At 69.6% G+C, this 56,234-nt stretch carries 57 protein-coding genes and 1 pseudogene; 20 read left to right on the top strand and 38 right to left on the bottom strand.

Annotated features, from left to right (window positions below):
* Window positions 1-38: 38 nt before the first annotated feature.
* The 4 genes from ACWCO2_RS25645 to ACWCO2_RS25630 are packed head-to-tail and all read right to left on the bottom strand — an operon-like array spanning window position 39 to window position 3,575.
* A complete protein-coding gene (locus ACWCO2_RS25645) occupies window positions 39-344 on the bottom strand; it encodes a hypothetical protein (protein ID WP_450130314.1) in 306 nt (101 codons plus the stop codon).
* The gene (locus ACWCO2_RS25640) at window positions 341-2,785 is read right to left on the bottom strand and encodes a glycohydrolase toxin TNT-related protein (protein WP_450130313.1); all 2,445 of its coding nucleotides are present in this window, start codon (window positions 2,783-2,785) and stop codon (window positions 341-343) included. The genes ACWCO2_RS25645 and ACWCO2_RS25640 overlap by 4 nt, the downstream gene beginning before the upstream one ends.
* 5 nt (window positions 2,786-2,790) lie before the next feature.
* Window positions 2,791-3,111 carry a WXG100 family type VII secretion target gene (locus ACWCO2_RS25635; RefSeq protein WP_450130312.1) on the bottom strand — a complete coding sequence of 107 codons (321 nt, stop codon included), beginning with the start codon at window positions 3,109-3,111 and terminating at the stop codon, window positions 2,791-2,793.
* 5 nt (window positions 3,112-3,116) lie between these two features.
* Window positions 3,117-3,575 carry a YbaB/EbfC family nucleoid-associated protein gene (locus ACWCO2_RS25630; protein WP_450130311.1) on the bottom strand — a complete coding sequence of 153 codons (459 nt, stop codon included), beginning with the start codon at window positions 3,573-3,575 and terminating at the stop codon, window positions 3,117-3,119.
* Between the two features lie 384 nt (window positions 3,576-3,959).
* Between ACWCO2_RS25630 and ACWCO2_RS25625 the strand changes: the two genes are divergently transcribed.
* Complete coding sequence (locus ACWCO2_RS25625) at window positions 3,960-4,403, top strand: MaoC family dehydratase (protein ID WP_450130310.1); 444 nt, start codon at window positions 3,960-3,962, stop codon at window positions 4,401-4,403.
* 109 nt (window positions 4,404-4,512) lie between these two features.
* Here the strand turns inward: ACWCO2_RS25625 and ACWCO2_RS25620 are convergent, their stop codons facing one another.
* The 4 genes from ACWCO2_RS25620 to ACWCO2_RS25605 all read right to left on the bottom strand — a co-directional run bounded on the left by ACWCO2_RS25620 (window position 4,513) and on the right by ACWCO2_RS25605 (window position 7,522).
* Window positions 4,513-5,154, bottom strand: a complete 642-nt coding sequence (locus ACWCO2_RS25620) for an adenosylcobinamide amidohydrolase (protein WP_450130309.1) — start codon at window positions 5,152-5,154, stop codon at window positions 4,513-4,515.
* Window positions 5,151-6,101, bottom strand: a complete 951-nt coding sequence (locus ACWCO2_RS25615; RefSeq protein ID WP_450130308.1) for a hydroxymethylglutaryl-CoA lyase — start codon at window positions 6,099-6,101, stop codon at window positions 5,151-5,153. Before ACWCO2_RS25615 ends, ACWCO2_RS25620 begins: the two co-directional genes overlap by 4 nt.
* Window positions 6,101-6,616 (bottom strand): PH domain-containing protein, encoded by a 516-nt coding sequence (locus tag ACWCO2_RS25610; protein ID WP_450130307.1) that lies wholly within the window; start codon window positions 6,614-6,616, stop codon window positions 6,101-6,103. Before ACWCO2_RS25610 ends, ACWCO2_RS25615 begins: the two co-directional genes overlap by 1 nt.
* Window positions 6,617-6,694: 78 nt before the next feature.
* Window positions 6,695-7,522 (bottom strand): biotin--[acetyl-CoA-carboxylase] ligase, encoded by an 828-nt coding sequence (locus ACWCO2_RS25605; RefSeq protein ID WP_450130306.1) that lies wholly within the window; start codon window positions 7,520-7,522, stop codon window positions 6,695-6,697.
* Window positions 7,523-7,597: 75 nt separating this feature from the next.
* On the opposite strand from ACWCO2_RS25605, the gene ACWCO2_RS25600 reads away from it, so the two are divergent.
* The 3 genes from ACWCO2_RS25600 (at window position 7,598) to ACWCO2_RS25590 (ending at window position 10,243) form a co-directional block, all read left to right on the top strand.
* Window positions 7,598-7,918 (top strand): nucleotidyltransferase family protein, encoded by a 321-nt coding sequence (locus ACWCO2_RS25600; protein ID WP_450130305.1) that lies wholly within the window; start codon window positions 7,598-7,600, stop codon window positions 7,916-7,918.
* Window positions 7,915-8,259: a HepT-like ribonuclease domain-containing protein gene (locus ACWCO2_RS25595; protein WP_450130304.1), complete on the top strand. Its 345-nt coding sequence runs from the start codon at window positions 7,915-7,917 to the stop codon at window positions 8,257-8,259. The genes ACWCO2_RS25600 and ACWCO2_RS25595 overlap by 4 nt, the downstream gene beginning before the upstream one ends.
* Window positions 8,260-8,338: 79 nt before the next feature.
* A complete protein-coding gene (locus tag ACWCO2_RS25590; protein ID WP_450130303.1) occupies window positions 8,339-10,243 on the top strand; it encodes a Xaa-Pro dipeptidyl-peptidase in 1,905 nt (634 codons plus the stop codon).
* A 51-nt stretch (window positions 10,244-10,294) separates the two neighbouring features.
* On the opposite strand, the gene ACWCO2_RS25585 is transcribed toward ACWCO2_RS25590, so the two are convergent.
* Together ACWCO2_RS25585 and ACWCO2_RS25580 are read right to left on the bottom strand one after the other, a co-directional pair.
* Window positions 10,295-11,008 (bottom strand): heparin lyase I family protein, encoded by a 714-nt coding sequence (locus ACWCO2_RS25585; protein ID WP_450130302.1) that lies wholly within the window; start codon window positions 11,006-11,008, stop codon window positions 10,295-10,297.
* A 207-nt stretch (window positions 11,009-11,215) separates the two neighbouring features.
* Window positions 11,216-12,364, bottom strand: a complete 1,149-nt coding sequence (locus ACWCO2_RS25580; protein ID WP_450130301.1) for a S1 family peptidase — start codon at window positions 12,362-12,364, stop codon at window positions 11,216-11,218.
* A gap of 396 nt (window positions 12,365-12,760) precedes the next feature.
* Between ACWCO2_RS25580 and ACWCO2_RS25575 the strand changes: the two genes are divergently transcribed.
* From ACWCO2_RS25575 to ACWCO2_RS25545, 7 genes are all read left to right on the top strand, one after another.
* Window positions 12,761-13,396: a Maf family protein gene (locus ACWCO2_RS25575; protein ID WP_450130300.1), complete on the top strand. Its 636-nt coding sequence runs from the start codon at window positions 12,761-12,763 to the stop codon at window positions 13,394-13,396.
* 276 nt (window positions 13,397-13,672) lie between these two features.
* Window positions 13,673-15,016, top strand: a complete 1,344-nt coding sequence (locus ACWCO2_RS25570; RefSeq protein WP_450130299.1) for a dicarboxylate/amino acid:cation symporter — start codon at window positions 13,673-13,675, stop codon at window positions 15,014-15,016.
* Window positions 15,017-15,141: 125 nt separating this feature from the next.
* Window positions 15,142-15,504 carry a DUF1707 SHOCT-like domain-containing protein gene (locus tag ACWCO2_RS25565; RefSeq protein ID WP_450130298.1) on the top strand — a complete coding sequence of 121 codons (363 nt, stop codon included), beginning with the start codon at window positions 15,142-15,144 and terminating at the stop codon, window positions 15,502-15,504.
* A gap of 61 nt (window positions 15,505-15,565) precedes the next feature.
* Window positions 15,566-16,213, top strand: coding sequence for a DUF3558 domain-containing protein (locus ACWCO2_RS25560; protein ID WP_450130297.1), 648 nt, complete (start codon window positions 15,566-15,568; stop codon window positions 16,211-16,213).
* A gap of 244 nt (window positions 16,214-16,457) precedes the next feature.
* Window positions 16,458-16,829, top strand: coding sequence for a hypothetical protein (locus ACWCO2_RS25555; RefSeq protein WP_450130296.1), 372 nt, complete (start codon window positions 16,458-16,460; stop codon window positions 16,827-16,829).
* 6 nt (window positions 16,830-16,835) lie between these two features.
* Window positions 16,836-17,723 (top strand): PPE domain-containing protein, encoded by an 888-nt coding sequence (locus ACWCO2_RS25550; protein ID WP_450130295.1) that lies wholly within the window; start codon window positions 16,836-16,838, stop codon window positions 17,721-17,723.
* Window positions 17,720-18,511, top strand: coding sequence for an ESX secretion-associated protein EspG (locus ACWCO2_RS25545; RefSeq protein WP_450130294.1), 792 nt, complete (start codon window positions 17,720-17,722; stop codon window positions 18,509-18,511). Before ACWCO2_RS25550 ends, ACWCO2_RS25545 begins: the two co-directional genes overlap by 4 nt.
* 165 nt (window positions 18,512-18,676) lie before the next feature.
* Here ACWCO2_RS25545 and glpD read toward each other — a convergent pair whose 3' ends face one another.
* Both glpD and ACWCO2_RS25535 read right to left on the bottom strand, forming a co-directional pair.
* Window positions 18,677-20,413 (bottom strand): glycerol-3-phosphate dehydrogenase, encoded by a 1,737-nt coding sequence (gene glpD, locus ACWCO2_RS25540; RefSeq protein WP_450130293.1) that lies wholly within the window; start codon window positions 20,411-20,413, stop codon window positions 18,677-18,679.
* 232 nt (window positions 20,414-20,645) lie between these two features.
* On the bottom strand, window positions 20,646-21,473 hold the full coding sequence (locus ACWCO2_RS25535) for a DeoR/GlpR family DNA-binding transcription regulator (RefSeq protein ID WP_450130292.1): 828 nt from the start codon (window positions 21,471-21,473) through the stop codon (window positions 20,646-20,648).
* A 322-nt stretch (window positions 21,474-21,795) separates the two neighbouring features.
* On the opposite strand from ACWCO2_RS25535, the gene ACWCO2_RS25530 reads away from it, so the two are divergent.
* The 3 genes from ACWCO2_RS25530 (at window position 21,796) to ACWCO2_RS25520 (ending at window position 25,951) form a co-directional block, all read left to right on the top strand.
* The gene (locus tag ACWCO2_RS25530) at window positions 21,796-22,551 is read left to right on the top strand and encodes an MIP/aquaporin family protein (protein WP_450130291.1); all 756 of its coding nucleotides are present in this window, start codon (window positions 21,796-21,798) and stop codon (window positions 22,549-22,551) included.
* Window positions 22,552-22,587: 36 nt separating this feature from the next.
* Entirely contained in the window at window positions 22,588-24,093 is a 1,506-nt protein-coding gene (gene glpK, locus ACWCO2_RS25525; RefSeq protein ID WP_450130290.1) for a glycerol kinase GlpK, read from the top strand.
* A 478-nt stretch (window positions 24,094-24,571) separates the two neighbouring features.
* Window positions 24,572-25,951: a hypothetical protein gene (locus ACWCO2_RS25520; protein ID WP_450130289.1), complete on the top strand. Its 1,380-nt coding sequence runs from the start codon at window positions 24,572-24,574 to the stop codon at window positions 25,949-25,951.
* Between the two features lie 43 nt (window positions 25,952-25,994).
* Here ACWCO2_RS25520 and ACWCO2_RS25515 read toward each other — a convergent pair whose 3' ends face one another.
* The 9 genes from ACWCO2_RS25515 to ACWCO2_RS25475 all read right to left on the bottom strand — a co-directional run bounded on the left by ACWCO2_RS25515 (window position 25,995) and on the right by ACWCO2_RS25475 (window position 32,578).
* On the bottom strand, window positions 25,995-26,411 hold the full coding sequence (locus ACWCO2_RS25515) for a hypothetical protein (protein ID WP_450130288.1): 417 nt from the start codon (window positions 26,409-26,411) through the stop codon (window positions 25,995-25,997).
* Complete coding sequence (locus tag ACWCO2_RS25510; RefSeq protein ID WP_450130287.1) at window positions 26,408-27,391, bottom strand: aldo/keto reductase; 984 nt, start codon at window positions 27,389-27,391, stop codon at window positions 26,408-26,410. The genes ACWCO2_RS25515 and ACWCO2_RS25510 overlap by 4 nt, the downstream gene beginning before the upstream one ends.
* Window positions 27,388-27,699, bottom strand: coding sequence for an L-rhamnose mutarotase (locus ACWCO2_RS25505; protein WP_450130286.1), 312 nt, complete (start codon window positions 27,697-27,699; stop codon window positions 27,388-27,390). Before ACWCO2_RS25505 ends, ACWCO2_RS25510 begins: the two co-directional genes overlap by 4 nt.
* A 14-nt stretch (window positions 27,700-27,713) precedes the next feature.
* Complete coding sequence (locus tag ACWCO2_RS25500; RefSeq protein WP_450130285.1) at window positions 27,714-29,018, bottom strand: L-fuconate dehydratase; 1,305 nt, start codon at window positions 29,016-29,018, stop codon at window positions 27,714-27,716.
* A gap of 9 nt (window positions 29,019-29,027) precedes the next feature.
* On the bottom strand, window positions 29,028-29,660 hold the full coding sequence (locus tag ACWCO2_RS25495; RefSeq protein ID WP_450130284.1) for a LysR family transcriptional regulator: 633 nt from the start codon (window positions 29,658-29,660) through the stop codon (window positions 29,028-29,030).
* 1 nt (window position 29,661) lies between these two features.
* On the bottom strand, window positions 29,662-30,330 hold the full coding sequence (locus tag ACWCO2_RS25490; protein ID WP_450130283.1) for a low temperature requirement protein A: 669 nt from the start codon (window positions 30,328-30,330) through the stop codon (window positions 29,662-29,664).
* A 108-nt stretch (window positions 30,331-30,438) separates the two neighbouring features.
* Complete coding sequence (locus ACWCO2_RS25485; protein WP_450130282.1) at window positions 30,439-31,002, bottom strand: SDR family oxidoreductase; 564 nt, start codon at window positions 31,000-31,002, stop codon at window positions 30,439-30,441.
* Entirely contained in the window at window positions 30,987-31,193 is a 207-nt protein-coding gene (locus ACWCO2_RS25480) for a hypothetical protein (RefSeq protein WP_450130281.1), read from the bottom strand. The genes ACWCO2_RS25485 and ACWCO2_RS25480 overlap by 16 nt, the downstream gene beginning before the upstream one ends.
* Before the next feature lie 203 nt (window positions 31,194-31,396).
* Window positions 31,397-32,578: a macrolide family glycosyltransferase gene (locus ACWCO2_RS25475; protein WP_450130280.1), complete on the bottom strand. Its 1,182-nt coding sequence runs from the start codon at window positions 32,576-32,578 to the stop codon at window positions 31,397-31,399.
* A gap of 411 nt (window positions 32,579-32,989) precedes the next feature.
* On the opposite strand from ACWCO2_RS25475, the gene ACWCO2_RS25470 reads away from it, so the two are divergent.
* Window positions 32,990-33,676, top strand: a complete 687-nt coding sequence (locus tag ACWCO2_RS25470; protein ID WP_450130279.1) for an MBL fold metallo-hydrolase — start codon at window positions 32,990-32,992, stop codon at window positions 33,674-33,676.
* A 5-nt stretch (window positions 33,677-33,681) separates the two neighbouring features.
* On the opposite strand, the pseudogene ACWCO2_RS25465 reads toward ACWCO2_RS25470, so the two are convergent.
* The 4 genes and pseudogenes from ACWCO2_RS25465 to ACWCO2_RS25450 form a co-directional block, all read right to left on the bottom strand.
* Window positions 33,682-33,990: pseudogene (locus ACWCO2_RS25465) on the bottom strand (class I SAM-dependent methyltransferase); the annotation flags it as partial.
* A gap of 52 nt (window positions 33,991-34,042) precedes the next feature.
* A complete protein-coding gene (locus ACWCO2_RS25460; RefSeq protein ID WP_450130278.1) occupies window positions 34,043-35,071 on the bottom strand; it encodes a tetratricopeptide repeat protein in 1,029 nt (342 codons plus the stop codon).
* 235 nt (window positions 35,072-35,306) lie between these two features.
* Window positions 35,307-35,705, bottom strand: a complete 399-nt coding sequence (locus ACWCO2_RS25455) for a thiol-disulfide oxidoreductase DCC family protein (protein WP_450130277.1) — start codon at window positions 35,703-35,705, stop codon at window positions 35,307-35,309.
* Between the two features lie 67 nt (window positions 35,706-35,772).
* Complete coding sequence (locus ACWCO2_RS25450) at window positions 35,773-37,176, bottom strand: NAD(P)H-quinone dehydrogenase (RefSeq protein ID WP_450130276.1); 1,404 nt, start codon at window positions 37,174-37,176, stop codon at window positions 35,773-35,775.
* A 247-nt stretch (window positions 37,177-37,423) separates the two neighbouring features.
* Here ACWCO2_RS25450 and ACWCO2_RS25445 point away from each other — a divergent pair, with 247 nt between their 5' ends.
* Window positions 37,424-37,894 (top strand): gamma-glutamylcyclotransferase, encoded by a 471-nt coding sequence (locus ACWCO2_RS25445; RefSeq protein ID WP_450130275.1) that lies wholly within the window; start codon window positions 37,424-37,426, stop codon window positions 37,892-37,894.
* A 130-nt stretch (window positions 37,895-38,024) separates the two neighbouring features.
* Window positions 38,025-38,813: a DeoR/GlpR family DNA-binding transcription regulator gene (locus tag ACWCO2_RS25440; protein ID WP_450130274.1), complete on the top strand. Its 789-nt coding sequence runs from the start codon at window positions 38,025-38,027 to the stop codon at window positions 38,811-38,813.
* Between the two features lie 17 nt (window positions 38,814-38,830).
* Here ACWCO2_RS25440 and ACWCO2_RS25435 read toward each other — a convergent pair whose 3' ends face one another.
* Both ACWCO2_RS25435 and ACWCO2_RS25430 read right to left on the bottom strand, forming a co-directional pair.
* The gene (locus tag ACWCO2_RS25435) at window positions 38,831-40,270 is read right to left on the bottom strand and encodes an FGGY-family carbohydrate kinase (protein ID WP_450130273.1); all 1,440 of its coding nucleotides are present in this window, start codon (window positions 40,268-40,270) and stop codon (window positions 38,831-38,833) included.
* 31 nt (window positions 40,271-40,301) lie between these two features.
* On the bottom strand, window positions 40,302-41,012 hold the full coding sequence (locus ACWCO2_RS25430) for an HAD family hydrolase (RefSeq protein WP_450130272.1): 711 nt from the start codon (window positions 41,010-41,012) through the stop codon (window positions 40,302-40,304).
* A gap of 157 nt (window positions 41,013-41,169) precedes the next feature.
* Between ACWCO2_RS25430 and ACWCO2_RS25425 the strand changes: the two genes are divergently transcribed.
* Window positions 41,170-42,639: an FGGY family carbohydrate kinase gene (locus tag ACWCO2_RS25425; RefSeq protein WP_450130271.1), complete on the top strand. Its 1,470-nt coding sequence runs from the start codon at window positions 41,170-41,172 to the stop codon at window positions 42,637-42,639.
* 5 nt (window positions 42,640-42,644) lie between these two features.
* Here the strand turns inward: ACWCO2_RS25425 and ACWCO2_RS25420 are convergent, their stop codons facing one another.
* The 11 genes from ACWCO2_RS25420 to mbhE all read right to left on the bottom strand — a co-directional run bounded on the left by ACWCO2_RS25420 (window position 42,645) and on the right by mbhE (window position 53,068).
* Entirely contained in the window at window positions 42,645-43,304 is a 660-nt protein-coding gene (locus ACWCO2_RS25420; RefSeq protein WP_450130270.1) for a hypothetical protein, read from the bottom strand.
* A gap of 79 nt (window positions 43,305-43,383) precedes the next feature.
* Window positions 43,384-44,613, bottom strand: a complete 1,230-nt coding sequence (locus tag ACWCO2_RS25415; protein WP_450130323.1) for a M20 family metallopeptidase — start codon at window positions 44,611-44,613, stop codon at window positions 43,384-43,386.
* 230 nt (window positions 44,614-44,843) lie between these two features.
* Window positions 44,844-46,151: a M20 family metallopeptidase gene (locus ACWCO2_RS25410; protein WP_450130269.1), complete on the bottom strand. Its 1,308-nt coding sequence runs from the start codon at window positions 46,149-46,151 to the stop codon at window positions 44,844-44,846.
* 515 nt (window positions 46,152-46,666) lie between these two features.
* Entirely contained in the window at window positions 46,667-46,954 is a 288-nt protein-coding gene (locus tag ACWCO2_RS25405) for a hypothetical protein (RefSeq protein WP_450130268.1), read from the bottom strand.
* A 124-nt stretch (window positions 46,955-47,078) separates the two neighbouring features.
* Entirely contained in the window at window positions 47,079-47,426 is a 348-nt protein-coding gene (gene mnhG, locus ACWCO2_RS25400; protein WP_450130267.1) for a monovalent cation/H(+) antiporter subunit G, read from the bottom strand.
* Entirely contained in the window at window positions 47,423-47,689 is a 267-nt protein-coding gene (locus tag ACWCO2_RS25395) for a monovalent cation/H+ antiporter complex subunit F (protein ID WP_450130266.1), read from the bottom strand. Before ACWCO2_RS25395 ends, mnhG begins: the two co-directional genes overlap by 4 nt.
* Before the next feature lie 2 nt (window positions 47,690-47,691).
* Window positions 47,692-48,240: a Na+/H+ antiporter subunit E gene (locus tag ACWCO2_RS25390; RefSeq protein WP_450130265.1), complete on the bottom strand. Its 549-nt coding sequence runs from the start codon at window positions 48,238-48,240 to the stop codon at window positions 47,692-47,694.
* On the bottom strand, window positions 48,233-49,768 hold the full coding sequence (locus ACWCO2_RS25385) for a Na+/H+ antiporter subunit D (protein WP_450130264.1): 1,536 nt from the start codon (window positions 49,766-49,768) through the stop codon (window positions 48,233-48,235). The genes ACWCO2_RS25390 and ACWCO2_RS25385 overlap by 8 nt, the downstream gene beginning before the upstream one ends.
* The gene (locus tag ACWCO2_RS25380; protein ID WP_450130263.1) at window positions 49,765-50,169 is read right to left on the bottom strand and encodes a Na(+)/H(+) antiporter subunit C; all 405 of its coding nucleotides are present in this window, start codon (window positions 50,167-50,169) and stop codon (window positions 49,765-49,767) included. Before ACWCO2_RS25380 ends, ACWCO2_RS25385 begins: the two co-directional genes overlap by 4 nt.
* Window positions 50,166-50,711, bottom strand: coding sequence for an MnhB domain-containing protein (locus tag ACWCO2_RS25375; protein ID WP_450130262.1), 546 nt, complete (start codon window positions 50,709-50,711; stop codon window positions 50,166-50,168). The genes ACWCO2_RS25380 and ACWCO2_RS25375 overlap by 4 nt, the downstream gene beginning before the upstream one ends.
* Window positions 50,708-53,068 (bottom strand): hydrogen gas-evolving membrane-bound hydrogenase subunit E, encoded by a 2,361-nt coding sequence (gene mbhE, locus ACWCO2_RS25370; protein WP_450130261.1) that lies wholly within the window; start codon window positions 53,066-53,068, stop codon window positions 50,708-50,710. The genes ACWCO2_RS25375 and mbhE overlap by 4 nt, the downstream gene beginning before the upstream one ends.
* Before the next feature lie 439 nt (window positions 53,069-53,507).
* Here mbhE and ACWCO2_RS25365 point away from each other — a divergent pair, with 439 nt between their 5' ends.
* The gene (locus tag ACWCO2_RS25365; protein WP_450130260.1) at window positions 53,508-55,220 is read left to right on the top strand and encodes a serine/threonine-protein kinase; all 1,713 of its coding nucleotides are present in this window, start codon (window positions 53,508-53,510) and stop codon (window positions 55,218-55,220) included.
* Between the two features lie 110 nt (window positions 55,221-55,330).
* Window positions 55,331-56,140 (top strand): purine-nucleoside phosphorylase, encoded by an 810-nt coding sequence (locus ACWCO2_RS25360; RefSeq protein ID WP_450130259.1) that lies wholly within the window; start codon window positions 55,331-55,333, stop codon window positions 56,138-56,140.
* Window positions 56,141-56,234: the final 94 nt, after the last annotated feature.

Raw genomic sequence — 56,234 nt, 5'->3', positions numbered from 1 at the left:
AGCACTACTCAGTTGCGATCACGACTACGTCTCGCTGGTCACGCCCGCCGCGACGGAGTGCCCTGCGGCGGTGTGCTGGTCGCGTCGACCGGGCCGACCACGCCGCGCAACGCCTGGGTCCAGGTCAGCCGACCGAACAGGTAGAAGCAGGCGACCTGCTCATTGCTGAACCGGGCCCAGTCGTAGCGGTTGCCCTGCTCCTTCCAGAAGACCTCCCACGCCGGTGTCCCGTCGCGCTCGTCGCGCACCAGGCACCAGGCGTCGTCGGCCTCCGCGCCGATCGACACGAGCCCCTCCGGGACGCCCATCGCCACCAGCCAGCCCAGCACGGACTCGGTGTTCACTTCTCGGCCTCCTGCTGCACCTCGTCGTCCTGGTCCGCCTCGGCGGTCTCCTCGGGTTCGACCTGCGCGGTCGAGCTCATCGGCACGGTCCCGCGCGGCTCGCCTTCGATCAGCTCCGGCGCGGTCTCCACCGGGGTGATCTGGAAGGTCGACTCCACCACTTCGGCTTCCGCACCGCCCTCGACGGCATCGCGCTCGAGGCGCATGGTCACCGCCTCGGCGGCCTCGCGCGCCGGGGTCAGCTCCACGAGGTAACCGAGTCCGACCAGGTCGTCCAGCGAGTACGTCGCGCGGTAGCGGACACCGCCGCCCGTCTGCGCGAACCACGGAGCCGTCACCGACTGCCACACCGGCAACCGGCGCATCACCCGATACCTGCGGTACTCCCGCTCGGCGTGCGAAGGGGGCAGCGACCGCTGGCCGAACGACGTGGCCACCGCGAACGCGAGGCGCCCGGCGCCGCCGCCCAAGCAGTCCAGCACCGTGTCCGGCTCCAGCACCACCGGCTCCGCCGGTTCCACGCCGCCTTCCGGGTGCTCGGCCACTGGCGGCCACACGTGCTCGCCGCGCCCGCTGAACCGGCGCTCCCACTCGACCTCGCTGAACTCGCCCAGCGGATCGTGCTTCGCGATGAGCTCCGCGGGCAGCTGCGCCGGTTCACCGCGCTCCTCGCGATCGCGTCGCGCAGCCGCGTACACCTCCGCCGACCCCACCCGCGGCAGCGCGTCGCCGTCCTCGACCAGGTGCGACTCCGGATGGTCCTGCGGCGGGAAGTTCAGGCCCGGCCGAGCCGGATCCTCCGGCGGAGTCGGCAGCTGCCGACTCGCCTTGCTCGCCGCGACCGGCATGTAGCCGATCGGGAACTGGTGCAGCACGAACGCGACGACGTCCGCGTTGCGACCGCCCTGCCGCAACGGCCGCTGAGCCGCCTCCGGCGCAGGCTGCGCGGGCGGCTGCTGCGGAGCAGGAAGCGGACGCAGTGGAGAGCGCTGCGCTGGGTTCTTCATCTGCTGCTGAGCCGGTTGCTGCTGCTGTTGCTGGACCTGCTGCTGGGGTTGCTGTTGGGGTTGCTGTTGGACCTGCGGAGCGGGGACCGCGCCGAAGGCGCCCCGCGGAGCGGCCATCGGTGGCCGGGCCGGCGGCGGAGCCGCGGTCGGCGGCTGCGCAGCCGGAGGCGCGCCGGGTGGCGGCGCCACGAAGTGGCCCCCACCGGCGGGCGCAGGCGGCGGTGGAGCCGCCGGGGCGAAGCCCGGCTGCGGCGCAGCCGCGTTCGGGGGCAGCGGAACCTGCGGAGCCTGCGGCGAAGCCCAGGCGGAGTGAACCGCGTGCGGAGCGGTGCTGGAGGCGGGGTCGTCGCCGGGCGTCCAGCCCGGGCGGGGGGTGCTCACCGGGATCGGGCCGGTTCCGGCGTCGGCGATGCCGGGCGCCCAAGAGCCGGGGTTGATCTTGACCGGACCGGTGTGCTCGCCGTCCGCCTGCCAGCCGGCGGCGGGCTGGGCCACCGCCGAGATCCCGTCCTGCGCATCTGCCGCCACACCCCCGACCGTTCCGCGGCCGATGTGTCCCGCCGCGCTGCCAACATCTTCCGCAACGCCTCCGGTGGTCTCGTGACCGACCCTGCCGACGTCGCCGACAGCGCCTCCGGCGTGCTCGGCAACACCGCCGACCACGTCACCCGCGGCACGACCGGTATCGCCGATAGCACTCTCCGCGACGAAACCGACCGCATCGCCCGCAGTTCGGCCGACACCTTCAACAGCACCGCCACCGGTGTGACCGACGTCTTCAACCGCACCGCCCGCGGCATGGCCGACGCCTGCGACGGCATCGCCCGCACCGGCAACCACGCCACCTGCGGATTCCACAGTGGACGACGCCGTGTTCAGCGCGGTGCCGCCGAGGTCGCTGAGCGCCGAGCGGCTTCCGCCCGGTTCCACCAGCACACCGCTGCTCGGGTCCACCGCCGAGGTCAAGGTCTTGTGCAGCTGCGCCACGTTCGCCGAGGCACCCTGCACCGCCGAGTCCACGGCGGCGAGCGCCTGCGGGTGTCCGGCGGCCGCAGCTTGTTCGGCCACGTCGGTCTGCTTCGCCAGCGTCACCAGCTCGCGCACCATCTGGACCTTCGCCGCGCCGACCTGCTCGGCCGCGTGGTCCAGGCGGTCCGCTGCCGCGTGGCACTGCTTCACCGACGCCGGCAGCACGCCGTCGTCGGACACGAAGCCGTCCCACTCCCGGCTCGCCGCCTGCGCCGCCTCACCGTCGAAGGCCTGCAGCGCACCCTGCGCCACGCTGTCCGCGTTGCCGGCCAAGCCGTCGATCGACTTCGCGGCGTCTCGCCACGCCGTCGCGGACTCGCGCATCGCGTCCTCGTCGGCCTCCGGCCACTGGGCGCCCGCGCGCGCGGCCACGTCCCGGAGTTCGGCGGGAAGTTCGATGCCCACCGCGCTCACCCCCCTCCGGCGATTCGTCTGAGCTCTTCGGCGTTGGCCGCGTCGACCTGCTTCGTGGTGTCCGCGACGGCCGCGAACTTCGATCCCATGCCGCGCAGCCGCTCCGACATCCCGCCGAGGTCGGACAGCGCCTGCTCCGCCGGGCCGCAGTGGGCCCGCGCGAAGCTCGCGCCGATCTCGTCACCGCCCCAGCAGTCACCGGCCGACTCGACCGCCTGGTGCAGCGCGTCGGCGATCTTCTGCGCCTGGCCCGCGAGGTCGTCGAACTCGCCGGCGTGCTTGCTCAGCTGCCCGAGGTCGCTGCGGAATCCGCTCATGACCATCACGTCCGTTTCGTCGGGCTGTGCTGCAACCAGCTCGCGTCCGAGAAGTCCTCATCCTCGGCAACATCATCGTCGATGGGCCGCGATTCGTTGCGCAGCACCGATTCCGACTCGCCGTCGACGTGTCCGCCCAGCAGCAGTTCCGGATCGGTGTCCGCCGGCAAGACCTCGGCGAGCACGTCGGCAGCTCGCCGGGCCGCGGCCTGCGCGGCCTTCGCGCTCAGCTCGGCGATGGTCGCGGCGAGCTGAGCGGGACGCAGCTTGTCGTAGACGTCGTTGGCCAGCATCACCTCGCGGAGCTCTCCCCGCGGGCCGACCGCGACCTGCACGCGACCGTCGCCGGAGACGGCGGTCTCGGCGATGGCAGCCAGCTCCCGGTGCGTTTCGGCGAGGCGGTCCCGACTGCGTTGGTAGTCCGCCATCAACTCGGCCACCTGGGCCTGGTGATCGCTCGGCACGGCCGCTCCCCTCCCCTGTTCGGTGGTCGGGCTTGTTCGCCGGTCGGACCTCGCAGCTGATGCGGCGAAGCCCGGCTCGACACGGCAAAGCGGTCGTCCACGGCCCGGTGAACCGCAGACCGCACGTCGCGACTTGGACGTGCCCCGCAGCGCAGATGGTTCCACGTCGCCTTCACCTTATTTCCCGCCGAGCCGGGCAGGACACCGGAATGTCCGAAACATCCCGATACAGCCTGTGATCACCGTCTCGACCGACGCCAGATCTGACTCCGAACTCGTTCCGCGTAGCGGCGCAAGTTGCTTGCGTGGACTAAGCGGCTGCGCCGCTTCGAAGACAAAAGGATCAAAACTGGGGTCGAGGGCATGCTCTGAGAGCATGGGGAGATGGCGACCATCGCGTACGAAGACCTGACCCCCGGCCGGACCTTCGACCTGGGCGAGGTGAAGGTGGACCGGGCGGAGATGCTGGCCTTCGCCGAGCGCTTCGACCCGCAGCCGTTCCACCTCGACGAGGAAGCCGGGCGGAACTCGGTGCTCGGCGGGCTGTGCGCCTCCGGGTGGTTCACCGCGTCGCTGTGGATGCGCGGTTACGTGGACCACGTGCTGGCCAACTCGACGTCGCAGGGCTCGCCGGGCGGCAACGAAATTGCCTGGCTGGCCCCGGTGTTCCCCGGTGACGTGCTGCAGCTGGGCATGGAGGTCAACAGCCAGCGGCGGTCGCAGAGCAAGCCGAACCTGGGTCTGGTGGAGATCACCGGCACGGCCGATCGCGACGGCGAGCGCGTGCTGCGCTTCACCTTCGTCGCGATGTTCGGCACCCGCGACTGACCGAAGCGCGGGAGGCGGCTCCCAATTTTAGGGAAATTTGGGAGCCCCTGGTCCGGCGCACGGTTGGGAGCTTCCAAATTTAGGGAAATTCGGACGAGCCCCGTACAGATCAAATCTGGCCGTGGCGGGGGTTTTCGATGCGGAGGCCTGCCGTTACCGCTGCGTGGACCGCGCGGGCCAGGGACGCTCCGATGCGGGAGCGGGGGCCTCCGTAGAGCTCGGGTTCGCCCTCCTGAGGGCAGAGGATCGCCGTCGCGTCGGTGACCGTTCCGGTGCCCGCGACGCCCGATTCCACCAGGGCCTGGGCCTTGGCCTCCGCCACCGTCGCCACCGCGTTGACCAGCGCTGCTTCGGTGAGGCGCACCGGTGACCAGCAGACCGCGTTGATCGTGCCGGGCTTCCAGGTCCGCACTTCTTCCGGCGCCGCCGCCCAGACCGGCGCGTTGACCCCGGTCGTCACGCTCGCCTGCACTCCGCCGTCCACCGCGGTGACCTCGTGGCGCACGTCTACCGCGGTCATCAGGCCGATGCCGTCGCCGGAAAGTCCCAGTTCGGCGGCCATCTCACCGGCGTGGGTCGTCGGGTCGGGGTGGGCGTAGTCGGTCACCACGGTGGCGTTGAGCACCCAGTTCCGCAGGCCGATGCCGCCGCCGCGGGGCGCCGAGGAGATCGCCAGCCACGGCAGGGCGCAACGCCAGACCAGCACCGGCCGGTCCTGCACGGTGTGCAGGACCGGACTCGGCGCCGTCACGAGCTCAGCGCCTTGACCACGCGCGACGGGCTGGGACGACCCAGCTGCTCGGCCATCCAAGCGCTGGTCTCGACGAGTTTGCCGAGGTCGACGCCGTGCTTGATGCCCAGGCCGTCGAGCATCCAGACCAGGTCCTCGGTCGCGAGGTTGCCGGTCGCCGACTTCGCGTACGGGCAGCCGCCCAGGCCACCCGCGGAGGAGTCCACAGTGGATACTCCGAGCTGGAGGGCCGCGTAGGTGTTGGACAGCGCCTGGCCGTAGGTGTCGTGGAAGTGCACCGCCAGGCGGTCCACCCCGATCCCGGCCGCGACGAACCCGCGCAGCAGCGCCGACACGTGACCCGGCGTGGCCACACCGATGGTGTCGCCCAGCGACAGCTGGTCGCAGCCCATCTCCAGCAGGCGTTTGCCCACCGAGACGACCTGCTCGACCGGCACGGCGCCCTCCCACGGGTCGCCGAAGCACATCGAGACGTACCCGCGCACCGACAGGCCCTCGCCGACCGCGCGCTGCACCACCGGTTCGAACATGCCGAACTGCTCGTCCAGACCGCGGTTGAGGTTGCGCCGGGTGAAGGTCTCGGTGGCCGACGCGAAGATCGCGATGTCGCGGACCTGCGATTCCAGCGCGCGGTCCAGGCCTCGCGCGTTCGGCACCAGCACCGGGTAGCGGACGCCGGGCACGCGCTGCAGACCGGACAGCAGCTCAGCGGCGTCGGCCAGCTGCGGAACCCACTCCGGCCGCACGAAGCTGGTCGCCTCCAGCACCGACAGCCCGGCGTCGGCCAGGCGGTGCAGGAACTCCAGCTTCACCTCCACCGGGACGGCCTGCTTCTCGTTCTGCAGCCCGTCGCGCGGTCCGACCTCCCAGATCGTCACCGCGTCCGGCAGCTCGGCCGGCTCCGGCGCCGCCACCTGCATCGGCAGACCCAGTTCACGCGCGTCCATCAGCTCTCCCTGCGGTAGTCCCAGTCGTCCCGAGGATCGTCGTTGACCTCGCGGTAAAGCAAGGTGTGGACCTTCTCGACCTGCGGGATGTCGTCGAACTCCAGCGGCTCGTCCGAGGCGGACTCGACGACGAGGGTGCCGCAGCCCAGCATCCGGTCGATCAGACCGTGCCGGAAGCGCACCGAGTTGATCCGGGACATCGGGATGTCGATGCCGGTGCGGGTGAAGACACCCTCGCGGACCATCAGCCGGTGCGTGGTGACCACGAAGTGGGTGGTCCGCCAGCGCACCAGCGGCGCGAGGGTGAACCAGATGACCAGGATCGCACCGACGACCGCCAGCGCGATCCACGCTGGCAGATGCCAGGACATCGGGGCGAGCAGCGCCGCGGCGTAGGACCCGCCGCCCACGACGACGAAGAGGATCAGCACCGGGATGATCAGCATCTTCCAGTGCGGGTGCTTGTGCACGACCACGAACTCGTCCTCGCCGAGCAGGTCGTCTGGGTAGGCCACCGGGTCCCCTCCTCTAGCCGCATCGCGGATCCCCGATCACGTTACCGCCCGCAGTCGTCCGGATCCGGGCATCGCCGATCAAGCTCGCCGCACGTGAACGACATCACCCGCCGAGACAGCGGTCGTCTTGCCGCTGTCGGCGCGCACCACGAGCCGTCCTTCGCTGTCGATGTCGGTCGCGACGCCCCGCAGCTGCTCAGCTGGCCCGAGCTCGACGCGCACCTGCTGGCCCAGGGTGCTGCACAGCCGCCGGTACCGGTCGAGCAGTCCGTTGCTCACCACGTCGCCGGACGCCGCCCGCCAGAGGTCGTCCGCCTCGGCGAACGCCGTGAGCAATGCCACGGCGAACTCCTCCCGGTCGACCTCCGCGCCTTCGGCGGCCAGCGACGTCGCCGGGAGCCCGCCCGCGCCGCGCGGCAGTTCGTCGCGCTGCTGCAGCACGTTGATGCCCATGCCCAGGACCAGCGCCAGCCCGTCCGGCCCGGCGACCGCTTCGCCGAGGATCCCGGCCGCCTTCAGCCACTCCCCGTCACCGCCGAGGAGCAGATCGTTCGGCCACTTCATCGAGGCGAGCACGCCGGTCGTGCGCTGGACGGTCTCGGCGAGGGCGACGCCGGCGATCAGCGGTAGCCAGGACACCGCGGACTGCGGCACGTCGGGGCGCAGCAGGACGCTCACGAACAGCCCGCGGCCGCGCGGCGAGGTCCACTGGCGCTGCATCCGGCCGCGCCCGGCCTGCTGCTCCTCGGCGATCAGCACGGTCCGGTCGGCGGCACCGCGAGCGGCGGCGGCCGCCAGGTCGGTGTTGGTCGAACCGGTCACGGTCACCACATCGAGCGCGTTGTAAGGCCCGGCATCGACCAACCGCGCCCGCAACCGTCCGCCATCCAGCAGCACAGGAGTCACCGCCCCAGCCTATTCCGCGACTGGACCACCTTCCCGGGGAGTTGGAACACTGTGTCCCAGCAGAAGGGAGGGGCCATGACCTCGGTCATCGACGCGCCGCACCGCCGGATCACCCTCGACGAGGTCCGCGCGCACCGCGATGAGCTCTACCGGATCGCGGAAGAGCACGGCGTCAGCAACATCCGGGTGTTCGGCTCCGTCGCCCGCGGCGAAGCCGACGACGACAGCGACCTGGATCTGCTGATCGGCGTCTCGAGGGGCCACGGTTTCGTGGCGATGTCCGCCTTCGCCCTCGACGTCGAGGAGTTGTTGAACGTCTTCACCCAGGTTGCGACCCCGAACGGTCTGAAAGAACGGATCCGGGACGAAGTCCTCACCGAGGCGGTACCGGTTTGAAGCGCGCCACACCACAACGGCTCGCCGACATCATCGAGACCGTTGAAAGGATCCAGCGCTTCACACCAGCCGACGAAGCATCTTTAGCGCAGGACGAGGTCCTGCAGCACGCGCTGGTCAGGCTTGTTCAGATCGTCGGCGAGGCCTCCAACCACGTGGACAGAGCCGTTCAGCAAACCCACCCCGAAGTGCCGTGGCGCGCGATCATCGGGATGCGCAATCGCGTCGTGCACAGCAACTGGGAAGTCGACGTGCAAATCCTCTGGGACGTCGTGACGGTTGAAATCCCGAAGCTCCTCCCCCAGATCCGCGCGATCCTGGCCTCCGTCCAGAGCGAGTAGCGACCGGCACACTTTCGGCTGTGCCGGGTGGTGATCTTGGGTCGTAGGCTGCCGCCGAGATCTTCTCGGAGGTGGCACTTTGCGGAGAAGTCGCTGGTGGGCGCTGCCGTGCGCGGCGCTGGTGCTGTCCGGGGTCGCGCCCGCTGCGGCCGCCGAGCCAGCAGCGGAGCAGGTCCGGGACGGGCGCAGCCAGCCCGTCTTCACCGCCGACCCGGTGCTCGAGACGGTGTGGGTGGAGACCGGGCTGGACGGGGATGGCGACGGCGTCGTGGACCGGGTCGCCGCGGACGTCGTCCGGCCGTCGGGCACTGACCAGCCGGTTCCGGTGATCATGGACGCGAGTCCGTACTACTCGTGCTGCGGGCGCGGCAACGAGAGCGAGCTGAAGACCTACGACGAGCAGGGCCGTCCGGTCGGCTTCCCGCTGTACTACGACAACTACTTCGTGCCGCGCGGTTACGCGACCGTGCTGGTCGATCTGGCCGGCACCAACCGCTCCGAGGGGTGCGTGGACGTCGGCGGTCCGTCGGACATCACCTCGGCGAGGGCCGTCATCGACTGGTTGAACGGCCGCGCGCCCGGTTTCGACGCGCCGTCGGGCGGTGGCCAGGTCGATGCGGGCTGGTCCACCGGGAACGTCGGCATGATCGGCAAGTCCTACGACGGCACGATCGCCAACGGGGTGGCCGCCACCGGTGTGGAGGGGCTGCGCACGATCGTGCCGATCGGGGCGATCAGCTCCTGGTACGACTACTACCGCTCGGACGGCGTCTCCTTCGGCTTCGACCCGGCTGGGCTGGCCCGCACCGTCGAGGAGGGCGGCCGTCCGGACTGCGGCCCGGCCAAGCAGGAGCTCACCGACGGCGCGCCGGCCAACGGCGACGTGACTCCACTGTGGACCGGGCGGGACTACGTGCCGGGCGCGGACAAGACCACCGCCAGCGTGTTCGCGGTGCACGGCCTCGGCGACCTCAACGTCAAGACCGTCCAGCTCGGGCAGTGGTGGGACGCGCTGGCCGCGCACGACGTGCCGCGCAAGCTGTGGTTGAGCCAGACCGGGCACGTCGATCCGTTCGACTTCCGCCGCGCCGAGTGGGTCGACACCCTGCACCGCTGGTTCGACCGCTGGCTGCTGGACGTGGACAACGGGATCGAGCAGGAGCCCGCTGCCAGCATCGAGCGCGCTCCCGACGTCTGGGCCGACGAGCCGACCTGGTCCGGCGAGCTGACCGAGGACACCGTGCTCCACCCCCGCGAAGACGGGCTCGGACCGCAGCCCCAACCGGGCGGCACCGCGTCGTTCACCGATGATCCATCGCTGGACGAGTACGACTGGGCCGCCAACCCCGATCAGCCCTCGCCAGCCCGCGCGCTGTTCAGCACCGCTCCGCTGAGCCGCGACGTTCGAGTTGCCGGGACGGGGTCGGTCACAGTCACCGCCACGCCGAGCACACCGACAGCCCATCTGTCCGCGATGCTCGTCGACTACGGACCGGCCACCACCCGCGACTACCTCGGGCGAGGCGAGGGCATCCGCACGCTGCAGACCGAATCGTGCTGGGGAGAGAACCGCCCCGGCGACGACGCCTGCTACCGCGACACCGAGGCGACCACGCGCGACGTGGACTTCGAGATCATCTCGCGCGGTTGGGCAGACCTGGCCAACCACGAGTCGCTGTCGGAGGAGAAGCCGCTGGAGCCGGGCCAGCCGCAGACGATGACGTTCCGGCTGGCCACCACCGATCACGTGCTGCCCGCCGGACACCGGTTGGCGCTGATCATCGGCGGCACGGACAGCGCGTTCATCGTGGCACCGAGCCAGCCCGGCGAGATCGGCCTGGACCTGAACGCCACCTCGGTGACACTCCCGGTCGTCGGCGGCCTGCCCGCGGTGGCATCGGCCGGGATGGCCAAGCCGACCGTCCGCCCGGGCCACGTTCCGCCGCGTCCGAACGTCCAGCTCAACCGGGACGTCGCACCCTGACCGGAACCGTGCCGGTGACGTGCGATTTCGCGCGTCACCGGCACGGCTGGATCACGGTGCTGCGTCGGCGTACTCGGTGCCGATCTTCAGCGCGTCGATCTCGTTGACCACGTCGTCGTCCTCGGCTCCGTAGACGCCCCACTTCGGATGGTTCTCGCTGTCGAAGGTGCGGCACGCCCAGCGGTTGGAACCGTCGCTGAACGTCTGCTGCTCACCGTCGAACCAGAACTCCACCCAGCCGCCGGTGGTCTCGTCGGACAGGTGCAGTCCGAGGACGATGCTGTGCCACTCGCCAGCCTCGATCGGGTGCTCCCAGATGATGCGGGTCTCGTCGGGTTGGCGTTGCAGCAGCGACAGCTTGTCGTCGATGACCTTGAGGACGACCGGGTAGTTCTGGACGTGGCTGCCGTAGGACTTCCACTGGAAGGTGGCGTTGTTGTCGACGGTGCTGGACAGCTTGCTACGCCAGCCCAGGTAGTACGTGGAGCCGTTCTCGAAGTCGTACTCCTTGCCGTCGATGCTGATGCCACGGCTTTCGCACCGCCGGAGCCCGGCGGGCTTGTCGTAGCGCCAGACCGCGCCCTGCTCCGGGTCGTCGACCGCCGTGACGCTGCCCGGATCAGCGCATTCGGATCCGATGTGCGCGAAGACGCCGGTGCCGTTCGAGGCATCGCCGTCCCACACGACCGCCGCGGACGCCGGAGGCGCCGTCGCGAGCAAGAGCGCCGCCGCCACCAGGGCCACGGCGGGAGTTCTCCCGACCATGATCGTTCCCTTCCGGCGGCGGAAGGCCAGATCTACCGGAACCCCAGGTCCGGCGTCTACAGGTGTCACCCGAATCGCAGCACTGATCGCTCCACTGTGGACTGATGTTCCGCTGGTCATGCCCGTGAGCTCTTTGGGTTGCTACAGCGCGCCAAAGAGCTCACGGGCACCTAGCAGGCCGAACTGCATTCCGATCTCAGCGACCGGTCAGCCCGTGACGAGGCTGAGGCCGTAGGCGTTGAGCGCCTCCTGCACCGGCTGGAAGTAGGTCGTACCGCCGCTGGTGCAGTTGCCGGAACCGCCCGAGGTCGTGCCCTGGGCCTGGTTCCCGCTGATGTACGAGCCGCCCGAGTCACCCGGCTCCGCGCAGACGTTGGTCTGGGTCAACCCGTAGACCGTGCCCTCGGCGTAGCGCACGGTCCGGTTCAGCGCCTGCACCGTTCCGCAGTGCCATCCGGTGGTCGAGCCCGAGCGGCAGATCGACGAGCCGACCGGGGCCACCGACGCGCCGGAGACCACGCGGCCGTAGCCGTTGTACATGTTCACCAGCCCGCGTGGCGTCCAGTTGGAGTTGACCGAGACCCAGGCGAAGTCGTCACCGGGGAACGACGAGCCCCGGAAGCTGCCCATCGCGACCTGGTTGTAGCCGGAGACCGCGGTCCCCGGAGTGCCGCAGTGCCCCGCAGTGACCATGCCCGCGGCACCAGAGGAGGTCCGCACCGGGAAGCCGACCGAGCAGCGCCCGCCGCCCATGTAGTAGGCGTCCCCGCCGATGAGGTCGTACAGCGGTCGCGGCGCTTCGGCGACCTCTTCCACCCGCACCGAGTCGTCGAGACTGCGGGCCTTGGCCAGGAAGTCCTCGGTGGCGGCGTCGCGCTGCGTGCGGTCGACCGACACGACGACGGAGTTCGACCGCACGTCCACGCGCCAGCCTGTGACGGACTGCGGCGCGGACGCATCCATGCTGTCCAAAGTGGACTTTGTGGCGTCGAGGTCCCGCTCGCTGTTGGACACCACGACGGCCTCCGCGCCGGCGGTGCGCGCAGCTTCCGCCGCACGTCCGTCGGTCACCGCGGCGACGAGCTTGCCACGCGCCGCGTCGAAGTAGGAACCGGCGAAGGCCTCGCCCGCGCTGCCGCGCACGGCCTCGTCCAGCCAGATCGCCTCGGCTTCCCGCGCCAGTCGGTCTTGCGCCTGCTGCTCGGTCAGCCCGAAGTCCCGCTGCATCGCGGCGAGCAGTTCCGGGGACACCTGCTGCTCCGCAGGTGCGGCATTGGAGGGCACCGCCAAGGCGGCGAGTGTGCCCGCCGCCAGCACCGCTGCACCCAACAACCGGGTGGTTCTGCTTCGACTCATGGTCGACTCCCTTGATCCATTTTTTGGGCAGGGATCACCCACGCACGACGGTCCGGCCGCGATGCGCGGGAGCTGGTACCCCGGCATCCGCCGGGGTCGAGGTGATGCGAACGACCGTCCGATGAGCAGGGCGGGAAGGGGGTGAACGCGAACCGACCGCGCGCACTGCGGCGATTCGTACAAGGACATTTAAAGAGCCCGTCACCGCACCGGACACCACCTTTCGGGGCATCCTGAGCGCCCGAATCCTGCCGCAGAACCCGGTTTTCGCGGCGGAACCGCCAGCGGTAGTACCGAGCAGTGGGCCGAGCGGGGCGAAAGCGGTTCGTCGCGGTTTTGCAAACCTTTTCAAGCCGGGAGCGGAACCGGCGCGGGACGGTCTCTACCATCGGCGGCGTGCGCTTCGTCCTCGCTTCCGCGTCCTCCGCTCGCCTCTCGGTCCTGCGTTCCGCCGGCATCGAGCCACTGGTGCGGGTTTCCGGCGTCGACGAGGACGCGGTGACCGCTTCGCTGGGCGATCCCACCCCGACCGAGCTCGTCACCGCCCTGGCGCAGGCCAAGGCCGACGCGGTCGCCGCCGAGATCAGCGCCGAGGAACCGGATGCGGTGGTCGTCGGCTGCGACTCGATGCTGCTGATGGCGCACGGCGAGATCGTCGGCAAGCCCGGCACGCGCGAGGCGGCCGCCAAGCGCTGGGCGCAGAACGCGGGCAACAGCGGCGAGCTGCTGACCGGGCACGCGATCGTCCGGATCCAGGGCGGCGAGGTCACCGCACGCACCAACGGACACCTGGGCACCACCGTGCGGTTCGGCGAGCCCAGCGAGGCCGAGCTGGAGGCCTACGTCGCGACCGGTGAGCCGCTGCACGTGGCGGGCGGTTTCACCCTCGAAGGCTTCGGCGGCTGGTTCATCGAGGGTGTCGACGGCGATCCGTCGAGCGTGCTGGGAATCAGTCTGCCGCTGACCCGCAAGCTGCTCACCGAGGTCGGCGTCAGCGTCGTGACGTTGTGGAGCACCCCGACTGCGGAGTGAGATCGGGCTTCCGGCACCCGAGTGAATGCGAACACAATTCGGTTACCCCTGGATGGGTTTCGCCGCGCGGCTGGTTACAAATGTTCGCGATGGACACCCTCCGACGGCTGTATCTGACTTCTCGCCTGCACGTCGATCTTCGACGGCAGGCCAGCTCCGTCTGTCTGTGATCGAGCGCGGCACGGCCGCTTCCTGAGAACCGCGCGCCCTCTCTTGCGCGCGCCGCTCGAATCCGAACTGCCTTCGAACCTCACTCCGCGAATCCGGGAGACCCCTGTGTCCACCTCCACTGGGCGATCGCGCCTGCGCTTCAACCCCAAGCTGTTCGCCGTGGCCGTCATCGCGTCGCTGGTGCTCGGCGCCCTGCTCGGCTACATCGCCAAGCAGACCGGCGCCGAATGGCTCACCACGACGCTGGACACCATCGGCTCGACCTTCACCAAGCTGCTCACGTTCACCGTGCTGCCGCTGATCTTCACCGCGATCGTGGTGGGCATCAACAGCCTGCGCGGCCTCGGCGGCGGCCGGACCGCGGCGCGCCTGGGCGGCAAGACCGCGCTGTGGTTCGCCATCACCTCGCTGATCGCGGTGGTGATCGGCCTGGCCGTCGGCTCGGTGTTCCAGCCCGGCAAGGGCCTGGTCATCGAACCCGACCCGGAGAAGCTGCAGGCCATCGGCGAGAAGACCCACGGCTCCTGGCTGGACCTGATCACCGGGCTGGTGCCCAGCAACCTGATCAGCGCCTTCTCCGAGGGCGAGACGATGCAGGTCGTGTTCATCGCGCTGATCATGGGTGCCGCCACCTACAGCCTCGGTGAGAAGGCAGCGCCGTTCGTCGAGTTCAACAAGGCCGCCTTCGAGGTCATCCAGCGCGTGCTCGGCTGGATCATCAGGCTCGCCCCGATCGGCACCCTCGGCCTGATCGGCAACGCCGTGGCCAGCTACGGCAACGAGTTCTTCGCGCCGCTGCTGAAGCTGATCGGCTCCACCTACGTGGCCTGCGCGCTGGTGCTGTTCGTGGTCTACCCGCTGCTGCTGGCGGTGGTCGCCAAGGTCAGCCCGCTGCGGTTCTTCGCCAAGTCCTGGAACGTGCTGCAGTTCGCGTTCGTCTCCCGCTCCTCCAGCGCCAGCCTGCCGCTGACCCGGCAGACCACCGAGGACCTGGGCGTTCCGGCGTCCTACGCCAACTTCGCGGTCCCGCTGGCCACGACCACCAAGATGGACGGCTGCGCCGCGATCTACCCGGCGGTCGGTTCGATCTTCATCGCGAACCTCTTCGGCATCAGCCTCGGCCCGGTGCAGTACCTGACGATCGTCGCGGTCGCGGTGTTCGGCTCGATCGCCACAGCCGGCGTCACCGGCTGGTTCACCATGCTGACGCTGACCACCGCCGCGCTGGGCTTCCCGGCCGAGGTGGTCGCCACCGGCATCGCCGTCGCCTACGCGGTGGACCCGATCATGGACATGATGCGCACCGCCACCAACGTCGCGGGCCAGATCGTGGTGCCGACCGTGGTCGCCCGCAGCGAGGGCCTGCTCGACGACGAGGTGCTGGCCAAGCCGAGCACCCCGCTGGTCGAGAGCAAGGCCGCCGACGAGACCAAGCTCGTCAACGCCTGATCCCACTCCGCCCGAAGGGCCCAGTCGACGCAGGTCGGCGGGGCCCTTCGACGTTTCGCGGAACAATGCCGGAACCCTCGGCTCACCCTGCTCGAACGAGGGTCCGCCGACCGTAGGATGGGGGCGTGGAGAAGGGACGGCGGGGCAAGGATCTCCGCATCGGCGACCCCGAGCGCGAAGGCGCGATGCGGCTGCTCGGCGAGCACTTCGCCGTCGGACGCCTCGACGTCGGCGAGTACGACGAGCGCTGCCGCCAGGTCGCCGCGGCCCGCTTCAGCTCCGAGATCGAGGCGCTGTTCGAAGATCTGCCCGATCCCCGGCCGATCCGCGTGCCCCAGACTCCCGAGCCACGCCCGGTGGCGGTGAAGGTCGCGCTCGCGGTCGGCGTGGCGGTGCTGGCCGTGCTGCTGCTCATCGTCGCCCGGCAGGCCGCCCTGATCGTGCTGCTCCCCCTGATCGCCGTGCTCTGGTTCACCTGGCGGCGCTGAGATCACGCGGTTCATCCAGAGGACCGCCTCGCCTCCGACCACGCTTCGTTACGGTGATGGCATGCACAGCTCGCGGATCACCGGGGCTCGGCGGTTGAGCGCGCTGCTCGCCGTCAGCACGCTCGCCCTCACCGGGTGCAGCCTTTGGCAGTCGCAACCGACCGCGGACACCGCGGCCCCACCACCGATGCCGCTGCCCACGACGAGCACCCCGCCCCCACCGCCACCACGGCCCTACGAGCTCAGCCTCGACGGCGTCGCGGCGTGCACGCTGCTCACCACCGCCCAGCGCAATCAGCTCGGCTTCGACCGCGACCCGCTGCCCGACTCCGAAGCGGGTTTCGGCAACGCGGCGACCTGCAGCTACCGCAACACCACCGCCAAGGTGGGCGCCCGGCTGGCGCTGATCACCACCGAGGGTATGGGGGTGTGGACCGACGACACCGCGCAGGTGGAGGCCACCCAGGTGATCGTCGGCGGATTCCCGGCGCTGGTCATCAAGACGCCCGGGCTCAACCTGTCCTGCAACGTGGCGGTGGACGTCGCCGAGGGCCAGCACCTCGACGTCCTGTACCGCGACGACGGCGGTCAACCGCCATCGCCGGTGGACCAGCTGTGCTCCGGGGCTCAGCGGGTCGCCGAGGATGCGGTGGCCACCCTGTCCTCGCCGGAGACCTCGGAACCTTCGCAGACCACGCAGCCGCGTTGATCACGTAGTGCGATCGGTTGCCCAATGCAAAGAGTGATACTCACCGCTTATGGAGCACTCCCCAGAGTGACGATTGATGACTACAGTGTCCGCTGGACGTTTAGTAGCTTGAGCACTCGGGCGTTCCGCTCACCGGCCAGGTGCCCGCACAACACCTGCCCGGCGCGTGGCCCCGCACAACCGCGCGTTCGAGCACGAGGGCCTGCACCCGCGATCAGGGCCCTTACCTGTGAGAGGGGAAAACGTGCCGCTAACTGCCCCGTGGGGCGACAGCTCGACCGAAGCCCTGCCGGGTGTGTCCGGCGGCTCGATGCAGGTCGAGCCCGCCGCTATCCCTAGGCTGGTCAACGCGCTGCAGGAATCGCTGGACGCGGTGGGCCTGCAGATCGAGCACGCCATCACCGAACTGCGCATCCGGCCGTGGGCCGGCGACCCGATCAGCGCCGTCGCCGCCGAGGAGTTCAACAAGCGGTCCCTCGGCGGCGACGACGACGCGCTGACCGCGTTATGCGGTTACCGCGACCAGCTGCAGGCTGCCGCTGAGTCCTTGGAACGCGCCAACCGCCAGTACTCGACCATCGACGGCGAGACCGCGATGGGCATCGGAGGCTGCTGACCAGCGATGAGCGACCACCGGTGGCAGGGGTACCGGCACCCCGAGCTGTACGCGCAGATCAACGAAGGTCCGGGAGCGGACGGTTCGACCAACAGCGTCCGGCGCTGGAGCGAGCTGACCCGCGCGCTCGGCGACATCGACGCCGGGCTGGCTTCCGTGCTGACCTCGGCGATGGCCGGGTGGACAGGAGCCGCGGCCGACAGCGCCCACGACGGGCTGCGCCCGCTGGGCAACTGGGCCGCGCTGGCCCAGGAGGCCACGAGCGTGATGAGGGAGCGGGCCGAGGAGCAGGCGGAGTTCATCGCCAAAGCTCGCCGTGACATGCCGCCGCCGGTGCAGGTCAGCGCGGAAGAACCGAATAGCGCGGAAACCCTGCTGACGCACCTCTTCGGCGGGCAGACCGACTACGAGGTCCAGGAGGCCAAGCAGCACGCGGCCGAGCAGCGCGCGTTCGACGTGATGCGCACGTACGAGGCGTCCACGCAGACCAACACGACGTCGCTGGCCTCGTTCACGCCGCCGCCGCAGGTCGTCGTGGACGTCCCGGCGAGCGGGGGTTCCAACATCTCCGCTGGTCAGCAGAACGTGACCATCAGCTGGGGTCCGACGAACGTGCCCGCGCCTCGCGGATCCACTAGCGCGACGCAGCGCAACGGCCAGCCGATCACCACCAGGTCCGGCAACATCTCGACGCGCGGCGGCGAAGGCCGATCCGCTGGTGCCGGACGGCCGACTGGCAACGAGCGTTCCGGCGGTAGCGGGCGAGGAAAGCCGGAGCAGCGCGACGAAACCGTGGACCAGAAGGTCACGGAGAAGGTCGGCAACCGGGGCGGTTTCTTCGACCTGGCTGAGTCGCCGTCCCGACCGGTGATCGGCGGCGAACCCGGACAATGACGTTCCCCGGAACCGCCCGGCAGCTCGACCTGTCGGCGCTGGAGTTCGACGTGCTCGCCGAGCACCTCGAGCTCGAAACCATGCCGCTGGTGCTCAAAGTCCCGTCCCCCGGCCGCACCCACACCGAACGCGCCCAGCTGGTCGACTCGGTGTGGCGCTCGCTGCACGGGCGCGACCTCGGGCGGCCGACCGACGTCGACGCGGACCTGGAGCGGATGCTGCGTCTGCTGGCCAACCCGGACCGCGAGGTCGACGGGCGGCTCTGGCTGGATCGCAGCGTGCGAGTGCTCGCCGCGGCGAAAGATGAAGAAGCGGTCCTGGTTGTCAAGGACGGCGACCAGCTGACCTTGCGCTCGGCATCAGCGAGTGGCTTGCCCCGCGAAGCGATCTCGGTGCTGCCGACGCTGCCACCAGGTCCCGGACGCTCGGTTTCGCTGCGCAGCAGCGACTTGGACTCCGCGGCGGAAGAAGCCGGCAACAACGTCGAGCAACTGACCAGCGCCCTGCAACACCGAGGCCTTCGCCCCGACGACGCGGAAACCCTGACCGGCATGGTTTCCGGGGTGGGCGCTCGCGGCCAATTCGGCGCAGCGGCCCGAGACCGCTTCGGCCGCCGAGCCCGAGCAGATCGGGTCGTCGGCTTCTTCGACACGACCCACGGCCGCTACGCCCAACTGCGCCGAGAATCCCCGTCCGGCGACGTCTGGAGCACGATCGCCCCGGTCGACGCCCGCCGCCTGACGGCCCACCTCGAAGAACTCCTCACCGAAGCAACCACCGACCGCTGACGGCTCCCCAGCGCAGATCACAGTTTCAATTGAAACTGTGATCCGGCGTGCCTAAGATTTACAGTTTCAATTGAAACTGTAAATTTCGGGGCCTGGAAACGAGATCCGGCGCCGATGTGCCGGGGAGCGGCACATCGACGCCGGGTCAGCGATGCTGGATCAGCGTCAGACCAGCGGTTCTTCGATGCCTTCGCGAGCCTCCGGGGCCGCCGAGCGCTTCGCGTCCGCCGCCTGGTCGTCGGGCTGGGTCTGCGAGTCGCGCTCCGCCTCGACGCGCTGGGTGTAGACCTCGACCTCGCGCGCCACCCGCTCGTCGTCCCAACCGAGGACGCTGGCCATCAGGCGGGCCACCGGCTCGGCGGAGTCGACACCGCGGTGCGGGTACTCGATCGAGATGCGGGTGCGGCGGGTGAGCACGTCCTCCAGGTGCAGGGCACCCTCGTGGCTGCACGCGTAAACCGCCTCGGCCTGCAGGTAGTTCGGCGAGGCCGGGATCGGCTTGAGCAGCTCCGGACGGTCGGCGGCCAGCGCCAGCACGTCGTGGATCTCCGAGCCGTAGCGGTCCAGCAGGTGCCGGATCCGGTACGGGTGCACGCCGTGCTCGGCGGCGAGCTGGTCGGCCTGGTTGATCAGCGCGTGGTAGCCGTCGGCGCCGACCAGCGGGACCTGGTCGGTGATCGAGGAGGCCATCCGGCCGGCGATGTCCGGGGACACGGCGTCGACCGCGTCGGCGGCCATGACCCGGTACGTCGTGTACTTGCCGCCGGCGATCGCGACCAGACCCGGGGCGACCCGCGCCACCGCGTGCTCGCGGGACAGCTTCGAGGTCTCCTCGCTCTCCCCGGCCAGCAGCGGGCGCAGTCCCGCGTAGACGCCCTCGATGTCGTCGTGCTTCAGCGGAGTCGCCAGCACCTTGTTGACGTGCTCGAGGATGTAGTCGATGTCGGCCTTGGTCGCGGCCGGGTGCGCCAGGTCGAGGTTCCAGTCGGTGTCGGTGGTGCCGACGATCCAGTGGTTGCCCCACGGGATGACGAACAGCACCGACTTCTCGGTTTGCAGGATGATCCCGGACTCGGCGACGATGCGGTCGCGCGGCACCACGATGTGCACGCCCTTGCTGGCGCGCACGCGGAACCGGCCGCGGCCGCCCGACAGGTGCTGCAGCTCGTCGGTCCAGACACCGGTCGCGTTGATCACGGCCTGCGCGCGGACCTCGGTCTCGGCACCGGTCTCGACGTCGCGGACCCGCACGCCTGCGATCCGGTCGGCTTCCCGGATGAACCCGTTGACCTGCGTGGAGTTCATGACCACCGCGCCGTAACGGGCCGCGGTGCGGGCGACCGTCATGGTGTGGCGGGCGTCATCGGCCTGCGCGTCGTAGTAGCGGATGCCACCGATCAGCGCGCTGCGCTTCATCGCGGGCACCATCCGGAGCGCACCGGCGCGGGTGAGGTGCTTCTGGCCCGGCACCGAGCGGGCGCCGCCCATGGTGTCGTAGAGGAACAGACCGGCCGCGGTGTACGGGCGCTCCACGAACCGCTTGGTCAGCGGGTACAGGAACGGCACCGGCTTCACCAGGTGCGGCGCGATCCGGGTGAGCATCAGCTCGCGCTCCCGCAGGGCCTCGCGGACCAGCGAGAACTCCAGCTGCTCCAGGTAGCGCAGGCCGCCGTGGAACAGCTTGCTGGACCGGCTCGACGTACCGGAGGCGAGGTCGCGGGCCTCGACCAACGCGACCTTCAGGCCGCGGGTCGCGGCGTCCAGCGCGGCGCCGGCACCGGTCACGCCGCCGCCGATCACCACCACGTCGAACTCCTCGGAGCCCAACCGCCGCCAGTTCTCGGCCCGTTCGGTAGGCCCCAACGTGCCCTTCAGCCGGTTCTCGGTCTTGTCTTCGGACACCCGTCCTCCTCGCTCGAATCGCGTCCCACCAGGTCTTTCAGCGGCGGCGGAAGCCGCTCGCGGGGTGGGACTCAGCTTGCTCCGCTGCGTGCACTCGCAGACCTTCGCTCGAGGACAACCCCGGGCCCGGAAGGCGATCGCGGGACACCGCCCGCGCCATCGCGCAAGTCACTTGCAACGCACTTTCCAACGCCCACCGCCGACGCGGGAACCGGACCTTGACGAATGGTCATCATGCCCGACCAGCACGGTCCGTGCCCGGTGCGACACCGCGCGTATTTCCTGCCTGCTCGACCAGCGCACCGCGGTCGCGCAACACCTCGATGTCGGCGCTGCTGGTCTTGGAATCGACGATGACGATGTCGAAGTCCTCGACCGGCGCCACCGCGTGCAACGCCCGCCGCTCGAACTTGGTGTGGTCGACGTAGAGCACCCGGCGCTGCGCGGAGGCGAGCATCGCCTTCTTGATCTGCACCATCTCCTGCTGGGGGTAGCAGCAAATCCCGCCGGTGACCGCGGAAACCGACATGATCGCCAGGTCCACCCGCAGGTTGCGCAGCGCGTCCAGCGCCATGCCGCCGACGAAAGCGTCCGCCCACGGCAGGTAGTCGCCGCCCACGCAGATCAAGCTGATGCCCGGCGCGTTGCGCAGCTCGACGAACACGCCGCGGTGGTTGGTGACCACGGTCAGCGGCGCGCGCTCGGGCAGCAGGCGGGCCAGGTAGACACCGGTCGTCGAGTCGTCCAGCACCAGCGCCTGACCGGGTTCGACCAGCTCGACGGCGGCGCGGGCGAGTTCTTCCTTCGCCGCTTGGTTCTGCGGCAGGCGGTACTCCGACGCCGCTTCGTAAAGCAGTGACGACGCAGCGGAGACGTTGCCCCGGTTGCGGTGCACCAAGCCCTGCGACTCCAGGTCGGAGAGGTCGCGGTAGACGGTCATCGCGCTGGCGCCGATGGTCGCGACGAGGTCGTCGATGCGCAGGGTTCCCTCGGCCATCACCAGCTCGGTGATCTTGCGCCTGCGGTCCTGCTGCTTCTCAGACGGACGCCGAGCGGACATCGTCGTCCTCCCCTTCATTCCCACACCAAGCAACTCGATAAAAACACCATCAGAGGTGTCTTGCAGCGTTGTTTTCCCCAAGTCTAATGTTACCGCTGAGTATGGAGCGGCATCGGGTCACGCTGCTGCCGGAACCGGGTCCGATCCAGCCCCGCGCGGTCGATCCAGGGCGTTGGGCGGTACGGAGCAACCCGGTACCCACGACTGGCAGCACGCATGGACACGTGTTCACATGCGGCAGTACCGTCCCGATCCACTCCATGTCGGACAGTCACGAAATCCCGCCTGTGCCAACGGCGGCATGAAGAGGGGAACGACAAGAATGGCGACGAGTCTCGGGGAGATCTTCCTCTGGGAGTTGATGGGGACAGCGGTACTCACGCTGATGGGCTGCGGTGTCGTGGCCAACACTGTGCTGCGCAAGTCCGCCGGTCACAACGGCGGCTGGCTGCTGATCAACTTCGGCTGGGGGTTCGCGGTCTTCGCCGGCGCCAGCATCGCCGAACCCACCGGCGCCCACATCAACCCGGCAGTCACCCTGGGGCTGGCGGTGAACGGTCAGGTGCCGTGGTCCGAGGTGCCCGTCTACATCATCGCGCAACTCATCGGTGGCAGCCTGGGCGCCGTGCTGTGCTGGGCGGCTTACAAGCTGCAGTTCGACACCCACGACGACCCGGCCAACACCCTGGGCATCTTCTCCACCGCGCCGACCGTGCGCAACGCACCGTGGAACCTCGTCACCGAGATCATCGGCACCTTCGTGCTGGTCTTCTGGATCATCCTCAGCCCGCAGGCGGGCCCGGGCGGCACGGACGGCGTGCCGACCTTCGGCAACTCGGCGCTCGGCTACGCCGCGGTCGCCTTCATCGTGATCGGCATCGGCAACTCGCTCGGCGGCCCGACCGGCTACGCCATCAACCCGGCACGTGACCTCGGCCCGCGCATCGCCTATGCGATCCTGCCCATCCGCGGCAAGGGCTCGGCCGACTGGGGCTACTCGTGGGTGCCGATCGCCGGCCCGATCATCGGTGGTGTGCTGGCGGGTGCGCTGGCCCTCGTACTGCCCATCGCCAGCTGACCAGACTTTCGTCCACATAGGAAGGTAGAACGACAGATGGCCTCTTATGTCGCCGCCATCGACCAAGGCACGACCTCGACCCGGTGCATGATCTTCGACCACTCCGGTCGCGTCGTCTCCGTCGACCAGGTCGAGCACCGCCAGATCTTCCCGAAGGCAGGCTGGGTCGAGCACGACCCGGTCGAGATCTGGACCAACACCCGGCAGGTCTGCGCGGGCGCGCTGGCCAAGGCAGACCTGGTGTCCACCGACGTTGTCGCCGTCGGCATCACCAACCAGCGCGAAACCACCGTGGTGTGGGAGAAGGCCACCGGCAAGCCGGTGTACAACGCGATCGTCTGGCAGGACACCCGCACCGACGAGATCGTCAACGTCCTCGCCGCCGGCGAGAACGGGCAGAACCGGTACCAGCGCAAGACCGGTCTGCCGCTGGCGACCTACTTCTCCGGCCCCAAGGTGAAGTGGATCCTGGACAACGTCGACGGCACCCGCGAGCGCGCTGAGCGCGGCGAGCTGCTGTTCGGCAACATGGACACCTGGATCCTGTGGAACTGCACCGGCGGTCCGGACGGCGGTCTGCACGTCACCGACCCGACCAACGCCTCCCGCACGATGCTGATGGACCTCGAGCGGCTGGACTGGGACGCCGACATCTGCGCCGACCTCGACGTACCGATGGCGATGCTGCCGGAGATCCGCTCCTCCTCCGAGGTGTACGGCAAGTTCCGCGAGCGCGGCGTGTTCGCCGGAATCCCCATCGCGGGCATCCTCGGCGACCAGCAGGCGGCCACCTTCGGTCAGGCCTGCCTGTCGCCCGGCGAGGCCAAGAACACCTACGGCACCGGCAACTTCGTGCTGCTCAACACCGGAACCGAGCGCGTGATCAGTGAGAACGGGCTGCTCACCACGGTCGGTTACAAGATCGGCAGCAACGACACGGTGTACTGCCTGGAGGGTTCGATCGCGGTCACCGGTTCGCTGGTGCAGTGGCTGCGGGACAACCTCGGCATCATCTCCGACGCCCCGGAGATCGAGCAGGTCGCCAGCACCGTCGACGACAACGGTGGCGCCTACTTCGTGCCCGCGTTCTCGGGTCTGTTCGCGCCACACTGGCGTTCCGACGCGCGCGGCGCGATCGTCGGCCTGACCCGCTACGTCAACCGCGGTCACCTGGCCCGCGCGGTGCTGGAGGCGACCGCGTTCCAGACCCGCGAGGTGATCGAGGCGATGAACGCCGACTCCGGTGTTCCGCTGAAGTCGCTGAAGGTCGACGGCGGCATGGTGAAGAACGAGCTGCTGATGCAGTTCCAGGCCGACGTCCTCGGCGTGCCGGTGATCCGCCCGGTGGTCGCGGAGACCACGGCGCTGGGTGCGGCCTACGCGGCCGGCCTCGCGGTGGGCTTCTGGACCAGCGAGGAGGACATCCGCTCGAACTGGGCCAAGGACAAGCAGTGGGACCCGCAGATGCCGTCCGAGCTCCGCGAGAAGGAGTACGCGAACTGGCAGAAGGCGGTCTCCAAGACCCTGAACTGGGTCGACTGATCCGCTGAAACAAAGGCGCGGCCCGCACCTCGAGGTGCGGGCCGCGCCTTCTTGTCCACTGTGGATATCCCCGACGTGGCTCCCCCGGGGCGGATCGGAGGGAACCACGCTTCGGGAAGGCGGAGCGCCTGCCCCGGCTCTGCTCGCCCTCGGCAGCGCCGGGGCGGCGAGTCGAGGGGCGCTCACCACCGGGAGGTCGGTCGCTGCCGCGAGATCGCTGCCCTTCGAGCTCGTCCCTCCAGCAAGACGCCTGGCCGAACCCGAGGTTGCTCCTCGATTCGAGGAAGCACAGCAGGCGCAGATTTCGGCGGAACCGTATTCGACCTCGCTCCGTCACACCTCCAGCTCGACACCCGGCATTCGAAATCGCTGTCGAGCTCGGGAATTTCCCTTTTCTGGTGATATTTCCCACTGAGCACGAACGTCCCATTAATCCGGATCTCGTCCGCAGTGGGCGCGCGCTTAGTAGGTTTGACGGATGAAGAACGGGAACAGAGCCGCAGCTCTGGTCGTGTCGGGCTTACTGGTCGGGGCGGTCTCGGCGTGCGGGACCGCGGACCCCACCGTCGGTCCGGCGAAGATCGACGCGGAATCCCGGATCACCGCCCCTCCCGGTTTCGACGCCGAATCCGGTTGGGAGTACAAGCCGGCCTGGATGCCCGCGCTCGAACCGCTGTCGGTCGCCACCTCGAAGTCCGGGCAGATCGCCCACCTCGACCAGACCCAGGAGGGCTACGTCCTGCGGGTCCGCGAAGCCGCTTCGGGCGACGAGGTCTGGAGCAGCGCGCCCTGGAGGGCGCCCGACCTGACCAAGTCGCAGCTGGAAGGCCCGTACTCGGAGGACCGCGATCTGACGATGACCGTGCCTCGAGTCATGCGCATCACCAGCGGCGGCAAGGAGTACTTCGCCGTGGTGGCCTACGGCGAGAAGGGCGCGGATCAGCTGCACGAGGCCGAAGACGGGCTCTCGATGTCCTTCTACCCGACCGACAGCTCCGGTGACTCGGTCGCCCCGGTCTCCTCCACCGACCTGCCCGACGCCTACGCAGAGACCGATCTGCAGTCCACTCCGGCCGGTCTGCTGGCCCAGGACCACTCTGGCTCCTCGTGGCTCGTCGACCCGGCCACCGGCAAGACGACCGAAACCCCGGACGCGGCGGAGGATTGGAAGGACACCCCCGTCTTTCCCACATCGAAGGGCCCGGTCCGCAACGGCAGCAACGGCGGTTTCGGCATCCCCGGCGGCTGGCGCAGCGACCAGGTGGCGCCGCCGGGCGTTCCTGCGATGCTGGGCGACCTGCACAAGGACGACGGGTGGTTGACGCGCCCGAAGACCGATTACAACGGCGAGATCAGCGGCGCGGTGGAAGGCCACCTGCTCGCGCAGTGGACCATCCCGGGCACCAACGACATCGTCACCTCGGTGCACGATCCGGAAACCGGACGGGTGGAAGCGACTGCCCAGTGCTATGTTTCGACGCGGTGGGGCGTGGACTTCATCATCCCCAAGTCGGTCACCTCGGGCCTGATCCCGGCGCTGTCCCCGAACGGCCAGTACCTGGCCGCCGATGGTGCGCTGTTCGACCTCAAGTCCGGCAAGGGTTTCTGCTCCGACACCGGTGACCGCGCCAAGGAGATCAGCCTGGTCTCGGTCGGCGACGACGGCACCGCCTACGGCTGGGCCGCGGGCGATGACGACGACGCCCCGAAGATCCCGGTCTCGGTCACCATGCAGGGCAGCACCGCGCTACCCCCGGGAACTCAGATCCCGACCGCGGTGCTCGGCGACACGGGCGTTTTCGTCTCGGACCCCAGCCTGGACGCCGCCAGGTTGGCCGTCATCCCCAAGAACGGCTGATCGGTCGAGGTCGGGCGGCATTCCCCGCCCGACCTCGCCGTGCTCAGCTGAAGTCGCCGGTGTGGTCCACCGCCCACTCGGCGAAGGTGCGGGCAGGGCGTCCCGTCTCCTGCTGCACGGTCGGCACCGCTGGGACGGGGTTCCGCCCGGACTGCGCCCGGTAGCCGATCAGGGTGTCCGCGACGGCTTCCGGCAGCCCCTCCGCGACCATGCGGGCCTTCGCCTGCGCCGGGGTTTCCTCCTCGAAGCGGACGTCCTGGCCGATCGCAGCACCGATCGCGCGCACCTGGTCGACCACGCTGATCAGTTCCGGGCCGGTCAGCAGGTAGGACTTCCCGGCGTGCCAGTCCTGAAGCAACGCGGTGACCGCGACCGCGGCGACGTCGTCCTCGTGGATGGGTGCCTCCCCTGATCGGACTCGGGCCCGGCACGCTAAGGCCTCGAGCGCACTCGAGGTCAAGCGTCGGGCAACGACACACCGGTCGGCAGCAGCTCCGCCTCGACCAGTTCCTCCCACACCGCAGACGGGACCGGCCGCTCGAAAAGCGCGGCGTTGCGGTGTACTTCGTCGGTCGACCTGGCTCCCACGACGACGCTGGCGATGGCCGGGTGCGCGCGGGTGAAGGCCATCGCCACCTGCGGAAGGCTCGCACCGTACCGGTGGACCACTGCGGCGATCCGGGCGGCTTTCGCGCGCAGCTCCGGCGACGCAGGCGCGTAGTCGAACATCGCCTCCGGGCTGGGCTCGTCGGTGGCCAGGACACCGCCGTTGAACACGCCGGCCGCCAGCACCGATACGTTGCGGCGCAGGCACATCGGCAACATGGTTTCGGCGGCGGACTGCTCGAGCAGCGTGTAGCGGCCGGCGAGCATCACCGCGTCCACGTCGGTCTCGGTCGCGAACCGCTCCAGCATCCGCCACTGGTTCATGCCGACGCCGACCGCACCGATCACGCCTTGGGCACGCAGCTCGTGCAGCGCCGGGTACGCCTCATCAACCGCCTGCGGCCAGTGGTCGTCGGGGTCGTGGATCAGCACCAGATCCACGCGGTCCAGGCCGAGCCGTCGCAGGCTGGTCTCCAGCGACCGCCGCACCCCGTCCGCGCTGAAGTCCCACACCCGCTCGCGGTCGGCGGGCACGTCGAAACCCGCGGGATCTCGGGAACCCGCGGTTCGCGGGCTCGGCACCAGCAGCCGGCCGACTTTGGTCGACACGACCAGCTCCGACCGCGGCCGTCCGGCCAGTGCCGTGCCGAGGCGGCGTTCGGCCAGTCCGAGTCCGTAGTGGGGCGCGGTGTCGAAGTAGCGGATCCCCGCTTCCCACGCAGCATCCACCGCGCCGAGCGCGGTTTCCTCGTCGACCGCGCGGTAGAGGTTCCCGATGACCGCGCCGCCGAATCCGAGCGGGGACACCGCGACGTCCGAGCCGCCGAGCTTCACGGCAGCTCCCACACCTGCCGGAGACCGGTGTCCTCGCCCGAGTAGTCGTCCTCGACCGCCAGCAGCTCCGACATCCGCGCCTGCCAGGCCACGTTGACGGGGTGGTCGCGCAGCGCCCGGCGCATCGCCTCGTAGTCCTCGACCTCCACGACGTGGAACAGGTCCAGGCCGTCGCGCCAGATCCGCCAGCTGTGCACACCGGCTTCGCGCAGCGCCGCGTCCAGCTCGGCCGGGATCACCGCGTGCACCTGCTCGTACTCGGCTTCGCGTCCCGGTTCCAGCTTGGTGCGCAAGGCGATTCGCTGCATCTGCTCCCCTTCCCTCACCCGCCGGCCCACACCGGCCCGTCGGGGTAGCTGTGCTCGCGCAGCGACTCCGAGCGCAGCTGCGCGGAGAAGCCCGGACGCCTCGGGGCCCGGTAGTGCCCGTTCCGGATCACCACGGGGTCCACGAAGTGCTCGTGCAGGTGGTCGACGTATTCGACGACGCGGCCGTCGATGGATCCGGACACCGCGACGAAGTCGAACATCGCCAGGTGCTGCACCAGTTCGCACAGCCCGACCCCGCCCGCGTGCGGGCACACCGGAACCCCGAACTTCGCCGCCAGCAGCAGGATCGCCAGGTTCTCGTTGACCCCGGCCACCCGCGCGGCGTCGAGCTGCAGGAAGGACAGCGCTTCGGCCTGCAGCAGCTGCTTGAACACCACGCGGTTGGCGACGTGCTCCCCGGTGGCCACCTGGACCGGTGCGACGGCCGAGGCGATGGCGGCGTGCCCCAGCACGTCGTCCGGGCTGGTCGGCTCCTCCACCCACCACAGGCCGAAGGGCGCCAGCTCGCGGATCCAGCTGATCGCGGTGGGCACGTCCCAGCGCTGGTTGGCGTCGACGGCGATGCGGACGTCCGGTCCGACCTCTTCGCGAGCGATCCGCAGCCGCCGCACGTCGTCGTCGAGGTCCGCCCCCACCTTCAGCTTCAGCAGCGGGAATCCCTGGTCCACCGCTTCGCGGCAGAGCCTCCGGAGCTTCTCGTCCGAGTAGCCCAGCCAGCCCGGGGTCGTGGTGTACGCCGGGTAGCCATCGCGGAGGATTTCTGCGGTTCGCTCCGCGCGGCCGGGCTCCGCTCGGCGCAGGATGTCCAGCGCTTCCTCCGGGGTCAGCGCATCGCTGAGGTACCGGAAGTCGACCAGGTCGACGATCTGCTCCGGGGACAGCTCGGCGAGCAGCTGCCACAGCGGTTTCCCGGCCCGCTTGGCCTTCAGGTCCCACAACGCGTTGATCACGGCGCCGATCGCCATGTGCGCCACGCCCTTCTCCGGACCCAGCCAGCGGAGTTGCGAGTCGTGCACGAGTTCCCGCCACACCGAGCCGAGATCGTCCAGCACCTCGCCCAGCGGGCGACCGACCACAAAGGACTCCAGTGCCCGGATCGCCGCGACCTGCACATCGTTGCCGCGGCCGATGGTGAACGCGAACCCGTGGCCTTCCAGCCCGTCGTCGGCATCGGTCTCGATCACCACGTAAGCCGCCGAGTAATCGGGGTCCGGGTTCATCGCGTCCGAACCGTCCAGCTCCCGCGAGGTCGGGAACCGGACGTCGCAGGTCCGCAAACCGGTGATCAGCGCAGCCATCAGGCCACCTCACTTCCGCCCACCACAGGTATAACGGCCCGTGCTCGCGATGCCAAGATCACCGACACCACCGTCAGCTGGGCTCAGGACCTGTTTTCGAACTCGTTTTGCGTGGCTGTGCTCGGCGGCAACTGCGACCTGCAACCGCTGGTGGACGAGGGTGGCTCGGTTGAGGCCGTGGGCAGGTGCCATGGCTCGACACAACCCGAGGTCGAGTTCTCCGGCGAGCAGCTGCTTCTCGAGTTCAGCGGGATAGCGCTGGTTGACGTCGGTGGCCAGGTCCGGGTGTTCGGCGTGCGCTTGACGCAGCAGCGCGGTGACCTCGTCGCCGGTGACTGCCGGGACGTGCCCTATGCGCAGCACCTCCGATTCGCCGCGACCGATCCGCCGCGCGCGTTCCAACGCGGAGCGGGCCACGCCTCCCAGCACGCGGGCGTCGGCGATCAGCGCCTCCCCTGCGGGCAGCACTGCCACGCCAGTGGTGGTGCGTTTGAGCAGGTCGACACCGACTTCGCGTTCGAGCGCGCGGATCGAGGTGGACAGTGCCTGCTGGGACAGGTGCAGGCGCGCTGCGGCGCGGGTGAAGCTACCCTCCTCCGCCACCGCGACGAGATGTCCCAGCTTGTACAAGTCCAAGCCCACGTCACGCCCTGCTTTCCGCGCTGCCTTCAATGCCGAGGCGATTGGCGACCAACGTCGCGGCCAGCACCAGAGCCATACCCACCACGGCACCGCCCAAGCCGATCAGCCGGGTGCTGAACGGCAGTGCCAGCAACACGATGGCGCCCGCCACGACGATCGCGAAGTTCCGCACCGCGCCGGTCGCCGCGAGGCGGTGCAGCACCCCGAGCGCGAGCAGCACTAGGACGACCGGCACCGAGACCGCGAATGCCGCCGCTTGATCGCTGACGTGCGAGCGGTGTCCCGCGGTGTCCACCGCGACTTCGAGGCCCGCCCCCAGCGCAGCGATCGCGGCGAACACCACGACGTGGCCGTAACCCCAGGACAGCGCGATGCGCACGCTGCTGAGGTGCGGCTCTCCTGCGGCGAAGTAGGTCCACCACACGACGAAGACCAGCACGAGGCCACCGGCGGCGATCATGATCAGCGACGGCAAAATCCCGAATTCGGCCAACGCGGACTGCACCGCCGTGAGCGCACCGAGGATGACCTCGCCGAGCACGATGATGGTGAACAGGCTGTACCGCTCGGCGATGTGCTCCGGGTGCCAGCTGGTGGGCCGGCTCCACTCCGCCCACGCCGGAACGGCCAGCTCAGCGATCAACAGCCAGCGGGTCCTCGCCAGGTTCACCACAGTTCCCCTCTTCCACGCCGGCAACCAGAGCTGCCCCGATCATGCTCCGCTGCTGCGGTGCGGCAGGTGGTCGCCCCTCCTGACCATCTGCCGCACCGGAGGCGGTCACCTTGTGGTGTAGCCGCCGTTCGGGAACATCGTCTGCCCGGTGAACCACCAGCCCTCGGTGGCCAGGAACCGGATCACCGGCACGATGTCCTCGATGTGGGTGAGCTGGTTGCCCATGCCCTGGGACTTGTGGAACTCAACCCGCTCCGGGGTCTCCTGCGGGTAGAAGAACGGCGTGTCCATCGGCCCGGGTGCCACCACGTTCACCGAGATGCGGCGGTCGGCGAACTCCTTGGCCGCGGCGCGGGTGAAGTGCTCCAGCGGAGCCTTGCCCCCGGCGTAGGTGGAGTAGCCGTCGGTGAACGCCGAGAGCAGCGAGGTGCCCAGGCTGATGATCTTGCCGTCGTCGTTGAGCCGGCGCCCGGCCTCCTGGATGAAGAAGTACGCCGCCTTCGCGTTGATCGCGAACATGCGGTCGAATTCTTCCTCAGTGGTCTCCAGGATCGGCTTGCACAGCACCATCCCGGTCGTGTTCACCGCGACGTCGACCCCGCCGAAGGTGTCCACTGCGGTGTCGAACAGCCGACGTACCTCGCTGACCTGTGTCAGGTCGCCCTGCACCGAGATGCCTCGGAACCGGCTTCCCGCACCGCGTTAACGGTCTTTTCCGCCTCCGCGGCCGAGGAGTCGCTGTTGTAGTGCACGACGACCTTCGCGCCCTCGTCCGCGAACGTCATCGACAGCAGACCGCCCAGGTTCTTGCCTCCGCCGCCGATGACAGCGACCTTGTCCCGCAGGCTCCGCTCCGCCATGGTTCGCCCGTTCCTTCCGGCATCGCTGCTGGTCCTCGACCTCGTCGAGGTCGCATCCCGACGGTAGGCAGCCGAAGCGGGCAGCCGGAAACAGAACATCCGGGTGCGACCACAAGCTCTGTGGATATGCCCAGCTCGGACGGGTCGCGTCGACCTGGGCGCACCACCCGCCGGAGTGCCCCGGCGGGTGGTGTCCGGAGGGACTACAGCAGTCCCTCGACGATCTCGACGGCCCGTGACAGACCACCGGCTTCTTCGATCTCGCGTCGCATGTCCGCCAGCCGGTTCCGGACCCCCTCATCCGAGGTGACCTTTTCCAGCGCAACGCGCAGCTGCTCTGGCGTGGCGGTCGCACCGTCCAGCTGAACGCCCAGGCCGAGTTCCTCGATCCGGGCCGCGTTCATGAACTGGTCGGCGGCCTGCGGAACCGCGATCAGCGGCACGCCGTGGCGCAGGCCCTCCATCGTGCCACCCATACCGGCGTGCGTGATGAACGCGCTGGCCTGGGACAACATCCGGAGCTGCGGAATCCACCGGTGCACTTCGAAGTTCGCCGGGACCTCACCGAGCTCGGCCGGGTCGATTGCCTTCCCGACCGCCAGCACCACGTGCCAATCGAGGTCGGCGAACGCCCGCAGGCACCGCCGGTAGAAGTCCAAGCGGTCGTTGTAGGCCGAACCCAGCGAGATCACCAGGACCGGCCGGTCGTCCGGCGCCTGCCAACTCCCCTGCGACGCCCGCTCGGTCAGCATCGGGCCGACGAACGTGTACACGTCCGCCGCCTGATCCCCGAAGTACTGGAAGCTCCGCGGGATGGTCACGATGCAGCGACGCGGATGCAGCAAGTCGTGGTTCGTCAACGTCACGCCCTGCTCGGCGAAGTACGCGTCGTACGCCTCCTCCACCGCCGTCGTCTCCGGGGTCGGCGTCAGGTCCAAGACCGACTCCAGCCCTTCTGTGTAGACGTGGGTCGGACACAGCTGGAGCGCGGGCACTCCCCACTTCTCGGCGAGGACGAGGAAATCTCCGAGGTCGTAGACCACGAGATCGGGCCGATCCCCCGCGAACGCCTCTTCGAGCTGTGGCACGACGGATTTGGTCTCCTCGAGGAACATCCAGCGCGCTTCGGTTCCCTCCGTCGGCCACTCCTGCCGGGTCGCGTTCGGCGACCCCGGCAGCATCGAGTCGTAGTGGACCGGTGTCGCCCCGGCCTCGGCCACCTGGTCGGCGAACGGCTCGGTCACCGCGTAGCTGACGCGATGGCCGCGGTTCACCAGCTCGGTGATCAGCCCGAGGGTCGGGTTGATGTGACCGTGCGCCGGAATGGTGAAGAACGCGATGTGCGCGGGCCGGGTGCGGTACGCGTTCTGGGCAGAGTTCGTCATCTGCTGGGTACTCCTGATCGGAAACAGCCTCGGCGCAACGAGGGACACGTCAAAACAGGTCGGTGGGCGCGCCCGGGGAACCGAGCCCACGTCGCTGCGACCGCGAACGTCCGAAGACGACTCGCGGTGTGCGATCAGGCCGGGGGTACGGGATCAGCGGGCGGAGTGCACCGCCCCGCCGAATCGATGCGGGCGCGTGGAAAGGCATGACGAAGCAGGCGACACGAAGTCGCCGCGCCATGCACTCATCGGGAGCTCGATCAGATGTAGAGCTGCAACTGCACCATGCGGACAGGCTAACGCAGCCAGCTCGCCGGTGTCGCGCCATTTTCGGCGGGCAACCGGTGGCAATGCCGTTCGCCCGCGACGAAACCGCGCCGCAGCAACCTGATTCGCACCTACCGTGCAGCTATGGACGTCGACCTCGTCGTGCCCGGCCTCTACCACCTGCGCCCCGAATTCGGCCAGGCGTACCTCTGGTTGGACGGACGCTCCGCGACCCTCATCGACACCGGGATCGCCGGCTCCGGCCCGGCCATCACCGCACTGCTGACCGAGCTCGATGCCGAGCTGGAGCGGATCGTCATCACCCACGGCCACGAGGACCACGCGGGCTCCGCTGCGGAGCTCCGCGCGGCCACCGGCGCACCGGTGCTGGCGCACGCCGGGGACGTGGCCGTCATCCAGGGCGAACGACCGCGCCCCGACCCGGTGCTGCTCGACTGGGAACGACCGCTGTTCGACAGCATCACCCCGAACGTTCCCCTGCCACCGCCGTGCCCGGTGGACCAGGAGATCGCCGAAGGCGACGTGCTCGACTTCGGCGGCGAAGCCCGCGTGCTCTCGATCCCCGGTCACACCGACGGAAGCATCGCTCTGCACTTGTCAAAGAGCAAAACCCTGTTCACAGGGGACACGATCGCCAACGTCGGCGAGGTCATGCTCGGCACGTTCAACCTGGATCGAGCGAAGACGATCGAATCGTTCCGCCGCCTCGCCGAACTGGACACCGAGGTCGCCTGCTTCGGCCACGGCGACCCGATCACCCGCAACGCAGGGTCAGAACTCCGCACAACAGCAGCAAAACTCACCACCTGATTGCTCGTCATCGAGCCCACCTCGAACCGCAGACCCGGGTGGTTGCGGCGGGCCACCTCGATCATCCCGGGCGAGAGATCGATGCCGAAGGCGTCGACACCGAGCTCGCTCAGGTGGGCGGCGACCTCTCCGGGACCGCAACCGACGTCGACCACCGGCCCCCCGCCGGCAGCCCGCACGCTTTCGGCGAACAACGCCAAAGCCGCGCGCAGGTACTGGTTTCCTGCGATGGCACCGCGCACCTGGTCGGCGTAGCTGACCGCGACCGTGTCGTACGAGGTTCGGGTGTCGATCAACCAACCGTTCGCGTTCATGTCCCAGCACGGTGGTCCACGGCCCCGACCCCGCAGCCGAGCAAGCCTCGGGTCACGCCACCAGTTCGAGGAGGTCGTCGAGCGCGTCCTGGACCATCTTCCTGGTGTGGCGGAGTTCCTGGGAGTCCAATGTGTCCAGGAGGGCCCGCAGGTCGCGCTCGGTGGCTGGTCGTGGTCGGCCGAGCTTGTCGCGGCTCTTGATCAAGCCCAGTTCGGCCAGCGCCGCACCGCGCGGTTCGTTGATGGCGCGGAACATCTTCTGCGCCTCCTGGTAGGTGCGGACCGCTTCGCCGTACCAGCAGGCGCGGAACAGGACGTTGCCGCGCATCTTCCGGTTGTAGGCCAGCGCGCTGGACAGATCCATCCGGCGGCAGATCTGCTCGCCCCGCGACAGCAGGCGCAACGCTTCGTCGTGCTCCCCGCGCAACGACAGCACGTCGGCCATTCCTCGCAAAGCCCAGGCGAGACCGCGCTCGTCGCCGCCGTCCTCGGCGATCTGCCCGGCTTCGGCGAAGCGCTCCCACGCCGCGTCCAGGTCGCCCGCGTTGCGGTCAAGCTGAGCGAGCCCTTCGAGCGCCCACACCGTGTGCCGGCACTCGCCCCGCTTGCGGGCTTCGGCGAGCAGTTCCACGTGGAGTTTGCGTGCCCTCTCGTAGTCACCGCGGATCCGCAGCGTTTCGGCGATTCCGGCGACCGAGTACCCGAGCGCCACCACATCACCCGCCTTGGTCGCCATGTCACGAGCGAGCTCGAGCCAGCGCAGCGAAGCCGTCATCTGTCCACATTGGCGAGCCAAGGTGCCGCCGTTCCACAGCGCCCACGCCATCGAACCCGGCGCGTCCGCGTTCCTGGCCGCCCGGTAGCTGGCGCGCCAGGCCACGTTGGCCTCGGCGATCTTGCCCACTCGTCGGCACGCCTCGGACTCCAGCAACTTCGCCTGGGCGAGCGCCTGATCGTCGCCTTCCTCCAGCGCGCGAGCGACTTCCTCACGCGCCTCGGCCAAGGCCTGCACGTAGTTCGTGTTCACCGACATGCTCCGGAACTTCCCCTGGAACTCCGGTGCGGACGCCTGGCTGCTCATCTCGGCCACCTCGCATTTCGAACCGCGTTGGTGCCAAGACGCACCAATCTCGCTGAGGGCCGGTTCTCCCCGTCGATCCCCTGAGAACGGGGAGAACCGGCCTACTAAACCCCCGACGCCATCCAAGTTATGGCGCGACGAGGGGTCAGCGGATCAGCCGATGTGTCAGGCGAAGTCGACCGATCGGCCAGGAACAAGAGGGGCCTTCTCGTACTTTCGGCCGAGATCTAAAAGATCAGGAACGGTCCGAACGGCCCGGACGTTCTTCATCCGGCAGCCGACATGCCGGGGTATCGCCGGGCAGCCGGTAGCGGTTCGCGGCGATCGCCCGGTAAGCCCACTCGGCCAACGTCCGCAGCACCGGCGCGGACAGCGCCAAACCGGCCACCGGCCAGGGTGTGCGGCAGCTCTTGAGCAGCTCGGCAACGGCGGCCGCGCCGCCGAAGACCCGGCCGGACGGCGCCACCCACAGCACCTCGTGCCGCGCTCGGTCCGGGGTCGTCCGGTAGGCGGCGAGATCGGCCTCCTGCCACGCCAGCACGCGCATCCGCACCGGCAGGCGCTCGGCCAGCCGAACGCTGCGCGTGCAGAAACCGCAGTCGCCGTCGTAGATCAGCACCGGAGATTCGATCATGACAACTCCTCCCCGTCGAGTCCCCAGCCGGGAACCCGGCGAGCCGCAGGCGGGGAGGCCTGCGAGATCAGTCCAGGTCGTCGTGGCGCATCAGCAGCCGGCCGGCCTCGGTGAGCGAGCCGGACAGCGACGGGTACACCGAGAACGTGTTGGCCAGGTTGTCCACGGTCACCTGGTTCTGCACGGCGAGCGCGATCGGCAGGATCAGCTCGCTGGCGTTCGGCGCCACCACGACACCGCCCACCACCACGCCGGTTTGCGGGCGGCAGAAGACCTTGAGGAATCCGCGGCGCAGGCCTTCCATCTTCGCGCGAGGGTTGGTGGCCAGCGGCATCATCACTGTCCGCGCCGGCACCTCGCCGCTGTCGATCGCCTGCTGGCTGATGCCGACGGTGGCGATCTCCGGGTGGGTGAAGACGTTCGCAGCGACCGTCTTGAGCTTGATCGGGGTGACGCCCTCGCCCAGCGCGTGCCACATCGCGATCCGGCCCTGCATGCCCGCCACCGAGGCCAGCAGCAGCAGACCGGTGCAGTCACCGGCGGCGTAGACGCCCGGCACGGACGTCCGCGACACCCGGTCGACCGGGATGTAACCGCCGCGGTCGGGCTCGACGCCGATCCGGTCCAGCCCGATGTCGGTGGTGTTGGGGACCGAGCCGACGGTCATCAGCGCGTGGCTGGCCTCGACCTGGCGCCCGTCGGCCAGGTGGATCAGCACGCCGGAATCGGTGCGCTCCACCTTCTCGGCGCGGGCGTGCTTGACGACCTCGGTGCCGCGCTCGGCGAACACCTCTTCGAGTACCGCCGCCGCGTCGGCGTCCTCGTGCGGCAGCACGCGGTCACGGCTGGAGACCATGGTGACCTTGACGCCCATCTCGGTGTAGGCGGAGGCGAACTCCACACCGGTGACGCCGGAACCGATCACCGCCAGGTGCTCGGGTAGTTCGGGCAGGTCGAACAGCTGCCGCCAGGTGAGGATCCGCTCCCCGTCCGGCTCTGCTCCCTTGAGGACCCGCGGCGTGGCGCCGGTGGCGATCAGCACGACGTCGGCGGTCAGCTCCTCGTAGCCGCCGTCGGCGAGGTCGACGCCGACCTGGTGCACGGCCATGCCCTTGGCCGGGTTGGTGAAGCGCGCTCGACCGGGCAGGATCTTCACACCTTCGCGGCGGACCCGGGACCGGATGTCGGCGGACTGCGCGAGCGCGAGGCCCTTCACCCGGCCGTGCACGACCGCCACGTCGACGTCGGAGTCCTCGGTCTTCGCGCGGATGCCGAGCTCGCGGGCATCGCGGTACGCCGAGCGCGCGCCCGCGGAGGCGATGAAGGTCTTCGACGGCACGCAGTCGTAGAGCACGCAAGCCCCGCCCAGGCCTTCCGGCTCGACCAGCGTGACCTCCGCCCCGTTCGACGCGGCGACCAGTGCCGCCTCGTAGCCCGCCGGGCCGCCTCCCATGATCACGATGCGGGTCACTTCGCGTTCCTCCCCGATGCCTGCCTGTGGGCGCCAAACTCACCGTACGCTGCGCGTAGCCCGGTCAATTCGGGTGGTGTCGCCCGAATTGACCATCGTGGCGCGCCCCACAGCACCGCAATGACCGAGCGTCACCGCGCAGGCGAGTCGACGGTGCAACCGGTGACGACGGCGGGTTCGGTCTGCACCCACTTTTGTGACGCGATCCGCGCCGCCGCTCGGGCTGTCGATCGCTACCCTGTTGGGCGTGCCTCTGTACGCCGCGTACGGGTCCAACATGGATCCGGCCCAAATGATCAAGCGCGCCCCGCACTCGCCGCTGGCGGGGACGGGCTGGCTGATGGACTGGCGGTTGACCTTCGGCGGGGAGGACTACGGCTGGGAAGGTGCCCTCGCCACCATCGTCGAACACCCCGGAGAACAGGTCTTCACGGTGCTCTACGACGTCAGCCCGGAGGACGAGCGGCAGCTCGACAACTGGGAAGGCGCCGAGCTGGGCATGCACAAGAAGCTCCGGCTGCGGGTGCAGACGCTGGACGGCCCAGTGCTGGCCTGGCTGTACGTGCTCGACGCCTACGAAGGCGGGCTGCCGTCCGCGCGCTACCTCGGTGTGATGGCCGATGCCGCCGAAGCCGCCGGTGCGCCCGAGGATTACGTCGAGAAGCTGCGAAAACGGCCGTGCCACAACGTCGGGCCAGGCTCTGCGCGTGATATCTGACCCGAACATCACGCCGCACGTGTGATAATCACTCCGGTTGCACACGTGGTTGCTCGTCGCTGCGCACGTGCCGGGTGACACCTACCCGCAGCACCGGGGCGGCGACGAGCTCTGAGGTGAGGGGTTCGGCGTGGCCGAGGCGGGCGGCACACCGGTCAGCCAGCAGGAACGGCGCGAGGAGATCCGCCAGGAGGCGCTGGCCAGCGGATTCGTGCGGATCGAGGAGCTCGCCGCCAAGCACGGTGTCAGCGGCATGACGATCCATCGCGATCTTGACGTGCTGGAGCAGCAGGGCTGGCTGCGCAAAGTCCGCGGCGGAGCGACTTCGACGCCGACGGCGCTGCTGGAGACCTCGGTGCGAGCGCGGATCGCCGACGCCGCCGAGGACAAGGCGCGCATCGCCGAGCACGCCGCGCGGCTCGTCACCCCCGGTCAGGTCGTGGCCTTGGACGACAGCACCAGTGCGTTGGCAGTCGCGGAGCGGTTGCCCGCGCTGGCCCCGCTGACCGTCGTGACGAACTTCCTGTCGATGATCAACCTGCTCAGCGGCGAGCCCGGGCTGCACCTGATCGGGCTCGGCGGCGACTACCAGCCGTCCTACGACGCCTTCCTCGGGCTGCACACCGCCAAGTTGGCCCGGACCATGCGCTCGGACGTGCTGTTCATGTCCACCACCGCCGTCGTCGACGGGCACTGCCTGCACCGCTCGCAGGAGACGATCCAGGTCAAGCGGGCTCTGATGGAGACCACGGGCAAGCGGGTGCTGCTGCTGGACCACTCCAAGTTCGACCGGCGCGCGGTGCACGAGCTGGCGCCGCTGACCGAGTTCGACCTGGTCATCGTGGACGCCGGAACACCGGCCCCGCTGATCGACGAGCTGCGGGCGGCGGGAGTCGCACTGGAGATCGCCGAGCGCTGACTCCCGCCGATCGCGGATCAGGCCGCGAGCCAGCCGCGGGTGCGGAGTTCGCCGAGGAAGCGCTGGTAGCTGCCGTCCAGTGGGGACACCTCTGAACGCACCGGCTCGACCAGTTCGCCCTCGGGCACCATCGCGGCAGCCGCCGCGCTCAGGTCCGGGTGGATCGAACCGCTGGCCGCCAGCAGAGCTGCGCCGAGCGCGGTGCCAGCACCTTGGACGCGCAGGACTGGGCGGTCCAAGATCGACGCCCTGATCTGGCACCAGGCGAGGCTGCGCGCACCACCACCGGCAGTGCGCACCGGACCTGCTGCCGGTGCACCGAGTTCAGCCACCCGTTCCAGCGCTAGCCGCTCGCAGAAGGCGACGCCTTCGAGGCGGGAGCGGTACTCGTCCACTCCGTTCTGCGGCGTGCCGAGCACGAACTGGGTGGCCTTCCCCGCCAGGAACGGGAACCGCTCGCCTTCGCCGCGCAGCGGGTAGTTCACCACGCTCGCCGGGCCGCGTTCGGTGGCCGCGCGGTCCAGCTCCGCCAGCCCCGCGGTGTCCACATCGGACAGCGCGGAGCCGCCGATGTTGGCCGCACCGCCGGGCAGCCACATCCCGTCCGGGTGCAGGTGGCTGTACACCGCCCCGGCCGGGTCGTGCACGAGTTCCTTCGACACGCCCTTGAGGACCAGCGTCGTACCCAACACGGTGACGAACTGGCCGATGTCGACGGCTCCGCACGCCAGCTGGCCCGCGCACCCGTCGGTCATCCCTGCCCGGACCTCGCAGCCCGCCGGCAACCCGGTCTCCGCTGCGGCCGCCGCGTCGACCTCGCCCAGGACCACCGTCGGCCGCACGACCTCCGGGAGCAGCCGGGACGGCACCTCCAGCGCGTCGAAGACCTCGGTCGCCCACTCCCCAGCCACCGCGTCGTAGCCGCTCTTCAGGGCATGACTGGTGTCGGTCGCGGCCGGACGCCCGATCAGCTTCCGGGCGATGACGTCCGGGGTGTGGCAGACGAGCGCGGTCCCCTCCGGGAGGTGCCGCGCCAGCCAGCCGATCCGGGCCAGGCCCGATCCGGCCGACGGGGTGATGCCGGTCCGCTCCCAGCGCGGTGCGCCGACCTCGACCGCGGTTCGGGCCTCGGCCTCGGCGCGCCGGTCGTCGTACATCAGCGCCGCACCGAGCGGATCGCCGTTGCCATCGACCGCGACCACGGTGCCCGAAGTCGCCGAGATCGCCAGCGAGGTGATCTCGGAGCTACGCGCTCCCAGCGCGGCCGTGCACTCTGCCAGGCAGTCCCGAACCGCGGGCCACCAGGTGCTCGCGTCCTGTTCGGAACGGCCGCCGGACGAGCGCACCGGCTGCGGCAACGAGCGGGAAGCCGCAGCCACCACCGCGCCGGCCTGGTCGTGGATCTGCACCCGCACGTTCGCGGTCGCGATGTCGACCCCTGCGACGAGCTGTCCCATCAACACCCCTCCCCGGAGCGTGCGCCGCTGGTCATCCGGCGGCCTGCAGCTTCTCCAACGCCTCCGGCAGTTCGGCCATCGAGAACACCGCGACGTCCGGCTCGGCGAGCTGCTCGGGCGTCGGGTTCGGCGGAGCCTCGCCGCGCACCACCCACACCGTTCGCAGGCCGACCTGCTGGGCACCGCGCACGTCGGTGTCCAACCGGTTGCCGACGTGCACCGCGTTCTCCGGTTCGACGCCGGCTTCGCGCAGCGCGTGCTGGAAGATCCGCGGGTCCGGCTTCTCCGCGCCGACGATCGCCGAGATCGCCCAGATGTCCACGAAGTCGGACACGCCGTCGCGGGTCAGGGCGTCCACAACCACCGCGCGCTGGTTGGCCACGATCGCGATCTTGTAGCGCCCGGTGAGCTGCTCGAGCGTCGGCAGCACGTCGTCGTGCAGTGCCGACACCGGGTACTCCCAGTACTGCTCGGCGCGCTCGGACAGCCGCTGGCGGTCCTGCGCGGTCAGGAACCGCTCGGCGACCGCAGTCCTCAGCGAACCGCCCTGGGCCTGGCGGCGCTCGTCGTAGACCTGCTGGAACTCCGCCTCGTCGATCTCGCGGCCGTCCTCGGCAGCGAGTTCGCGCGCGGCGCGCAGCAGGGCGTCGCGGTAAGCGCTGTCGTCGTAGACCGGTCCGCCGACGTCGAGCAGCACCAGGTCGATGCGGCCGGTTCCGGACTCGGGGGGTTGAAGCGGCACGTCGCGTCCTTCCGGTGGCGGTCCACTCCCGGGACCGCAGTGTCACATCCCACGGCCAACATAACATCCATCTTGAAATTTTTAACACTCGATGCTGTGATGTTCTCGGGTCGAGCACTGGCGCCGACCCGCCAAGCGGGATCTGGAGGGAACACCCGTGATCACCATCGGCATCGACGCCGGCACCTCGGTGGTGAAGAGCGTCGCCTACGCGGCGGACGGAACCGAGCTGGCGGTCGCCCGCCGCCCGACCCGGGTCGAGCATCCCCACCCCGGCTGGGCCGAGCAGGACATGCACGAGGTCTGGGGCGCGGTCGCCGACACCGTCGCCGAGCTCATCGCCACGACGAGTTCCGACGTCGCAGCGCTCGCGCTCACCGCGCAGGGCGACGGGTGCTGGCTGGTCGACGACGCCGGCCGGCCGACCGGTCCCGCGCTGCTCTGGAACGACGCCCGCGCCTCCGAGATCGCCGCCGACTGGGCCGAGTCCGGAGTCCTCGCCGAGCTGTTCAAGATCAACGGATCGGTCGGTTTCGGCGGTCTGCCGCACGCGCAGCTGCGCTGGCTCGCCGAGCACGAGCCCCACCGGATCGAGCGCTCTGCCAAGGTGCTGACCTGCGGCGGCTGGCTGTTTCACTGCCTGACCGGACGCCTGGCCTGGGACGTCTCCGAAGCCTCCAACCCGTTCCTCGACGCACGGACCGGGCAGTACTCCCCCACCGTGCTCACCGAGCTCGGACTGGACTGGGCGCAGCCGCTGCTCCCCGACGTGGTCGACGGCCAGGAGCGGATCGCGCCGCTGCACGACGCCGCGGCCGAACGTCTCGGCGTCCCGGCGGGCACGCCGGTGGTGCTCGGGGCGTACGACGTGATCTCCACGGCCATCGGTGCTGGTGTCACCGAACCCGACCAGGCATGCACAATCCTCGGCACCACGATCTGCACCGAGGTGATCAGCGACGACCCGCGGCTCGAACGGACGCCGGTGGGCATGTCGTTGCGCACGCCGACTCCGGGACGCTGGATGCTCGCCAGCGCCACGCTGTCGGGCACCGAAGTCGTGGAGTGGGCCTGCCGGATGCTCGGCCTGCCCAACCCGGAGAACCTCACCGACCTGGCCGAACAAGCCGAACCGGGCAGCAAGGGCCTGCTGATGCTGCCCTACCTGTCGCTGGCCGGGGAACGCGCGCCGTTCTACGACCCGGCGGCGCGCGGCAGCCTGCACGGCCTGAGCCTGGAACACGGTCCGGCCGAGATTGCACGGGCCTGCCTGGAAGGACTTGCCATGGCGATCCGGGACTGCCTGCGGGCCTCCGCCGCACAGCCCACCGAGCTCCGGCTCACCGGCGGCGGTTCGGCGAACGGGTTGTGGCGCCAGGTGATCGCCGACGTGACCGGCCTGCCGGTCGTGCGCACCACCGACGAGCAGGCCGGCGCCCGCGGCGCGACGGTGACCGCGCAGTCCCTGCTGACCGGCCGCAGCATCACCGAAGTGGCCAACGAGCTGGTCGGGACGTCGGAGCCGCTGCAGCCGATCGAGGGCAACCGCGCCATCTACGACGATGCCTACGCGCGGTTCATCGCGGCTCGCGAAGCTGCCCAGGCCGCTAACTGGTTCCAGCGCTGAGATCATCATCGCGCACCACCGATCCCCACGGTCAGCGCGCTGTTCGGCTTCGGCCAGGCCAATCCGAGCAGCGCGCTCGCCCGTCGGGTGCCGCGACGATCCCGGCGGCGGGCGACCCGCTCGGCCACCAGCTCGCGGAAGTGCTCCGCGTGCTCGCCGAGCTGACCGAGCGCCAGCTCCAGGCAGTCCAGGGCCTGCCGCTGGTCGCTGATGCACAGCAGCTCGGTGATCGCGAAGTCCAGGGCTTGGGTGCGCAAGCCGTCCAGCTCGACGACATCGCACTCCCGGACCCACGCCTGGTGGACCGTCAGATCTGGTTGCGACCGCACCTCGCGGTCGTAGGGAATGGTCACGTCCACAACCACGTCGGTCGGGCCGCAGCCGTGCATCGCGACCGCGGTCGGACCGGACAGCACCGAGTACGGCCCGGCACGCAGCAATGCAGCCGCTGCCCGAGTCATCGGATCATGCGCGCGGGCTGCCGGGACCACCACGCCGTGCCAGGGCTGCACCCACTCGCCGTCGGCCAGACCCGCCGCTAGCTCGGCCGGACCGAGCAAGCGTTCTGCATCGGACCTGGTCATCGCGCCGTGCCGGGCTGAGGGAGGCCATTCCGCAGTGCTGGTCGGGGTTCGCTCGTCGAGGCAGGTGATGTTCGTCGTCATACCTATACAGAGGAGCGAACCCCGCCCACAGATACAGCTGCGAGTGGATACACCTCAATCAGGTGGAATCGGCGATCAGCTAGTCCTGCAGCGTCAGCAGGGCCGTGTGGACCATCGCCCGGACACCCACCAGCAGGGCCCGCTCGTCCAGCGCGAACGTCGGTTGGTGCAGGTCCTTGACCCGGCCAGCCTCGGAGTGCACGCCCAGCCGAGCGAACGAACCCGGCACGTGCTCCAGGTACCAGCCGAAGTCCTCGCCACCCGAGGACTGCGTGGTGCTCGCGAGCGCTTCCTCGCCCAGCCCGGCCTCGATGCCCGCGCGGAACAGCTCGGTGCTCTCCGCGTCGTTGACCACCGGCGGCACGCCACGGCGGTGCTGGAGGTCGAAGCCGACACCGAGCGGCGCGAGCAGGCTGTGCACCAGCTCGTGCACCAGCGGCTCCAGCTTCGCCCAGGTGTCGCGGTCGCCGGTGCGCAGCGTGCCAGTGAGCACGCCGTCTTGCGGGATGGCGTTCGGCGCCTCCCCCGCGTGCACCGCACCCCAGGTCAGGACCGTGCCAGTGCGCGGGTCGACGCGGCGCGACAGCAGCGTCGGCAGGCCAGTGATGACGGTGCCCAGCGCGTGCACCAGGTCCGCGGTCAGGTGCGGCCGCGAGGTGTGCCCGCCCGGCGAGGTCAGGCGGAGTTCCAGCAGGTCGCTGGCCGAGGTGATGGCGCCGACGCGGGTGCCGATCTGCCCGACCGGGAGCCGGGGGTCGCAGTGCAGACCGAAGATCCGGTCCACCCCGTCGAGAGCTCCAGCGGCCAGCACGTCCAGGGCGCCGCCGGGCATCACCTCCTCGGCGGGCTGGAAGATCATCCGCACTCGGCCGGGCAGTTCCGGAGCGGCGGCCAGTGCCAGCGCGGCGCCGAGCGCGACCGTGGTGTGCGCGTCGTGGCCGCAGGCGTGCGCAACTCCGTCCACAGTGGAGGCATACGGCAGGCCGGTGGTCTCGGTCAGCGGCAGCGCGTCGATGTCCGCGCGCAGCGCCACGGTGCGCGTGCCGGGACGCCGCTCACCGATGTCGCAGACCAGACCAGTGCCCACCGGCAGCACCTTCGGCTTCAGACCAGCGTGGGTGAGGCGTTCCGAGAGGAAGGCCGTGGTCTCGTGCTCGGCGCGGGAGAGTTCGGGGTAGGCGTGGATGTGCCGCCGCCAGGCGACCACCCGCTGCACGTTCTCGGCCAACCAGGAGTCCAGCCAGGACGGCCCGCGACCTGCACCCAGGTCCACCACCCCGGCCCCGACGCTGGTGTCCACGCTGGACATGGTGCTGCCGATCGGGGTGGACGGCCCATCCACGTCCGGCGCGAGGAGCGTGCCCTGCGCTGCGGAACGCTCCGCCGCGGGCCAGTCCGCTTCCTCCACCGCCGAACCGCCGTTCGAGCGTCGGCCCGGATCCGAGCCACGAGAATCCACCACGGTCACGCCATTCCTCCAGTGTGTAGCGGGGTGTCCGAACCCGGTCCGCAGCACGGGCGAGGAGCGTCAAGCACCGCTCACGCCACGCCCCCGGCGTCCTGCTCGGCACCCGCACCCGGTCCGCGGCTGGTGACGCCGCCTCCCGACGTGCAGAACTCTTCCGACGAATTCCCAGCGGAGCGCTCGCGCAACGCCGCCAGCAGGCGGTCCCGTTGCGCGCCGTCCACTGCGGCGGCCACCGCCGTCCAAGCCATCGCCAACGCCCCGTCGAGCACTGCCCGGTCGGCGGTCGGGGTCGCGCAGGCCGCGGCGAACTCCGCCTGGTGGTTGACCGCGTCGCCGCAGTCGATCGCGATCATCGGGTGGATCGCGGGCAGGAACCTGGTCACGTTGCCCATGTCGGTGCTGCCCATCACATGGCCCTGCTCAGCACCTCGATCGAGCGGTTCCCGCCCGAGCTCGGTGATCGCGCGGCGGTACTCCTCCGACAACCAGCCGTCGGGGTCCAACTCGGCGTAGATCGGAGAGAGCTGCACGACGTCGTGCGTGCAACCGGTCGCCGTCGCGCCCGCTTCGAAGCAGGCCCGGATGCGGTTCTCCAGGCGCTGCAGGGAGCGCGCTTCGGCAGCGCGCAAGTTGTAGACCGCCGCGGTGCGCGCGGGAACGATGTTCGGCGCCGCGCCACCTGCGGTAACGATACCGTGCACCATCTGGTGCGGCTCGAGGTGCTGGCGCAGCAGACCGATCGCGACCTGCGCGACGGTCAGTGCGTCGGCCGCGTTGAGACCCAACTGCGGGGCCGAGGCGGCGTGCGCCTCGCGGCCGGTGTAGCGCACTTCGAGATCGTTGATGGCCAGCGAGGTCGGGCGGCAGACCTCCGCCGGCCCCGGGTGCACCATCATCGCCATCGCCACGTCGTCGAAGACGCCGCGCTCCAGCATCAGCACCTTGCCGCCGCCGGTCTCCTCAGCCGGGGTGCCGATCAACCGGACCGAGATACCCAGGTCATCGGCGACGTCGGCGAGCGCCAGGGCAGTACCGACCGCGGCTGCGGCGATGACGTTGTGCCCACAGGCGTGCCCGACCTCGGGCAGTGCGTCGTACTCGGCGCAGACGGCGACGACCAGCTCACCGCCGCCGAACTCGGCGACCAGCGCGGTGTCCAGGTCAGCCACCGGCGCGCGGACGGCGAAGCCGTGGCGGGTGAGCAGGTCCGCGACCTTGGCGGCGCTGCGGTGCTCGGCGAAGGAGAGTTCCGGCTCGGCGTGGATGCTGCGGGACAGCTCGACCAGCTCGCGCTCGTGGCGTTGCACCGAGGCGCGGCAGCGAGCGCGCGCGGCGGCGAAACGATCGTGATCACGGTGCGGAGCGGGAACAGTACTCATTTGGCCCTATCCTGCACCACCGCGATGGTCTAGAGGGCGCCAACTCGCAAACACCTAGCCCACCGGTACGCCCCCTGCGACGAACGGGCGGTCTCGATTCAGCGCGACCGAAGAATTGTTTTTCAACGCGCATTGATTTCACGTTCCGCCGAGCCGAAACACCCGCCACCAGCACGTTCCGCCACATTGATGATCATCAGGCCGGATAGCGGCGAAGCCCCTTGGAACCCGCCTTCGGTTCCGATACTTGAACCGGCAAACAAAACGGGTTCGCCAGACGGGCGCAGACAAGGGTGTGGGTTGGCACCGGTCGGGGGGCTTCCCGGTGCCAACCCACGTCAGCGGGGGGCTTTCGCCCCAGACCTCTCACGTTGGGCGCTTGTCGCCTCGTGAGACGTGCGCCTACGCACGTAGTCAGTTGTGAAAATCCCACAGGTTCGACGCCAGGTCTAGTCCATGGCGAGAATTGGCAGTGAAATTATTTCGCAAAGGGGCCGGTCACCCGGTTCGCGGACTTACGACTTTTTCCACGTGACGAACAGGACCGGCTTCTTGCGCAGGCGCCGCGACAGCAGTACCGCGCCGATCAACACCAGGCCGCCGATGCCGATCGCCATGCGCTGACGAGCGTCGGCACCCGCATCTTCAGCCGGCGGGGCGGGGGGCGCGGGCGGCTCGTTCTGCGTCAGCATGACGGTCTGCGGAGGCGCGACGCCCCCCTCTGCCGAGGCCACCGCAGCCGGAGCCAGGAACAGGGACAGCGCGATCGCGAGGCCAGCGAGCACGCGGCCGGTCCGCCACATGATGGCTCCACATCCTTCTGCGCCGCGTCGGACTACCGACACTTTCGTGGTCACCCGTACAGGACCATTTGATCATAGGTGGCGCGGAGTGTGACCAGACGCGTTCAAGATGTGCCGGATCGGATCAGCGGACCCGGCGCTCCCGCTCGATCCGATCGCCCATCTCGTCCACCACCAGGGTGTCCCGGCGGATGCTGTCCGCCCGGTAGGCCGCGCGGCCCACCAGTTGCGCCATCACCGGCGCGGTGAGCATCTGGAACAGCCCGACCAGGATCAGGCCCGAGGCGTAGATGAAGTCCAGCTGCACCGCGGTGCCGATCAGGATCAAGATCAGCCCCAGCGTCTGCGGCTTGGTACCGGCCTGAAGACGGGCCAGCACGTCGGGAAAGCTCAGCAGCCCGATGGCACCGAGCAGGCAGGACAGCGCACCGCCGATGAGGCACACCGCCGAGAAGACGTCCAGCAGGCTCATCGGTACGGCTCCTTCTTCTCGACCAACCGGGCAGCGCTGACCGAGCCGATGAAGGCCAGCAGCGCGAAGGCGGCCAGCAGCGCGATGTTCGAACCGTCCTGCAGCCAGCCCATGCCGACGCACGTCCCCGCGATGATCATGGTGACGAACACGTCGACCGACACGATCCGGTCCAGCGTGCTGCTGCCCAGGATCAACCGCACCAGGACCAGCAACCCGGCCACGCACAGCAGGCCGAAGGTCACCAGGAAGACCCAGGTCATGCTCATCCCTCCTGTCCGCTGACCAGCGCCACGTCGTTCGCCGAGCCGACAGCTCGCACCACCCGGCGCTCGAGCGCGAGCACCTCCTGGCGCACCGGTTCAGCGTCCTCGACGTGCATGCCGAGCGCGTAGACGTAGCAGATCCGGTTGACGCGGTCGATCTGCAGCACGAACTTGCCCGGCGCCAGCGACAGCGCGTTGGCCACCATCGCGGTGATGTGGTCGGAGTCGGTCCGCAGCGTCACCGCCACGATCCCCGCCGTCACGTTCGGCCCGCGGGTCACCGCCTGCCAGGACACCCGCGCGGTGGAGATCACCAGGTCCCAGGCCAGGTAGGTGATCAGCTTCAGCAGGCTCAGCGGGCGCACCGACATGTTGGTGTTGATGGTCGGCGGCGGGAACAGCGTCGCGACGAACACCGCCACCACCAGGCCGAAGAACAGCGTGCCCAGGTCGAAGGTGCCCCACAGCATCACCCAGACCACGGTCAGCCAGATCACCAGCGGCAGCCGCCGCACCATCCCGCCGCGCCGTGCGATCCGCTCACTCACCGGCGGCACCTCCCAACACCGCGCTCCGGTAGGTCTCGCCGTGCATCAGGTCCGCCGCGGCCCGCCCGCTGACCTCCGCCAGCGGACCCGCCACCACCGCGATCACCACGCTGGCCGCCACCAGCACCCCGCTGGCCACCACCATCGGACGGTTGGAGTCGGCGGTGCCGACCACCAGCTCGTCGGTCGGGTCCGGGTCCTGCTCGGGAGCTTTGACCTGACCCCAGAACGCCCGCGTCCACACCCGTGCCATCGCGTACAGGGTGAGCAGGCTGGTCAGCACCGCGCCGCCGGTCACCACGTAGGCGGGCCAGGTCGCGGCGCCAACACCGGCCTGCAACAGCGCCAGCTTGGCGACGAAGCCGGAGAACGGCGGCACCCCGGCCAGGCTCAGCGCGGGCAGCGCGAACAGCACCGCGATCAGCGGCGCGGCCTTGGCCAGCCCGCCCATCCGGGTCAGCGCCACCGTGCCGGTGTGACGTGTGATCAGACCGCTGACCAGGAACAACGCCGCCTGCACTGTGATGTGGTGCACCACGTAGAGGATCACACCGGTCAGGCCGATCACGTCATAGACGCCGAGCCCGAACAGCATGTAGCCGATGTGGCTGACCAGTAGGAACGACAGCAATCGGTTCAGGTCGTTCTGGGCCAGCGCGCCGAGCGCGCCGACGATCATGGTGATCAGCGCGATGCCCAGCATCAGGTTCCAGCTCTCGGAATGGCTGAACACCAGCGTCTGGGTGCGGATCAGCGCGTAGATGCCGACTTTGGTGAGCAGCCCGGCGAACACCGCGGTGACCGGCGCGGGCGCGGTCGGGTAGCTGTCCGGCAGCCAGAAGTGCAACGGCACCATCGCCGCCTTCACGCCGAAGACGATCACCACCAGCAGCGCCAGGGCGCTCTGCATGCCCTCCGGCAGCTCGTGCACCTTCTCGCTCAGGTCGGCCAGGTTCACCGTGCCGGTCGAGGCGTAGACCAGCGCGATCATCGTGATGAACAGCAGCGAGGACGCCAGGCTGACGATCACGTAGGTCATGCTCGCGCGGATTCGGGTGGCGGTGGTGCGCCGGGTGATCAGCACGTACGACGAGCTGAGCATGATCTCGAAGGCGACGAACAGGTTGAACAGGTCGCCGGTGAGGTAGGCCAGCGAGACGCCGGCGCACAGCACCAGGTACATCGGGTGGAACGTGGTGCTGGAGCGCTCCCGGCCGTAGTCGGTGATGCGCTGGCCGATCGAGTAGATCAGCACCGCGAAGGTCACCACCGAGGAGACGACCAGCAGCAGTGCGGAGAGCCGGTCGGCGACCAGCGTGATGCCGAACGGTGCCGGCCAGGCGCCCATCTGCAGGACTACCGGGCCGTAGGTGTCGGCGACGTAGAGCAGCACCGCCGCGTCCACGATGATCGCGCCGAGCACCAGGATCCCCAGCGCGCGCTGGAAGTCCGCGAAGCGCCCGAGCGCCAACGACAGACCAGCCGCGAGCAGGGGAAGCAGTACGGGCAGGGCGACGAGAACCGTCACTGAGTGGCCTCCTTCGCCAGGTCCTCGACGCTGTCCTCTTCGGACTCGGCCAGTCGCTGGATGCGCCGGTCCTCGATGTCGTCGCGGACCTCGTCGTGGCCGAGCAGCGTCCACGAGCGGTAGGCCAGGGCCAGCAGGAAGGTGGTCAGTGCGAAGGTGATCACGATCGCGGTCAGCGCCATCGCCTGCGGCAGCGGGTCGGCCATCTGCGCCGGATCGGTGGTGCCGATCATCGCGGCCCCGGCCGGCGGTCCGCCCGCGGTCTGCAGCAGCAGGTTCGCTCCGTGCCCGAGGATCACGATGCCCAGCAGGATCCGCATCAGGGAACGCTGCATCAGCAGGTAGAAGCCGACCGAGTACAGCACCGCGAGGACCACGGCCATGGTCAGGTTGATCGTCATCGCTGCCCCCGCTCCGCCGCGTCGACGTCGGCCTCGATGCCCGAGCCCAAGGTCCGCAGCAGGTCCAGCACGACGCCGACGATCAGCAGGAACACTCCGCTGTCCAGCAGCATGCTGGTGACGAACTTGATCTGGCCGAGCAGCGGCACCGTGAACTTGTAGATCGCCGTCTCCAGCAGCTCGCCGCCGAACAGCAGCGGCAGGAACGCCGAGGTGGTGGCGATGGTCAGGCCCAGCCCGATCAGCACCGGCGGTCGCATCGAGATGATCGAGCTGTCGTCCATCCGGCCACCGGCGAGGTAGCGCAGCACGAACGCCTGCCCGGCGACCAGGCCGCCGGTGAACCCACCGCCGGCCCGGTCGTGCCCGGCGAACAGCAGGTAGATCGACAGCACCAGCACGGTCGGGAAGATGATGCGGGCGGCGAGCTCGAGCAGGATGGTGCGCTGCTTGCCGTCGCGGCAGAAACCGGACAGCAGCCAGCGTTCGGTCGGCGCGTCCCAGGTCGTCCAGGACGGGCGCTTCACCGGCGTCGTCGTCATTCGCGCACCTCCTCCGGCTGCTTGATCGGGGTCTTGACGGTTATCTGCGGTACTCGCGTGCTGCGCTTCCTTCGTTCGTGGCGGGAGGCCAGGATCAAGCTGGCCACGCCGGTGGCGGCCACCGCGAGCACCGAGATCTCGCCAACGGTGTCGAAGGCGCGGAAGTCGACGATGATCGCGTTGACCACGTTGGTCGCGCCCGCGCCCTTCTCGGCGTTGGCGATGAACTCCGCGCTGGCCTCCGGCGGTGCCTGCCGCGCGCCGCTGAAGATCACCGCGGCCAGCGAGATGAAGATCCCGGCAGCACCGGCGATGATCGCCCTCGGCACCCGCAGCCCTTTGGTGTCGGACTGGGTGAAACGCACTGGCAGGCGGCGCAGCACGAACACGAACGCCACCAGCGTCAGCGTCTCCACCAGGAACTGCGCCAGCGCCAGGTCCGGGCCACCGTCCACGATGAACAGACCACCGATGCCGTAGCCGACGACGCCGACCAGCACCACCGCGGTCAGCCGCCGACGGGAGCGCAGCACCGCGATCGCCGCGACGATCACCACGATGGCCAGCGGGATCTGCAGGAGGTTGTCGTAGCTGCGCAGGTCGTCCGGCAGGTCGGTGCGCAGCAGCAGCGCGGAGCCCGGGACCGCCAGGACGGTCAGCAGGATGATGCTCAGGTAGGTCGGCAGCGAACCGACCTGCAGGCGACCGGTGACGCCGACCGCCACCCGCTCCAGCAGCGCCATGATCCGCTCGTAGCCGCGCTGCGCGTCCAGCGGCCGCGGCAGGCGGTTGCGCATCGCGGTCAGCTGGACCCGGCTGAGGTGCAGCGCGACACCGCCGGTGACGGCGACCGCGGACAGCAGCAGCGGCAGGTTGAAGCCGTGCCAGAGCGCCAGGTGGTACGGGTCGACGACGGGCGTGAACGCCTCGGCGTAGGAGCTGGCCAGCTGGTCGGCGACCGGGTAGCCGAGGCCGAGCACGATGCCCACCACCGCGGGGACCGCGGCCGGCAGCACCGCCTGCAAGCTGGGCTTCTTGGCCTTGGTCTCCGGCACGCCCGGCTTGTCGGCGAACGCGCCGAACAGCATCCGCAGGCTGTAGGCGACGGTCAGCATCGAGCCGAGCACCAGCACCACGTCCACCAGCAGGTCCGGTCGACCGCCGGTGAGGAAGGCGCTGAAGGCGGCCTCCTTGCCGATGAAACCGAGCATCGGCGGAAGTCCGGCCATCGACGCGATGCCGAGGACAGCGATCATCGCCAGCCACGGCATCCGGCGGCCCAGTCCGGACAGCTTGCGGATGTCGCGGGTGCCCGCCTGGTGGTCGATGATGCCGACGACCAGGAACAGCGTCGCCTTGAACATGCCGTGCGCGAGCAGCATCGCGGCACCGGCCATCGCCCCGGTGTGGGTACCGGCGCCGAACAGCACCATCAGGAACCCGAGCTGGCTGACCGTGCCGTAGGCCAGCAGCTTCTTCAGGTCGTACTCGTGCAGCGCGCGCCAGCCGCCGAGCAGCATCGTGGCCAGGCCGAACAGGATCGCGGGCAGGTACCACTGCGGCACGCCCAGGAACACCGGCGCGAGCCGGGCCACCAGGAACACACCGCCTTTGACCATCGACGCAGCGTGCAGGTACGCGCTGATGGGGGTGGGCGCGACCATCGCCGCAGGCAGCCAGTTGTGGAACGGGATCTGCGCGGACTTGGTGAACGCGCCGACCAGGATCAGCAGCGCGGCGACCGCGGTGGCTGTGCCGCCCGGCGGGTGCTCGACCAGCTCGGAGATCCGGTAGGTGCCGGCGGTCTCGCCCAGCACCACGAAGCCGAGCAGCATGACCAGCCCGCCCAGGCTGGTGATCATCAGCGCCTGCAGCGCCGACCGGCGTGATTCGCGGCTGAGCCCGGCCTGCCCGACCAGCAGGAACGAGCAGATCGTGGTCAGTTCCCAGAAGACGTAGACGGTGATCAGGTCATCGGAGAAGATCAGCCCGAGCATCGCCCCGGCGAAGGCCAGCAGCAGCGGGGCCGAACGCCGGGCGTCGCCGCCACCGCGGGTGAAGTAGGAGTCGGCGTAGACCAGCACCACCGCGCCGAGACCGGCCACCAGGATGGTCATCAGCAGCGACAGCGCGTCCAGCCGGAAGGCGAACTGCAGGCCTATCAGCGGTGCCCACTCGACGGTCTCGCTGATCGTCTGCCCGGACAACACCGGTCCTGCCTGCGACAACACCCAAACCAAAGCCGCAGCCGGGGGAACGGCTGCGGTCAGGAATGCGGCTCGGGTGCTGCGTCGTGCGAGGATCGGGAGGGCCAGGGCCACCAGCAGGTGCACGACGACGAACGCGAGCAAGGGCACCTCCTCGACGCCGATTGGTCGTGGTCAGCTCGACCCGCCGACACCCGATCACCGGGGATTGTTCGCCAAGTCATCGCGAACGCACCACAAGCAGATATGCTGCTCGTTCCGGCGCGCGACGCTGCGAGTATCGGCGTTGAGAAGGCTCGGGCCAGCGAGGTCCGATCGGCGTCCAACTTATCCGAAACACACGAGTTCGGGCCAATTCGCGATCTTGCGACCAGCAGCAGATCGACACCGGTGCTTTCGTTGCGGCGGAATGACCTTGGCTGCGCTGACCATGACTTTTGGGGGACGTCGCGGGTGGGATTACTCACGTCTTGTAACGCTGATATGACCGATCTGTTCTGATCACCCGGGAGGCAAGAGGGCGTCCCAGCTGGGCAACGATCGTCCGTTTCGCCCTCGCGCGGTCGGTCTGCTGTGGAGAATGTTCTTCGTGCCCGCGAACGACAACGACATCCTCACCGGCTCCGGCCGACTGATCGGCGACCGCTACCGCCTGAACCGCAAGCTCGGTGGTGGTGCGATGGGCACCGTGTGGGCCGGCACCGACGAGCTCCTGCGCCGCCCGGTGGCGGTCAAGGAGGTCAAGCTGCCGCCGGGGATGCCCGACGAAGAGGCCGCCGAGATGCGCGAACGCGCGCTCCGGGAGGCCCGGGCCATCGCGGTGCTCTCGCATCCCAACGTGGTGACCCTCTACGACGTCGCACGCGAGCACGGCGAGCCGTTCGTGGTCATGGAGCTCGTACCGTCGCAGAGCCTCGCAGCGATCCTCGGCGAGCACGGCGAGCTCGACGACCACCAGATCGCGATGATCGCCGAAGGCTGCGCGGCCGGGCTGGACGCCGCGCACCGGGCGGGGATCGTGCACCGCGACGTCAAGCCGGGCAACGTGCTGATCGGCGACGACGGCCGGATCAAGGTCAGCGACTTCGGCATCTCCCGCAACATCGCCGAGCACACCATCACCAGCACCGGAATCCTGCTCGGCACCCCGTCGTACATCGCGCCCGAGGTCGTGGCGGGCGAAGGGGTCACGGCGTCGGCCGACCTGTGGGGACTGGGCGCGACGCTGTTCGCCGCTGCCGAGGGGCGCAGTCCCTACGACGTCGGCGACGATCCGCTGGCCACCGTGACCGAGGTGGTGCGCGGTCCCGTGCCGCGGGTGAACCGCTCCGGTCCGATCGGCGAGATCATCACCGCGCTGATGGTCAAGGACCCGACGCGGCGGATGCCGTTGACCGAGGTGCGCCGCCGGGTGCAGCACCTGCTGCCGGAGCCGGGAGCGCGTCCGTTCGCGATGCTGCTGGACCCAGAGGCCCCCACGGTGCGCGTCCGCACGCTGGTCCCGGCGACCCCGTCGAACCCGGTGGCTCCGCCTCCCCCGCAGACCAAGCACCCCACGCTCAACTCCCAGGCGGCGCCGCTGGCGAGGGATCCCGGGCTGCCGCCGTTCGCGCTGAAGGACCCGCCGCCGCGCCGCCGCTCGCCGTGGGCCGTGGTGGCGCTGACCGTGGTCGCCGTCGTGCTCTTCGCCGCCGCGGTGGCCGGTGGTTTCGCCGCCTCCCGGACGATCGCCGGCCGCTCCCCGCTTCCCGGCGGGACCACGTCGAGAGTGGAAACTCCGAGCCACGTGGCGAATCAGCTGGACCTGGTCGAACACGAGGAGAACGCCAAGCACACCGCCGCCCCCAACGGCGGCGAGTTCACCATCCTCGCGCCGAACACCGAGGGCTGGCGGCGCTTCTACAGCGAGCGCACCGACATCGCCAACAGCCTGGTGGTGTCGTACGTGTCCCCGGACGGCAGCCTCGAGATCGCCGTGCAGCGCTACGGCAATTACTTCAAATCGGGCTACGGGATCGACGACTACCTGAGCGGGCTGCCGAAGACCGCGGGCGAGGGCGGCCAGGTCGAACTGGCGTCCCAGGCCGACAACGGCGAGCGCAAGCGGCTGAGCTACACGACGACCGTGGGACCGGTGTTCGGCTCGCAGGGCGCGCCGGCCCGGCGCTACACGATCGCGGATCTGACCCACCGGGGCAACGACCTGTGGATCGTCCGGGTCACCGGTCCGGCCGGGGCCTACCTGGAGAACCAGTCAGTGCTCGACCAGGTCTCCCCGACCCTGAAGACCAACAACTCCTGAGCGAGCACGAGCGCCGACGGTGGTTCCGCCCCGTCGGCGCTCGTCGTCTTCCCGCCGAAGCCGGGAAAGCTCCGGGGCGATTCCCGGAACAGCTACTAAGCTGCGCGGCTGTGACGTCTAGTACTGCTTCCGACCCGTCCGCCACCGCTTCGGCCGCCGCCGCGAAGCTCGCCGAGGCCACCGGCGTCGAGCGCCACGACCTGGTCGTCGTGCTCGGCTCCGGCTGGCAGCCCGCCGCCGAGGAGATCGGCACTCCCGCCGCCGAGATCGGCATGGCCGAGCTGCCGGGCTTCGCCGCGCCGGGCGCGATCGGGCACAGCGGCAAGATCAGGTCCGTGCCGGTGGGCGACAAGCGGGCGCTGGTGATGCTCGGCCGCACGCATCTCTACGAGGGCAAGGGCATCGACCCGGTGGCGCACGGCGTGCGCACCGCGATCGCCGCCGGCTGCCGCACGGTGGTACTCACCAACGCGGCCGGTGGGCTGCGCGAGGGCATGCAGGTCGGGCAGCCGGTGCTGATCAGCGACCACGTCAACATGACCGCGCGCTCGCCGCTGGTCGGCGCGAACTTCGTGGACCTCACCGACCTGTACTCGCCACGGCTGCGGGACCTGGCGCGCAGCATCGACCCGACGCTGGAGGAAGGCGTCTACGCCGGTCTGCCCGGTCCGCACTTCGAGACCCCGGCCGAGATCCGGATGCTGAGCACCCTCGGCGTCGACCTGGTCGGCATGTCGACGGTGCTGGAGGCGATCGCGGCGCGCGCCGAGGGCGCCGAGGTCTTCGGCCTGTCCCTGGTGACGAACCTGGCGGCGGGTCTGACCGGCGAGCCGCTGAACCACGAAGAGGTCCTGGAAGCCGGTCGCGCGTCCGCGAGCCGCATGGGCAAGCTCCTGCGCTCCGTAGTCGAAGCGTCCTGAAGTCGTGAGTGCGTAGCAGTGTTCGACTCGGACGCGGGCCACTCCCAGTCCAGGTCGACGCCGTCGAAGATTCCGGCGGCCACGCCTTCACCGC

The sequence above is a fragment of the Saccharopolyspora sp. NPDC002376 genome, assembly GCF_053593195.1.
The sequence above is the reverse complement of the archived record's forward strand: the minus strand, read 5'-3'. Positions and strand labels throughout refer to the sequence as shown.

Excerpts from the sequence above, each read along its gene's own strand:
- ACWCO2_RS25635 (WP_450130312.1), bottom strand. The coding sequence starts at position 3,111 with ATGAGCGGATTCCGCAGCGACCTCGGGCAGCTGAGCAAGCACGCCGGC.
- ACWCO2_RS25625 (WP_450130310.1), top strand. The coding sequence starts at position 3,960 with ATGGCGACCATCGCGTACGAAGACCTGACCCCCGGCCGGACCTTCGAC.
- ACWCO2_RS25615 (WP_450130308.1), bottom strand. The coding sequence starts at position 6,101 with ATGGACGCGCGTGAACTGGGTCTGCCGATGCAGGTGGCGGCGCCGGAG.
- ACWCO2_RS25600 (WP_450130305.1), top strand. The coding sequence starts at position 7,598 with ATGACCTCGGTCATCGACGCGCCGCACCGCCGGATCACCCTCGACGAG.
- ACWCO2_RS25585 (WP_450130302.1), bottom strand. The coding sequence starts at position 11,008 with ATGGTCGGGAGAACTCCCGCCGTGGCCCTGGTGGCGGCGGCGCTCTTG.
- ACWCO2_RS25580 (WP_450130301.1), bottom strand. The coding sequence starts at position 12,364 with ATGAGTCGAAGCAGAACCACCCGGTTGTTGGGTGCAGCGGTGCTGGCG.
- ACWCO2_RS25560 (WP_450130297.1), top strand. The coding sequence starts at position 15,566 with ATGCACAGCTCGCGGATCACCGGGGCTCGGCGGTTGAGCGCGCTGCTC.
- ACWCO2_RS25550 (WP_450130295.1), top strand. The coding sequence starts at position 16,836 with ATGAGCGACCACCGGTGGCAGGGGTACCGGCACCCCGAGCTGTACGCG.
- ACWCO2_RS25545 (WP_450130294.1), top strand. The coding sequence starts at position 17,720 with ATGACGTTCCCCGGAACCGCCCGGCAGCTCGACCTGTCGGCGCTGGAG.
- ACWCO2_RS25535 (WP_450130292.1), bottom strand. The coding sequence starts at position 21,473 with ATGTCCGCTCGGCGTCCGTCTGAGAAGCAGCAGGACCGCAGGCGCAAG.
- ACWCO2_RS25530 (WP_450130291.1), top strand. The coding sequence starts at position 21,796 with ATGGCGACGAGTCTCGGGGAGATCTTCCTCTGGGAGTTGATGGGGACA.
- glpK (WP_450130290.1), top strand. The coding sequence starts at position 22,588 with ATGGCCTCTTATGTCGCCGCCATCGACCAAGGCACGACCTCGACCCGG.
- ACWCO2_RS25520 (WP_450130289.1), top strand. The coding sequence starts at position 24,572 with ATGAAGAACGGGAACAGAGCCGCAGCTCTGGTCGTGTCGGGCTTACTG.
- ACWCO2_RS25505 (WP_450130286.1), bottom strand. The coding sequence starts at position 27,699 with ATGCAGCGAATCGCCTTGCGCACCAAGCTGGAACCGGGACGCGAAGCC.
- ACWCO2_RS25500 (WP_450130285.1), bottom strand. The coding sequence starts at position 29,018 with ATGGCTGCGCTGATCACCGGTTTGCGGACCTGCGACGTCCGGTTCCCG.
- ACWCO2_RS25480 (WP_450130281.1), bottom strand. The coding sequence starts at position 31,193 with ATGGCGGAGCGGAGCCTGCGGGACAAGGTCGCTGTCATCGGCGGCGGA.
- ACWCO2_RS25475 (WP_450130280.1), bottom strand. The coding sequence starts at position 32,578 with ATGACGAACTCTGCCCAGAACGCGTACCGCACCCGGCCCGCGCACATC.
- ACWCO2_RS25470 (WP_450130279.1), top strand. The coding sequence starts at position 32,990 with ATGGACGTCGACCTCGTCGTGCCCGGCCTCTACCACCTGCGCCCCGAA.
- ACWCO2_RS25460 (WP_450130278.1), bottom strand. The coding sequence starts at position 35,071 with ATGAGCAGCCAGGCGTCCGCACCGGAGTTCCAGGGGAAGTTCCGGAGC.
- ACWCO2_RS25455 (WP_450130277.1), bottom strand. The coding sequence starts at position 35,705 with ATGATCGAATCTCCGGTGCTGATCTACGACGGCGACTGCGGTTTCTGC.
- ACWCO2_RS25435 (WP_450130273.1), bottom strand. The coding sequence starts at position 40,270 with ATGGGACAGCTCGTCGCAGGGGTCGACATCGCGACCGCGAACGTGCGG.
- ACWCO2_RS25420 (WP_450130270.1), bottom strand. The coding sequence starts at position 43,304 with ATGACGACGAACATCACCTGCCTCGACGAGCGAACCCCGACCAGCACT.
- ACWCO2_RS25415 (WP_450130323.1), bottom strand. The coding sequence starts at position 44,613 with ATGTCCAGCGTGGACACCAGCGTCGGGGCCGGGGTGGTGGACCTGGGT.
- ACWCO2_RS25410 (WP_450130269.1), bottom strand. The coding sequence starts at position 46,151 with ATGAGTACTGTTCCCGCTCCGCACCGTGATCACGATCGTTTCGCCGCC.
- ACWCO2_RS25405 (WP_450130268.1), bottom strand. The coding sequence starts at position 46,954 with ATGTGGCGGACCGGCCGCGTGCTCGCTGGCCTCGCGATCGCGCTGTCC.
- mnhG (WP_450130267.1), bottom strand. The coding sequence starts at position 47,426 with ATGAGCCTGCTGGACGTCTTCTCGGCGGTGTGCCTCATCGGCGGTGCG.
- ACWCO2_RS25395 (WP_450130266.1), bottom strand. The coding sequence starts at position 47,689 with ATGACCTGGGTCTTCCTGGTGACCTTCGGCCTGCTGTGCGTGGCCGGG.
- ACWCO2_RS25380 (WP_450130263.1), bottom strand. The coding sequence starts at position 50,169 with ATGACGATCAACCTGACCATGGCCGTGGTCCTCGCGGTGCTGTACTCG.
- ACWCO2_RS25375 (WP_450130262.1), bottom strand. The coding sequence starts at position 50,711 with ATGACGACGACGCCGGTGAAGCGCCCGTCCTGGACGACCTGGGACGCG.